Source organism: Flavobacterium sp. GP15 (assembly GCF_014281985.1).
Taxonomy (GTDB): Bacteria; Bacteroidota; Bacteroidia; order Flavobacteriales; family Flavobacteriaceae; genus Flavobacterium; species Flavobacterium pygoscelis.
Genome location: NZ_JACFTC010000004.1, coordinates 230,686 through 288,356 on the forward strand (window position 1 = coordinate 230,686; position 57,671 = coordinate 288,356).

At 31.6% G+C, this 57,671-nt stretch carries 50 protein-coding genes (2 of these 50 only partly in view); 39 read left to right on the forward strand and 11 right to left on the reverse strand.

The features are described 5' to 3' along the window. The 3 genes from mobC to H2650_RS10600 form a co-directional block, all read left to right on the forward strand. Positions 1–714, forward strand: the final stretch of a protein-coding gene (gene mobC, locus H2650_RS10590; protein WP_188050775.1) for a conjugal transfer protein MobC. Its footprint begins 1,287 nt before the window's first position; 714 of the gene's 2,001 nt are visible here — the last part of the coding sequence; its start codon lies beyond the left edge, outside the window; it ends in the stop codon at positions 712–714. Between the two features lie 652 nt (positions 715–1,366). Beyond that, entirely contained in the window at positions 1,367–4,630 is a 3,264-nt protein-coding gene (locus H2650_RS10595; protein WP_370566851.1) for a type ISP restriction/modification enzyme, read from the forward strand. A 9-nt stretch (positions 4,631–4,639) separates the two neighbouring features. After that, entirely contained in the window at positions 4,640–5,080 is a 441-nt protein-coding gene (locus H2650_RS10600; RefSeq protein WP_188050776.1) for a hypothetical protein, read from the forward strand. A 395-nt stretch (positions 5,081–5,475) separates the two neighbouring features. Here H2650_RS10600 and H2650_RS10605 read toward each other — a convergent pair whose 3' ends face one another. The 3 genes from H2650_RS10605 to H2650_RS10615 all read right to left on the reverse strand — a co-directional run bounded on the left by H2650_RS10605 (position 5,476) and on the right by H2650_RS10615 (position 9,399). Next, positions 5,476–7,557: a type IA DNA topoisomerase gene (locus H2650_RS10605; RefSeq protein ID WP_188050777.1), complete on the reverse strand. Its 2,082-nt coding sequence runs from the start codon at positions 7,555–7,557 to the stop codon at positions 5,476–5,478. Between the two features lie 21 nt (positions 7,558–7,578). Then, positions 7,579–9,006: a DUF3945 domain-containing protein gene (locus tag H2650_RS10610; RefSeq protein WP_188050778.1), complete on the reverse strand. Its 1,428-nt coding sequence runs from the start codon at positions 9,004–9,006 to the stop codon at positions 7,579–7,581. 99 nt (positions 9,007–9,105) lie between these two features. Continuing rightward, entirely contained in the window at positions 9,106–9,399 is a 294-nt protein-coding gene (locus H2650_RS10615; protein ID WP_188050779.1) for a helix-turn-helix domain-containing protein, read from the reverse strand. 1,151 nt (positions 9,400–10,550) lie between these two features. On the opposite strand from H2650_RS10615, the gene H2650_RS10620 reads away from it, so the two are divergent. The 3 genes from H2650_RS10620 (at position 10,551) to H2650_RS10630 (ending at position 13,359) form a co-directional block, all read left to right on the forward strand. Then, a complete protein-coding gene (locus tag H2650_RS10620; RefSeq protein WP_188050780.1) occupies positions 10,551–11,411 on the forward strand; it encodes a helix-turn-helix domain-containing protein in 861 nt (286 codons plus the stop codon). 98 nt (positions 11,412–11,509) lie between these two features. Beyond that, on the forward strand, positions 11,510–12,994 hold the full coding sequence (locus H2650_RS10625) for a MauE/DoxX family redox-associated membrane protein (RefSeq protein WP_188050781.1): 1,485 nt from the start codon (positions 11,510–11,512) through the stop codon (positions 12,992–12,994). A gap of 95 nt (positions 12,995–13,089) precedes the next feature. Continuing rightward, on the forward strand, positions 13,090–13,359 hold the full coding sequence (locus H2650_RS10630) for a DUF6520 family protein (RefSeq protein ID WP_188050782.1): 270 nt from the start codon (positions 13,090–13,092) through the stop codon (positions 13,357–13,359). Positions 13,360–13,402: 43 nt separating this feature from the next. On the opposite strand, the gene H2650_RS10635 is transcribed toward H2650_RS10630, so the two are convergent. The 3 genes from H2650_RS10635 to H2650_RS10645 are packed head-to-tail and all read right to left on the reverse strand — an operon-like array spanning position 13,403 to position 20,474. Next, entirely contained in the window at positions 13,403–15,991 is a 2,589-nt protein-coding gene (locus H2650_RS10635) for a prolyl oligopeptidase family serine peptidase (RefSeq protein WP_188050783.1), read from the reverse strand. A 5-nt stretch (positions 15,992–15,996) separates the two neighbouring features. After that, positions 15,997–17,403, reverse strand: a complete 1,407-nt coding sequence (locus H2650_RS10640; RefSeq protein WP_188050784.1) for a RagB/SusD family nutrient uptake outer membrane protein — start codon at positions 17,401–17,403, stop codon at positions 15,997–15,999. A 14-nt stretch (positions 17,404–17,417) separates the two neighbouring features. Next, positions 17,418–20,474, reverse strand: a complete 3,057-nt coding sequence (locus H2650_RS10645) for a SusC/RagA family TonB-linked outer membrane protein (RefSeq protein WP_188050785.1) — start codon at positions 20,472–20,474, stop codon at positions 17,418–17,420. A 573-nt stretch (positions 20,475–21,047) separates the two neighbouring features. On the opposite strand from H2650_RS10645, the gene H2650_RS10650 reads away from it, so the two are divergent. The 25 genes from H2650_RS10650 (at position 21,048) to H2650_RS10770 (ending at position 44,683) form a co-directional block, all read left to right on the forward strand. After that, positions 21,048–21,302 carry a helix-turn-helix transcriptional regulator gene (locus H2650_RS10650; RefSeq protein ID WP_188050786.1) on the forward strand — a complete coding sequence of 85 codons (255 nt, stop codon included), beginning with the start codon at positions 21,048–21,050 and terminating at the stop codon, positions 21,300–21,302. A 403-nt stretch (positions 21,303–21,705) separates the two neighbouring features. Then, on the forward strand, positions 21,706–22,725 hold the full coding sequence (locus H2650_RS10655; protein WP_188050787.1) for a hypothetical protein: 1,020 nt from the start codon (positions 21,706–21,708) through the stop codon (positions 22,723–22,725). A gap of 147 nt (positions 22,726–22,872) precedes the next feature. After that, positions 22,873–23,517: a DUF4279 domain-containing protein gene (locus H2650_RS10660; protein WP_188050788.1), complete on the forward strand. Its 645-nt coding sequence runs from the start codon at positions 22,873–22,875 to the stop codon at positions 23,515–23,517. 193 nt (positions 23,518–23,710) lie between these two features. After that, on the forward strand, positions 23,711–24,568 hold the full coding sequence (locus H2650_RS10665; protein WP_188050789.1) for a hypothetical protein: 858 nt from the start codon (positions 23,711–23,713) through the stop codon (positions 24,566–24,568). A 697-nt stretch (positions 24,569–25,265) separates the two neighbouring features. After that, a complete protein-coding gene (locus tag H2650_RS10670; protein ID WP_188050790.1) occupies positions 25,266–26,117 on the forward strand; it encodes a GNAT family N-acetyltransferase in 852 nt (283 codons plus the stop codon). Between the two features lie 735 nt (positions 26,118–26,852). Further along, positions 26,853–27,341 (forward strand): hypothetical protein, encoded by a 489-nt coding sequence (locus tag H2650_RS10675; protein WP_188050791.1) that lies wholly within the window; start codon positions 26,853–26,855, stop codon positions 27,339–27,341. 208 nt (positions 27,342–27,549) lie between these two features. Further along, entirely contained in the window at positions 27,550–27,975 is a 426-nt protein-coding gene (locus H2650_RS10680; RefSeq protein WP_188050792.1) for an IS630 transposase-related protein, read from the forward strand. Then, positions 27,945–28,793: an IS3 family transposase gene (locus tag H2650_RS10685; RefSeq protein WP_370566859.1), complete on the forward strand. Its 849-nt coding sequence runs from the start codon at positions 27,945–27,947 to the stop codon at positions 28,791–28,793. The genes H2650_RS10680 and H2650_RS10685 overlap by 31 nt, the downstream gene beginning before the upstream one ends. Before the next feature lie 934 nt (positions 28,794–29,727). Next, positions 29,728–30,396, forward strand: a complete 669-nt coding sequence (locus H2650_RS10690; RefSeq protein ID WP_188050793.1) for an ATP-binding cassette domain-containing protein — start codon at positions 29,728–29,730, stop codon at positions 30,394–30,396. Positions 30,397–30,566: 170 nt separating this feature from the next. Further along, positions 30,567–31,769 (forward strand): hypothetical protein, encoded by a 1,203-nt coding sequence (locus H2650_RS10695; protein ID WP_188050794.1) that lies wholly within the window; start codon positions 30,567–30,569, stop codon positions 31,767–31,769. A gap of 279 nt (positions 31,770–32,048) precedes the next feature. Further along, the gene (locus H2650_RS10700) at positions 32,049–32,954 is read left to right on the forward strand and encodes a hypothetical protein (protein WP_188050795.1); all 906 of its coding nucleotides are present in this window, start codon (positions 32,049–32,051) and stop codon (positions 32,952–32,954) included. Positions 32,955–33,130: 176 nt separating this feature from the next. Continuing rightward, positions 33,131–33,742, forward strand: a complete 612-nt coding sequence (locus H2650_RS10705) for a GNAT family N-acetyltransferase (RefSeq protein ID WP_188050796.1) — start codon at positions 33,131–33,133, stop codon at positions 33,740–33,742. A gap of 266 nt (positions 33,743–34,008) precedes the next feature. Continuing rightward, entirely contained in the window at positions 34,009–34,614 is a 606-nt protein-coding gene (locus H2650_RS10710; RefSeq protein ID WP_188050797.1) for an RNA polymerase sigma factor, read from the forward strand. Continuing rightward, positions 34,611–35,054 (forward strand): hypothetical protein, encoded by a 444-nt coding sequence (locus H2650_RS10715; protein WP_188050798.1) that lies wholly within the window; start codon positions 34,611–34,613, stop codon positions 35,052–35,054. Before H2650_RS10710 ends, H2650_RS10715 begins: the two co-directional genes overlap by 4 nt. Positions 35,055–35,096: 42 nt before the next feature. Further along, positions 35,097–35,528 (forward strand): hypothetical protein, encoded by a 432-nt coding sequence (locus H2650_RS10720; RefSeq protein WP_188050799.1) that lies wholly within the window; start codon positions 35,097–35,099, stop codon positions 35,526–35,528. A 219-nt stretch (positions 35,529–35,747) separates the two neighbouring features. Continuing rightward, a complete protein-coding gene (locus H2650_RS10725; protein WP_188050800.1) occupies positions 35,748–37,256 on the forward strand; it encodes a S41 family peptidase in 1,509 nt (502 codons plus the stop codon). A 324-nt stretch (positions 37,257–37,580) separates the two neighbouring features. Continuing rightward, entirely contained in the window at positions 37,581–37,727 is a 147-nt protein-coding gene (locus tag H2650_RS10730; protein ID WP_188050801.1) for a hypothetical protein, read from the forward strand. A gap of 76 nt (positions 37,728–37,803) precedes the next feature. Beyond that, positions 37,804–38,181: a nuclear transport factor 2 family protein gene (locus H2650_RS10735; RefSeq protein WP_188050802.1), complete on the forward strand. Its 378-nt coding sequence runs from the start codon at positions 37,804–37,806 to the stop codon at positions 38,179–38,181. A gap of 813 nt (positions 38,182–38,994) precedes the next feature. Further along, complete coding sequence (locus tag H2650_RS10740; protein ID WP_188050803.1) at positions 38,995–39,576, forward strand: Crp/Fnr family transcriptional regulator; 582 nt, start codon at positions 38,995–38,997, stop codon at positions 39,574–39,576. Positions 39,577–39,634: 58 nt separating this feature from the next. Beyond that, positions 39,635–40,579, forward strand: a complete 945-nt coding sequence (locus H2650_RS10745) for a ketopantoate reductase family protein (RefSeq protein WP_188050804.1) — start codon at positions 39,635–39,637, stop codon at positions 40,577–40,579. Between the two features lie 167 nt (positions 40,580–40,746). Further along, a complete protein-coding gene (locus H2650_RS10750; RefSeq protein WP_188050805.1) occupies positions 40,747–41,325 on the forward strand; it encodes a Crp/Fnr family transcriptional regulator in 579 nt (192 codons plus the stop codon). Positions 41,326–41,392: 67 nt separating this feature from the next. Beyond that, entirely contained in the window at positions 41,393–42,415 is a 1,023-nt protein-coding gene (locus H2650_RS10755; protein WP_188050806.1) for a saccharopine dehydrogenase, read from the forward strand. A gap of 2 nt (positions 42,416–42,417) precedes the next feature. After that, positions 42,418–42,996 (forward strand): NAD(P)H-dependent oxidoreductase, encoded by a 579-nt coding sequence (locus H2650_RS10760; protein WP_188050807.1) that lies wholly within the window; start codon positions 42,418–42,420, stop codon positions 42,994–42,996. Further along, positions 42,968–43,123 (forward strand): hypothetical protein, encoded by a 156-nt coding sequence (locus H2650_RS10765; protein WP_188050808.1) that lies wholly within the window; start codon positions 42,968–42,970, stop codon positions 43,121–43,123. Before H2650_RS10760 ends, H2650_RS10765 begins: the two co-directional genes overlap by 29 nt. A gap of 579 nt (positions 43,124–43,702) precedes the next feature. Beyond that, a complete protein-coding gene (locus H2650_RS10770; RefSeq protein WP_188050884.1) occupies positions 43,703–44,683 on the forward strand; it encodes a BtrH N-terminal domain-containing protein in 981 nt (326 codons plus the stop codon). Between the two features lie 155 nt (positions 44,684–44,838). On the opposite strand, the gene H2650_RS10775 is transcribed toward H2650_RS10770, so the two are convergent. Beyond that, the gene (locus H2650_RS10775) at positions 44,839–45,201 is read right to left on the reverse strand and encodes a MerR family transcriptional regulator (RefSeq protein ID WP_188050809.1); all 363 of its coding nucleotides are present in this window, start codon (positions 45,199–45,201) and stop codon (positions 44,839–44,841) included. A gap of 108 nt (positions 45,202–45,309) precedes the next feature. On the opposite strand from H2650_RS10775, the gene H2650_RS10780 reads away from it, so the two are divergent. The 5 genes from H2650_RS10780 (at position 45,310) to H2650_RS10800 (ending at position 49,640) form a co-directional block, all read left to right on the forward strand. After that, on the forward strand, positions 45,310–45,942 hold the full coding sequence (locus H2650_RS10780) for an NAD(P)-dependent oxidoreductase (RefSeq protein ID WP_188050810.1): 633 nt from the start codon (positions 45,310–45,312) through the stop codon (positions 45,940–45,942). 225 nt (positions 45,943–46,167) lie between these two features. Then, complete coding sequence (locus H2650_RS10785; RefSeq protein ID WP_188050885.1) at positions 46,168–46,749, forward strand: TetR/AcrR family transcriptional regulator; 582 nt, start codon at positions 46,168–46,170, stop codon at positions 46,747–46,749. Between the two features lie 43 nt (positions 46,750–46,792). Next, entirely contained in the window at positions 46,793–47,584 is a 792-nt protein-coding gene (locus H2650_RS10790; RefSeq protein WP_188050811.1) for an SDR family NAD(P)-dependent oxidoreductase, read from the forward strand. A gap of 195 nt (positions 47,585–47,779) precedes the next feature. After that, complete coding sequence (locus H2650_RS10795) at positions 47,780–48,403, forward strand: CatB-related O-acetyltransferase (RefSeq protein WP_188050812.1); 624 nt, start codon at positions 47,780–47,782, stop codon at positions 48,401–48,403. A gap of 391 nt (positions 48,404–48,794) precedes the next feature. Then, positions 48,795–49,640 (forward strand): RteC domain-containing protein, encoded by an 846-nt coding sequence (locus H2650_RS10800; protein ID WP_188050813.1) that lies wholly within the window; start codon positions 48,795–48,797, stop codon positions 49,638–49,640. Positions 49,641–49,717: 77 nt separating this feature from the next. Here H2650_RS10800 and H2650_RS10805 read toward each other — a convergent pair whose 3' ends face one another. After that, entirely contained in the window at positions 49,718–49,975 is a 258-nt protein-coding gene (locus H2650_RS10805) for a hypothetical protein (protein ID WP_188050814.1), read from the reverse strand. 459 nt (positions 49,976–50,434) lie between these two features. Between H2650_RS10805 and H2650_RS10810 the strand changes: the two genes are divergently transcribed. Beyond that, the gene (locus tag H2650_RS10810) at positions 50,435–52,087 is read left to right on the forward strand and encodes a helix-turn-helix domain-containing protein (RefSeq protein ID WP_188050815.1); all 1,653 of its coding nucleotides are present in this window, start codon (positions 50,435–50,437) and stop codon (positions 52,085–52,087) included. Positions 52,088–52,294: 207 nt separating this feature from the next. Then, entirely contained in the window at positions 52,295–53,035 is a 741-nt protein-coding gene (locus tag H2650_RS10815) for a DUF3891 family protein (protein ID WP_188050816.1), read from the forward strand. A 311-nt stretch (positions 53,036–53,346) separates the two neighbouring features. On the opposite strand, the gene H2650_RS10820 is transcribed toward H2650_RS10815, so the two are convergent. Together H2650_RS10820 and H2650_RS10825 are read right to left on the reverse strand one after the other, a co-directional pair. Further along, the gene (locus tag H2650_RS10820; RefSeq protein ID WP_188050817.1) at positions 53,347–53,727 is read right to left on the reverse strand and encodes a hypothetical protein; all 381 of its coding nucleotides are present in this window, start codon (positions 53,725–53,727) and stop codon (positions 53,347–53,349) included. Positions 53,728–53,753: 26 nt separating this feature from the next. Beyond that, positions 53,754–54,401 (reverse strand): SOS response-associated peptidase, encoded by a 648-nt coding sequence (locus H2650_RS10825; protein WP_188050818.1) that lies wholly within the window; start codon positions 54,399–54,401, stop codon positions 53,754–53,756. Between the two features lie 163 nt (positions 54,402–54,564). Between H2650_RS10825 and H2650_RS10830 the strand changes: the two genes are divergently transcribed. After that, on the forward strand, positions 54,565–55,110 hold the full coding sequence (locus tag H2650_RS10830) for a hypothetical protein (RefSeq protein WP_188050819.1): 546 nt from the start codon (positions 54,565–54,567) through the stop codon (positions 55,108–55,110). An 80-nt stretch (positions 55,111–55,190) separates the two neighbouring features. Here H2650_RS10830 and H2650_RS10835 read toward each other — a convergent pair whose 3' ends face one another. Then, a protein-coding gene (locus tag H2650_RS10835) for a PAS domain S-box protein (protein ID WP_188050820.1) crosses the window boundary here: on the reverse strand, positions 55,191–57,671 show its 3' portion. Its footprint extends 1,101 nt past the window's final position; the window shows 2,481 of its 3,582 coding nt (coding positions 1,102–3,582); its start codon lies off the right edge, out of view; the stop codon is at positions 55,191–55,193.

Sequence of the window (57,671 nt, forward strand, 5' to 3'; positions counted from 1 at the left end):
AGACAAAATATTTATTCAGCTGCTTTAGGTTTGTACAATTCGAGAATTATAAAACTAATCAATAAGAAAGGGAAATTAAAAAGCTCTGTTATAATCGATGAGTTGCCAACTATCTACTTTAGAGGATTAGACAACTTGATCGCAACGGCTAGAAGTAATAAAGTAGCCGTTTGTTTGGGCTTTCAAGATTATTCGCAATTGACACGAGATTATGGCGACAAGGAAAGTAAGGTGATCCAAAATACTGTAGGCAATATCTTTAGCGGTCAGGTTGTAGGAGATACTGCGAAAAGCTTATCAGAACGCTTTGGGAAAATATTGCAGAAACGTCAGAGTCTAACCATCAATCGAAACGATAAATCAACTTCCATTTCTACACAATTAGACAGCTTGATACCAGCCTCCAAAATTTCAACGCTAACACAAGGAATGTTTGTGGGAGCTGTTTCGGATAACTTTGACGAACGCATTGAACAGAAAATTTTTCATTCCGAAATTGTAGTGGATAATCAGAAAGTAGCTGCAGAAACTAAGGCATATAAGAAGATACCCGTTATCTCATCTTTCGTTGATGAAAATGGAGAAGATCAAATGAAAGCCGAAATAGAAGCTAATTATAAACAGATAAAACGGGATATTGTTTTGATTATCGAAAGCGAACTGGAACGCATTAAAAATGATCCTGATTTACAGCATTTGGTTCAGGAGAATTAATTCAAAAGAATATCGATGATCTGGCAAATCTAACTAATCCATATCAACTACTGTTAATTATTAAATTTCAAACACTGACGACCATTTTCGAAACTATTGATTTCTCTTTACCAAAGAAGGGTTGATGGTATCATATGCCTAAGAACTCAATTCATTCATAGACAAATACAGCCAAGCTATAAACATTGATCTGGATAATGATGTGTTGAATTTCGAATAAGCTAAATGTGTTGAAGAATATTTCAGATTAGATTAAACACAAATGGACTAAATAATTATTCAAACCCTAACTGCAGTACACAATTGGAAATTGATAACTAAAGAAATTTGCTTTTCTAGAGTATAACGGGAGTTGATGGATAAGGCTCTTGAAAAATAAAACATTCCGGAAATGAATATAAAATCTTTACAGAAATCTATTTTCTAGCCACAAGAAGTATTTTCTATGTGTAAAAACTTCATTCACAAGGGCTTTACACATGCTATCCTGCAAAGATAATAAGTTCCTTTTAAATTCCCTAAAGCTGTTCAAAACTCACGACAATCAACCCAATATTATTCAGAAAAAATCCCTATTTTTAAAGTCGAATAAAAGCGTTAGCCATGTCATTATTCCAGCCTTCAGTTCTCAAGAAATATTTAAGCCAGCAAAATGAAGCTGCAAATCAAAATATCTATTAGAAAGATAAAACAACCAGCCGAAAAAAGTAAAACAATGACCCTTCAACAATACATTAGCAAAATAAATACCCTATTTCAAACCGGAAACGCTCGCGAACATTCGTATCGTGGAGATTTACAAAATCTATTAATGGCGATCTTGCCTGATGTTTTAGTGACCAATGAACCCGCTCGTGTAGCCTGTGGAGCACCTGATTATGTCTTAACTCGTAAAGACATTCCGTTAGGGTATATTGAAGCCAAGGACATTGGGGTAGACTTAAAGAGCAAAACCTTAAAAGAGCAATTTGACCGATACAAGTCAGGATTATCGAACCTTATTTTTACGGATTATATGGATTTTCATTTCTATAAAGATGGACAATTCATTACCAAAATCGCAATTGCTACTATGGAAGAAGGAATCATTGTTCCCCTTCCCGAAAACTTCGAACAATTCAATAATCTTATTCAAAATTTTGCTGAAGTAGTTTCACAAAGCATAAAATCGCCAACGAAGCTGGCACAAATGATGGCAGGAAAGGCAAGATTGATGGCTGATGTTATTGAAAAATCTTTGAACAACGATGATGTAGAGAACAAACGATCGCAGTTAAAATCCCAGATGTTATCGTTTCAACAAATGTTGATTCACGATATTGACAACAAATCATTCTCAGACATCTACTCTCAAACCATTGCTTATGGAATGTTTGCAGCACGCTATCATGATCCAACCTTACCTACGTTTTCCAGAATGGAAGCTGCCGACTTAATCCCGAAATCGAACCCGTTCTTACGAAAACTATTTCAAGACATTGCGGGTTACGACTTGGATACTCGTTTAGTTTGGATTGTAGACGAATTGGTCAACATATTCTTAGCGACTGATGTAGCGCATATCATGAAAAACTTTGGTAAAAGCACCAAACAAGAAGATCCCGTCGTTCACTTTTACGAAACCTTCTTGGGCGAATACAACCCTGCTTTGCGTAAAGCACGTGGCGTTTGGTACACACCGCAACCGGTGGTGAATTTTATTGTGCGTGCGGTAGATGACATCTTAAAAACAGAGTTTAATTTACCACAAGGATTAGCAGATACCTCTAAAACTAAAATCAAAAAGAAAAGTGTTACACAAACTGGTATAGGAGCCAAATCTAAAATTGTAGAAGTAGAAACCGAAATCGAAGTACACAAAGTACAAATTCTTGATCCGGCGACAGGAACAGGGACATTTTTGGCAGAAGTAGTCAAACACATCCACCAAAAATTTAAAGGACAAGAAGGCATTTGGAGCAAATATGTAACCAATGATCTAATCCCGAGATTGAATGGTTTTGAGTTATTAATGGCGAGTTATGCGATGGCACATCTTAAGATGGACATGCTACTAACCGAAACAGGCTATAAACCCACCGATGACCAACGTTTTCGTATTTTCTTGACCAACTCACTCGAAGAAGCGCACCCAGATACCCAAACTTTATTTAGTTCTTGGCTTTCTGACGAAGCCGACCAAGCCAATGCAATCAAACGTGATGCTCCTGTAATGGTAGTGATTGGGAACCCGCCGTATAGTGTGAGTAGTAGTAATAAAAGTGAATGGATTCAAAATTTGATTAAGGATTATAAGAAAGATTTAAACGAAAGAAAAATTAATCTTGATGATGATTATATAAAATTTACCCGTTTTGGACAGCATTTTATCGATAAAAATGGAGAAGGAGTGTTGGCCTACATTTCTAACAATAGTTTTATTGATGGTATAACACATCGTCAAATGCGTAAACACCTACTAGAAAGTTTTGATAAAATCTACATTTTAGATTTACATGGTAATGCAAAGAAAAAAGAAGTGTGTCCTGATGGTTCACCAGACCAAAATGTATTTGATATTATGCAAGGGGTTTCTATTAATTTATTTATAAAAACTGGAAGAAAAGGTAAAAGTGAGTTAGGAACAGTATTTCATAATGATTTGTTTGGTAAAAGGGATTTTAAATATCAATATTTAACTCTAAAAAATATCCAAGAAATCACATGGAATAAATTAGAATGTAAGGAACCAAATTATTTTTACTTTAATAAAAATTTAAATGAAAGTGATTCTTATTCTACATTTTTAAAATTGGATAATCTGTTTTTAGAATATGTTTCAGGTATCCAATCCAAAAGAGATGCTTTATCAATAAAATTTAATGAAAACGAGTTAAAAATATCAAAGGACATTTTATTAAGTAACGAAAACATTGAAGTTATAAGAAAAAAATTAAATCTTCCTTTAGACGGAAGAGATTGGTCAATAGTTGGTGCAATAAATGATTTAAAAAACAATAATCCGAAATTACGAAAATATCAGCACAGACCTTTCGATGAGAGATACACTTATTATACAGGGAAAAGTAAAGGTTTTTTAGCCTATCCAAGGTATGGTGTTTTAAAGCATTTTGTAGAAAAAAACAATATTGGTATATTATTACCAAGGCAAGCAATAACTGAAAAATTTGGCTTTTTCTTATGTAATAAAATATGTGATATAAATTATACTAGTAATGCAGGTCAATTTGGTGCGGGATTAGTTTTTCCTCTCTATCTCTATCCAGAACCCAATTCCCAACAAAACCTATTAGAGACTCCAGAGCGAGTGCCTAATTTAAATATGGAAATGGTTGAGAAATTTGCGGATGGTTTAGGTTTGGCTTTTGTTAACGAAAAAGAACCAGAAGGCAACCTGTGTTTTGCTAACAATTCAGAGGTTCGCGATGATTTCAAAACTACTTTTGCACCTATTGATATTTTAGATTACATCTATGCCGTTTTGCATTCGCCAACCTATCGTGAAACCTACAAAGAATTCTTGAAAATAGATTTTCCTCGCGTTCCTTATCCGAACGATCTAGTCAAATTTTGGGAGTTAGTTACATTGGGTGGTCAATTGCGTCAGTTGCATTTACTAGAAAGCGAAACCGTAGAAAACTACATCACCGAATATCCCGAAGACGGCAATAATATTGTGGGGAAACCAAAGTATGTTGAAGGAAAGGTTTATATCAATGAAACACAATATTTTGATAAGGTACCCGAAGCAGCTTGGAACTTCTATATTGGCTGCTACCAACCCGCTCAAAAGTGGCTCAAAGACCGAAAGGAGCGCGAACTGTCTTTTGAGGATATTTTGCATTATCAAAAAATGATTGTAGCGTTATTCGAGACCGATAGAATTATGAAGGAGATTGATAAAATTGAGATTTAATATTTAAAAATGGAAAAAGAAAGACTTTTTGAGTTAATAAGGAAAGAAGAAATTTTGTTATTTGCAGGAGCAGGTTTTTCCATGTATGCTGGATATCCATCAGGTAAGGACTTATCTAAAACAATGCATGCTAACCTAACTCCCAGCCAACAGAATGAAATTCAGCTTACATCTGATTTACTTCAAGTAACCGAAGATATTTATAATATTAAAAACAGCAATAAAAACTACCTAATTGAGGTTTTAAAAAAAGAGTTTCAAAAAGAACCTAGTTCAATAAAAACTCACCAGCTTTTGGCTAAAATACCACAAATAAAAACTGTTATAACAAATTTTGCTGAAGCAGTAAAAAATGATTTGCCAGACAAACAAATTTTTAAAGAAATGGGAGCAGGAAATGTGAATGTAAACGAGCTATTTGAACAATTAATTAGTGCTTTTAATATCTAAAAATAAAGTTTTGCAGTTCCAGGCGGGATACCTTAATTTTTCGGTATAAATGGAAATTTATTACTATTCATCCTTGCATTCCAAAAACACAGTTCAAAAAAAAACAGCAGTCCCGCAAAAGCAGGACAGCTGTTTTTTTTATACTGAATCATTTCTCAGCTGCAAATTTGCATTCCTTGCATTCGGTCAGGTTTTAATAAACAGGATAAAGCTTCATTTCGTTATGCTCCGTTCCTACGCTCCACAGCATTCAGCCCTATCCTTTTTATATTCCTCCTCCATTTCAATGAGGATTCTCTTCTCCTCTTTCAAGTTTGTTTTCTTTCTGCATGAACTGTAACATTAAACTTTATTTACATTTTTTTTAAAAAATCAGCCTAGATAAATCAAAGGTTTTATTTCTTTTTCTTCCTATCAGGAAAAACAAAAGAGGTCTCTCCTACTTCGTTCATAACGATAAAGGCGTCAAATTTCTTTCCAGATTTACTAACCATCCCTTTTAAGAGGCTTGTTTTGCCTTTAGTAATTAATGCTTCCAGATCCACAAGGCTTAGCTTTACGCCACATATATTGCGGAACTGAACCCAATTGCAATTTTCATCCTTGCATTTTACCAACTTATCCCTAATCGCTAATTTCTGAGCTTTACATTTTGGACAAATTAGTTCTGGTTGCTTTTCGACTTCAATAGATAAAACAAGTAGTTCTTGAGTTATCGTTATTGTAAAAGCCTCAATTTTTTTTTGAAATGTTGCTATATCAGCTTCTTTGTTTTCAATTTTTTGCAGCGCTAATTCCCACTCGGAAGTCATCTTTACATTAGAAATCTTCATGTCTTTTACTAATTCGTAAACCTTTAATCCTTTGTCTGACGGTACAAGTGATTTCTTATCTCGTTTGACATACTCAAGTTTTAAAATTGTTTCAATAATAGCTGCTCTAGTGGCAGGCGTACCAATTCCTGTACCTTGCAATACTTTACGTTCTTCTTCATTGCCAATCTTATTTCCTGCATTTTCCATTGCTGAAAGTAAACTTGCTTCCGTATATGGAGCAGGTGGTTTGGTTTTATTCTCCAATATTCTGGCCGCCTTAATCTTGACTTCATCACCGATTTTTAGTTCTGGTAAGTCTTGAATAGGATCTTTTCCTTGATCAGAAAAACTGCCATTAATAGCTCTCCAACCTGCATCAATAATTTTAATTCCTTTTAGTTCAAAATCATAGTGTAGCACCTGCAAGACAAGGTTTGTTATCTCTTTTGTACAAACAGGAGAAACGGTTTCAAGTAAACGGTATGCGATCATTTCATAAATAGCTTTTTCCTTTGCAGACAAAGCTGATGGAACCTTATGTGTAATCAATAAACCATGGTGATCGGTTACCTTTAAATCGTTGACAATTCGTTTATTCAAACGTCCGATCTTCATTTTAGCAACTACTCCTTTAAATTTCTGTGTCTCTTCCAAAATCCAAATAAGTTTAGAGATTTCTCCCCACATATCTTCTGGAATATACTTGCTCCCGGTACGAGGGTAACTAATGAATTTTTTCTCGTATAGGCTTTGAGCGATATTGAGAGTTTCCTCAGCAGTTAGATTTAATTTAATGTTAGCCTCTTTCTGTAATGCTGTAAGATCGAATAGCAATGGTGGTTGCTCATTAACTGTTTTTGTTTCTATACCAATAACCAAAGCTGTTCCATGTCTCTGTAACGATTTCAAAGCATCATCAGCTTGTTTACTACCTTCCAATTTTATTGTGGAAAGACTTTTGAAATCTGTAAACTCTTTACGATGTTCCAATTCAATTTGCCAATATTGCTTGATAACATATGACTTGTTTTCTAAAAATCGTTTACAAATGAGTGCTAGCGTTGGTGTCTGAACCCTTCCCAAAGAATAAATACCACCTCCACTTGCAATTGTTAATGCTTGTGATGCATTAATTCCTACTAACCAGTCTGCACGGCTTCTACCTACTGCTGCTTGATGCAGACCATCAAAATCTTTTCCTGGATTCAAGTTATTAAACCCATTTAGAATTGCTTTTTCAGTTAGCGAACTAATCCACAAACGCTCAAAAGGCTTACTGCAGTTAAGATATTCGTAGATGTAACGAAAAATAAGCTCCCCCTCTCGTCCTGCATCAGTAGCCACAACTATGCTTTCACAATTTTTAAATAGTTGATCAATTACATTCAGTTGTTTTAATGCCCCTAGATCACGAACATAACTTTTATCTTTCTTGACCTTGCGCACTGTTAACAAAAATGGATTAGGTAATACAGGTAAAGTCTCTCTTTGAAATCCATTTACACCATAATCTTCTGGCATTGCCAAAGACACTAAATGTCCGAACGCCCAGGTTACCTGATATCCATTTCCTGTCAGGTAACCCTCTTTCTTCTCAGTAGCTCCTAACAAGATGGCTATCTCTCGAGCAACACTTGGTTTTTCTGCAATTACTACTTTCATTGATTTAACTCTTTAGAATAATTACATTTTTCGACCTTTTGATTTAACTGCTGCTTTAGGCTTCTCCTGTTGTTCTTGTTGTTTGGTACTGTCGGGATTGTTCTGTTCGCTTTTCAAAGGCTCTTTAATATTCTTAGTCGCCTCGTTGGTTTTACCTTCAGAATTAACAGCAACCTGTGTTTTACTTTCCTCTTTAAGTTGTGCTTTCTCTTGTAATTTATTAGGATTATCAAAAGAAAAACCAGTTTTGGCTGTTTCTTTATCGAATGTAATATAACCCTGGTACTCCTTACCTTTCTTGTCAAGCAAACCACTTACATAAACTGTTTGTCCGTCTTTAAGTTTTTGATGTTGTTGTTCGTCAAGTTCTTTGCCTCGAAATTCTTTTGGTACATCTTGTTGTTTACTTTGTGATTGTTTATTGGGATCTGCTCTATCAAAAAGAAATTCAACGTAACGTTTATCAGCATTAAATTGAACTGATGCATTGAAAGGCTCCCCTTTTTTGGAAATCATATCTTCGATGTACAAAGATTTTCCTTCTGTCAACGTCTGCTTTTGTTGCTCGCTTAGTTTTATTCCCTTTATTTCTTCTGGAATTTTGATATGTTCTGTGCGCAGTGCAATAACTTCTTTGGTCAAACGATCAAGGCTAATTATAGAAGGGATTGTTTCACCCGATTTGGGATTAATCAAATCAACAACTCTTCCCATGTTTCCAGTTTTGAGTAAGTTTTCCTTATCTTCTTTTGTAAATTCATGTCCAAAGAATTTGTAGTTTAACTGAGGTTCTTTTCGGATTCCATGAATGGCAAGAACCACTTGTCCGTTTTCTTTTTCTTGTAGTGATAGTCTAGCGTCCATTCGAGTGATGGACGATCCCAAATCAAGACTTACAGGAACTAGTTCATTGGTTTTATAGCCTTTTAACAGCGGTTCTAATAAGTTCATTTTTTCGAGACGTTCTTTACCTAATCCTAAATTAGACATAGCTTTCCAATCGATTTGTTCCAATTTGTAGCGATACTCGCCAACTTCGGGTGTTGATTGTTTAGTTTCCATATTATTTTTATTTTCAGGTTTATAATCTAATTTTATCTCGTGTTGTTCAAATTGCTTCCCTCCCATTTTCGTAGGTTTATCAACTTCTTTCTGCATTCTTTTCGCTATGTGTATTGCTTGGTTTTCTGGAACTCTAAAAAAGATTAAATTTGTTGGATCCTTTAACTGCCGATAAAAGTTGGAAAAAAAATTAGAAAACAAATCACCTTGTCTATCCACACGCATGAACTGGCTATCATTTTTTTTATCCGGAACTACTGACTGTAGTTCGTTATCTTTTCCAATTCCCGTAACTGCCCTTACTTCCTTTTTATTGGTATCAGATACCAACAAAACATCCGAAAATTGCTCCCCTAATTTTGGATTACTTACAGTTTCATCTTTCATGTCAGTGCTTTTTAAAATTTACTTAATCGAAAATAAATAGTTAAAACCACATTGTTCACAGACTGACTTTAGATGGTAGATTTTGGCTTTTGTTGGCTTTTAATTTTGTCCTGGAGCATTAAAACTGTCTCGAATAAACTGATGAACATCGGATAGTTTATAGTAAATTTTTCCACTTATTGTATAATACGGTAGCTTACCCGTTGAGCGATATCGCTGAAGGGAACGGTTGCTAATCTTTAACATTTGGAGGAGATCCTGATTGTCTAGTAATTCTTCACCGTCAATATTATTTCGTTTCTTTTGATTTTCATTAATATTCTCGTTCAAAATATCAAAACGATCCATGATACGTTCCATCCACGCTATAAATTCCATTCTATCTATGTTCATAGTGATATATTTTAAGAGGTTATATCCTTTAAATTTCAATATTTTTTATATTGAAATTTATATTTAAGAAATCTGGTTACTCAAACTAAGATTGCCCTTAGTCTAACAAATTAAAATTTGAGTTTTATTAAGCTGATAACGTGGAAAAGAATTATTTTTTAAGAAGAGTAAATTTTATAAAAATAAATAGAAGAATTTCACAAGTACTTCACAAGTTGTGAAAGTTTTATTTTTATAAACTTTAAAATTGAAAAAAGAACTCAAACATATTTGTTGCGAAAATTCAAGTTCAGAAAATCTACTAATACTCTTCATAAAAGTTTTAAAAAATAATCAAAATTTAGAAAGTCACTGATATACTAATACTTTAGCGGCTTAAACCTATCAAAAGTGATATAATCAGAAAACTACCCCATATTTTGAGTAATTGGAAAATTATAATTTTTTAAAACAAATTGCTGTTGATTGCGAAACTGAAAAAGAACTTACTTACCATATTGCTATACACACTTTTGCATATACGGTTACACTTAAAAATTGGGTTTCCATTTAAGTGTTGGCAAAATTCTTGGACATAAAAACTTATGAACTACTCAGCATTATTCAAAATTCGTATAAAAGAAAGTCAGTTAGGACATGATTGATTTGAAGGATAAACTTAAAGATGATTTAATGGCTAAGACGAAGAGTTATTTTTACAAAGGTCTACTTTGATACTAAATTTCGTTATAATATTACCTCATTATTCAATTCTATATTACAACATGTATTTTTTAATAAAAATGTAGCAATATGTGAACTTTCATCTCTCAAACTGACAACTCCCCTCCCGAATCATCAACAAATACATCCCAACTGAAAAGTATGTCTCTTAATAGTAACAAGATAAAATTTAGAAGTATCTTAAACTTCAATGCCTCGCATTCAAATTCAAACAATCCTAAAATTATATGCCTAAAACAAATCTAAGACTATAATCGAACTTAATTTTCCCTATTCAATTCCCGAATTACACACTACAGTTTTAGCTTCAAATAATTTATTTTGATAGGTTTGCACAGGTTTTCCCTTTTCTTCAACCGGCAAATCACTTCAAATTATACAATATGTCAGAACAATTTAATCAGGACCGGATTAAACGTATTTACCAAATGCTGTTCGAAATGGCAACTGGAAATATGACCTTCCGCATCCATGATAATAGTAATGATGAATTAAAAAATACTGCTGAAGCATTAAATAAAATTGCTGAAGAACTCCAAAAAATAAATGCGGAATCAGAATACATAACCGCTTGCTACCAATACCACAATCTAATTCAGTTAACCTTTGTATTGGATAATGATTTTGTTTTATTGAGTTTTAATAATGAAGTGCCGCTCACTCTTAAGTACAATCCGGATACAATTGTCAATACCGACTTTGGTAAATTAATCGCTCAGCAATCGAAAGATATTTGGAAGGGTATTCTTGATGAATTAAATAAAAACTCTAATTACAACACTTCTTTGCAATTAATTTTAATTACTGGTGATAATCACTTACTGCCGTCATTTTGCACAGTATCACGATTACTATACAGCGATGAAATAATTGTAAGTTCAGTATCAACCATGCTGGAAGAGATGCGTAACATTAACGAAAGTGTATCTGGTTCAAAAATTCGCAAACACACTGAAGTGACGGCGGTACAAAATTTGCATGATTATATTTTAATTCATCTGGATGAACCATTACCCACTTTACATCACCTAGCACGAATGTTTGCTATTGAAGAACACATATTAAAAAATGGTTTTAGAACCTTTTTTAAAACCAGTGTCTATAGCTTTTATCAAGAGGAACGCTTAAAAAGAGCAAATCTAATGATCCAGCAAACATCTGTTTCTTTAAAAGAAATTGCCTATCTGAATGGTTTTAAGGGCTATCTCAATTTCTATAAAGCCTTCAAAAAAAGATTTGGCTACAAACCAAGTGATCTTTCAAGACCTGAAGAAGGTCTTCAATCCTAATACATTTGCCCTGTTTTACTTTTTGAATAACGAAATGCCTGAATTGCATAACTTTACAAAATTTTATTGTAGAATTTTACGCTACTAAAAAATCTAAAATGAAATTAACTGCTACACTAAGAGAGAAATTCAAAATCACAATAAGCTATTTGTTCATATTGCTTTTTGTATATGCTGCAGTTAGCAAACTAATGGATTTTCAAAACTTTCAAGTGCAATTGGGGCAATCACCGCTATTAAGTTCATATGCTGAATATGTGTCTTATGGCGTTATAGGCAGTGAATTACTCATTTCTATTATACTAGGGATTCCACAGTACAGAACGTATGCGCTGTACTTAGCAATAGCCTTGATGAGTATGTTTACATCTTACATCATTATAATACTCAACTTTAGTGCCTATGTACCTTGCTCCTGTGGTGGAATTTTAGAGAAATTGGGTTGGACAGAGCACCTACTTTTTAATATTTTTTTTATTGTCAGCGGCTGTGTTGCAATTCTTTTAAACAATCACATAAAAAAAGCACTGCCAGCATTAATTACAACAATTTCGATTAGTTCTTTCCTAATAATAATTTTGTTTATCAATTCCGAATCTACTATTCAGAAAGAAAATCCCTTTATACGCAGATTTACACCAAATATAATCTCAAGATTACAAGCAGTAGAATTAAATAACTACGGTTTTTACTTTGCTGGTCAATCTAAAAATAAAGTATATCTCGGTAATACATTTTCACCATTAACTGTTCTGGAAATAGACTACCGCTCCAATCAAAAAAAGCTATTTACAATTACATTAGACAATGATAAATTTGAATTTCGGTCGGTAAAAATCAAAGTTTTAGATACTGTATTTTTTCTGTATGACGGATATGTTCCTATCATTTATCGTGGGGCGGTATCCAATTGGGAAGCTAAGACATGGGTCACACGCAAACCCTATTTTACTATGTTACAACCGGTAGCATATAATAAATGTATATTTATGGGTCAGCAACTACGTAACGGTGAGAGTTTCTTGGGAACAATTGAGAAAGGTAACAACTATAAAATTAACAGAGCTGAAAAAATACTGCAGAAACAAATGGATGGTAAATTTGATACCGACGGGATGATGGCCTACAGCCCTAAAAGGAATATTTTTATATATACCTATTTCTATCGTAATCAATATACTGCAACTGACAGTCATTTGAAACTCCTCTTTCGTGGTAAAACAATCGATACCACTTCACAAGCAAAACTGAAAGTAGTCAAAATTTTAAAATCTGGCGATACAAAATTAGCTGCACCACCCTATTCAGTAAATATTAAAAGTACAATGCACAACAATTTACTTTTTATTCAATCAGGATTACGTGGACGCTTTGAAAACAGTACAATATGGACTAAAGCATCCATAATAGATATATACAATTATGAAAAACAGACTTATATCGGCAGTTGTTATATTTATCACGAAAATGATGAAAAGATGACCGATTTTGTAGCCAATGATAGCGGTATTTATGCGATAATTGGCCATAAAGTGGTCCGTTACAATTTTGGAAAACCCATATTATCTATTCTGAAAAATTAATAATTTAAAAATCTAATGCGGCCGTTAGCAGGACCTAGATCGAAAACCTGTATAAAAGAGTAGATCATTTTTTACTAACAATAAATATCTTTATTATGAAAACAAATGTTGTAAAAATCATGATGTTGCCTATTGCAGCATTCATGTTAGCAAGTGCTGCTGCAGTAACTACTAATGACGTAAATGAAAGTAAAGCAGATTTTGTAACAATGACTGGTTACATTCACGCACCGTTACCTTCAAGTTGCCAAAGTGTCGAAGTAGAATGTGATGAAAATGGTAGTGTACTATGTACCATAGGTGCGTCACAAGTGTTTGATTTGGATACTGGTACAACTTGTGCAAAACCACTTTACAGAATATAAATATTTAAAAAAAGCAGTTCTTGACAGAACTGCTTTTACTTTTTTATTTAGATTGTAAATAATAATCAAACCACTCTTCAATTCGTCTAGTCAGATCTATTTGATTTTCCTTTTGAATAATAGTGTGCCCTTCATTGGGATATATTAGCATCACGTTTTTCTTTCCAGCTCGGCGCAGAGCATTAAAAAACAAGATGTTTTGATCAAAAGGAAGGTTGTTTTCTAATCTTCCTGTCCATGTCAACAAGGGAGTGGTAACTTTTTCCGCAAAAAATAAAGGAGAATTTAAAGCATAATTTTCCTTATTCTCAAAAAACGGACCACCCATACGCCATTGCTGATTTTCACTCCGCCACAGTTCAGCTATATTCCTGACAGAATTAACTGTAAATCCCCAACTAATTAAATCTGCAACCCCTGCCCCAGCCACTGCACAAGCAAAAAGCGAACTTTTTGTAACAATAAAGTTGGTTTCATAACCTCCAAAGGAATGACCCGTAAGACCAATACGTTTGGAATCTATTAAACCAGTTGCAATAACACTTTTGGTTGCAGCTTCAACACAATTGTAAGCACTGATTCCCGGGAACCCTTCATCATAAACAATGTCAGGAGCAAGTACAAAATAATCCTTTAGGACGAAATTCTTAATATTAAAACCAGTATCGTTATAATTTGAAGGCGACATATAATCATGCAAATAACGTGTCATCTCAGAATAAATAGAAACAATTAAGGGATATTTTTTAGTACTGTCATAGTTTGAAGGGTAATAAAGTAAGCCACTTAGATTTTTTCCATCTTCTGTACTGTAATTAATCTGCGTTACTTTACCCCAATTGTAAGGCGACTGATGCTTATTACTTTCGTACAAAATTTTCCTTTTTTGATTTCGAATGCAAACTAATCTTGGAGCAACCGTGTAACTTTGTTCGCTGAAAACACAGACACCACTTTCCGACATGACAAGCACATCTGCTTTTAGTTTAGGAGAAGAGAGCATGGCTAGCGATCCGTTTTTTTGTAGCAGTGAATAGAATTGAACCTTCGAATTTTGATCTTGCGATTTGAAAATAATGGGTTGTTTAATATTCACGATTACAGACTCCCAACCATTATAATTGTTATACAATCTTTTTAAAAAACAACTGGAGTCAATAGAATAAACAACATTTTTTCCCTTCCCTTTGGTTAATCTCCTCAACTGTTGTTGCTCAATATTAAATTCAAAAACATCATATTCGTCTCTTAAATACAACGACTTATGGTCAGAACTCCAACCATTAATTCCAAACACTTTAGGTCTAGAACTATATTTCATATCATTGGAAAACCATGTGGTATCAAATTTGGCTGTAATATTTTTATGTATAGCTTGTGCAATATCATACAACCACCAATTACCATCTTTAAAATAACAAATATAATTGCCATCAGGTGAAAATGAAATCAGCCCACGTTCGCTTGGTTGCTGCTGTAACAATAGCTTTCTTGTGTTATCAACAATATTATACAAGTAGTAGTCTACTTCACCTTCTCGGTTAAAAACAGGTGCGTAAGCACTAGGATTATATACTACTGCAACAGATTTACTGCCGTTTAATTGCACGTTAGAGTGCAAAACATCAGTCACCTTGATAAAGCGATTTTCAGCTGGAAACCAACAAATCAATTGTGCCTGAAATTCCAAATCATCTTTTTTGGCTTTAGGATATAAAACTGCTTGATCAGTGTCCCAAACCTCAACGGCATCTTTATTATTAAAAGTAGTGTCCTTTGATTTTTTAATTCCAAAAAACACACGTTTTCCATCTTTAGATATGCGGAATGATAAATCTCGCACAACTCCATGGAACAAGGGGAAATCAGGATAGTTTTTTGGATCAAAACGAATAGGTTCAACATTTGTATTATTAAAATACAACAAAATAGTATCCGTGAAATTCAAACCTGACTCAATAACGAAAAAACCACCTCCATACTCTGATAGTATCAAGGAACCAAGGGATTCCGTAGTTGAATATAAATTATAATTTTCTAAATTATGCAGAGTAAAATAATTTACAGTCTTTGTAAGATTCTCTTGCCGAATATAAACCAATCTATTGCTTGTCCCATCGTAAACATATTCGTTTACATTCGTGATGGTTGCTGCAACAATTCCGTTTGCTTTCCTAATCACAAGGGTTTGGTCAATTGAATGTGTAATTAAAAGCTTTCCTGCATCGCAAAAAATGAAACTTTTTACAGCTGGTAGAATAGTCTTCTTAAAGGAATCAAGCTTAAGTACAGCCAATTCATTATTGGCCTGTAATGCTGCGAAAATGGAATCACTACCGAAATTCCATTGACTTCCATTAGGAATAGAAAATTTCTGATTCGTCCTTGTACTTTGAACATGCAAAGTATCCGCGCCTTTATCATAAATAGTACTATAACAAAACCAATCCCCTTTCGAGGAAATAAGCCTGTTCTCTACACTGTTCCATTGGTCGAAGTGCTCTTTTGTTAGATGCCTATTTGAAAGTACCTGCCCGAATATCGGACAGGACACGAACAAAAAAATACAAATTTGAAAACACATAACTACTGGAAAAGTTGGATGTCCAAAATAGATTTTAAATAATTTCATAAGTTTTAGTACCCTAAATTTTGTGGTAGTAAATTGGGATTGGCATTGAGTTCATTAATGGGGATTGGCCATAATACATCAGTAGCATTCCAGCCTGGTTTGCTTACTGATAAAACGGCATTAATCGTACCACTGCGCTTCAGATCAAAAAATCGATGTCCATACTCCGTAAAAAACTCAAAGCGTCTTTGTTTAATTACTTCGTCCAGCAAAGTACTTTCTGTTACAGCTGTTGTATTGGATAAACCAGCAGTATTGCGTATTTTATTCAAATCCTCTTTTGCTCCAATCAAATCACCCTGTTTTGCACGAGCCTCCGCTCGTATTAGGTATTGTTCAGCTAGGCGGAATACAATAGAGTATTCCTGGGAGCTGGCAGTGGTGCTTCTTTGTTTATATTTAAAAGAATGATACCATGTAGAACTGCCTTTTAGTACGGCTTTCGTCCAGCTGGTTTTACGTTGATCTCCCAACTCAAAAGAAGCTATAAAATCATTGCGCAATGCTGTCGACGGAGGGGGTCCAGAAACAAAGATAAAGGTACCACCTTCATAACTGTTTCTTCCCGAACTTGGTGGCGCAAACTGCCAGATAGTTGTAGTACTGTTTTTTAGAAATATTTTATCTAAATTTGGTTCCCATACATAAAGGGAACTGTTCAAAACTGCAGATGCAGCATTGCTTGCTTCAGCATTTAATCCCATATACAAATAAGTTCTAGCAAGCAAGGCTTGAACCGTCATTTTGTTTGGTCTTACTCGCTCTGGAGTACTATAATCCTCCGCAATCAAAAAAGTAGCAGCTTCGAGATCTTGTGCGACTGCCTTATAGACTTCTTGCAAAGGTACCCTAGGCAAATGCCTGTTTATTTCATAATCAGTTTTAGTAACATACGGCACTGCTCCGTATATGTTGCCCAGATAGAAATGAACAAGCGCACGTATAAAAAGCGCCTCGCCTTTCAATTGGCTTCGGGTCGTCTCAGGAAGTGCTGTGGAATTCGTAACACCTTCAAGTATCGAATTGGCTTTGTAAATCTGGCTGTAACTGATATTCCATAATGAGGCAACAGTAGCATTATCCGCAGTCAATGCATTTTGATACGTAGGAAGCGTTAAACCTGTGGTGTAATCCTGCGTTTCATCAGCATACAAAGCTAAAGTTGATGGACTACCTGTAGAAAGTCCTGTTAATATACCAGCATCTCGAAGCTGGATATAAACTTGGGCTATTGCAGCATTTGCAGTAAGCGACGACTCAAAAACAGTAGTTCCAGTTAATTGAGAATTAGGCAAAGAAACTGTTACAAAATCATCGCAGGAGCTTCCGCTCATCAGTAGTAAAAGCAGCAATAATGTACAACAACTGCGATACAGTTGTTGTGCTAGAAAGAGTATGTTATTTGTTTTCATAGTACTTATTTTAATTAAAAAGTTAAAGTCATTCCTCCAGAAATTACACGCAGAGGCGGAAGAAATCCCGAAAATCTAAATTCAGGGTCACCACCGCGATAAGGGGTAAAAGTCAGTATGTTTTGTCCCTGAACAAAAAGTTTACAGTTCACTTCTTTCAGCATTTTTAGAGGTAGATCATAAGACAAATAAACATTCTTTAATCGAACATAGGAGCCATCAGTAACTACTGCATCACTCTCCGCATATCTGTTATAAGCTACAGTTGCCATACTATTCAAACCGGCAGTGTTTAATTGATGTAAACTTTGGTCACCCGCCTTTTGCCAAGCATCTGTTAAGTTGGTACTTTGATTATAAGGCGTTCCACCGGGAACATTCGATATGTAATCATACGCTTGCTTTTTGACAAACTGAATTAGAAAGTCAAGTTGCCAGTTTTTGTACTGAAATTGGTTCTGTAGACCGCCAAAAAACTTAGGAGACAAATCTACTAGTGTTTGCTTGTCAGCAATCGAAATAAGACCATCTCCAGTAACATCTTCAAATTCATAAACGCCGCTGTTGCTGTTTACTCCTGTAAGGTGATAAAGCTTAGCAATATCAAGTGGTTGTCCTATCACATAACGTGTAGCGGAAGTAGAACCGGCAAGACCAGGGAAAGAGAGTAATGTATTGCGAGATGCCGAATAGGTAAAATTTGTACTCCAATTAAAATTGCCTTTTGAAAAATTCACCGTGCGAAGTGTGAATTCAAAACCATTATTTTGTACCGTAGCATCTAGATTAGAAGTCAACGAACTAAACCCTGTTGTCGCGGGCATTGGTATACCTACTAGTTGATCAGAAGAACGATTACGATAGTACGAAGCGGTCAAAAATATTTGATCCTTGAAAAAGCCTGTTTCAATGGCACCCTCTAATTTTCGATTTGTTTCCCATCCAAAATCAGCATTATACAATCGTGTGGGTTGCAGTCCGGTAATGCCTTGATAATTGGCACCAGTAGCAGCATAGGTATCATAAAATTGATAATCGCCTATCTGGTCATTTCCTGTAATTCCGTAGCTCATACGAAATTTTCCATAACTTAAAAAACTATTTTCAGATACAAATGATTCTTTACTAAAAATCCAAGCGGCACCTACTGCCCCAAAAGTAGCAAACTGTCTTCCTGGTCCAAAACGGCTAGAACCATCCTTCCTACCAGTAACATTTACAATGTATTTTTCATCATAGATATAATTCAATCGTCCAAAATAAGCGTAGTAACGGTATAGAAAAGTATCGCTGTTTAATATGTTTTTCGTAGTCGCTGAAGCAAAATTAGTAATCAGGCTGTTGTTAGTAAAACCAATACCGGATTGAAATAAACGCTCAGTTGTTTGCTGTTGTTTTGTCCCTCCTATTAAAACATCTAAACTACTCTTGCCAAAATCACGTTGCCAGCGCAACTGCGGTTCAATGATCCCCGACTTTCGTTTCGTATTGTTCATATACAATACTGAATTATCACTTCCTACAGCATATGCTGGATTATATATTGTCGATGGAAGAATTCGGTTTTCTGATTGTTGTAAATCTGTAAAACCAAAATTCGTTTTTACCTCAAACCCTCCTCCTAACTGATACGATAGTTGCAAATTGGAAACAAGATCATTTGTTTTGGAACAAAAAATACCCTGTAAAGTAGCAATAGGATTGTCAAAAGTATTATTCTCCCAATTGATTCTCCCATCAGCATCATAAAGTGCAGGAGCATTAGGCGCAAGGTATTTGGCTGTTAATGTTAAATCAGTCGCTGCCTGCAAATTGTCCTGAGTGGTATAATTGGCGCCAAATTGGATCCGAAACTTAGAGTTATCTGAAACATGGTTCATAGTATAATGAACCGCTCCTTTATTATACCTAAAATCAGCAGGCAACACTGTACCTTCCGTACGGTAGTTTCCACTTAATAAATAGTTTGTGGTAGAGGAACCACCAGAGACACTCGCCTGAATATTTTGAATCAAGGCACTACCGCCCAGCAATTCCTTTTGCCAATTGGTACTTCGACTTTGATCCCATGTTCCATTTACATCATAGGCTGTGGCCCCAAATGGCACACCATCATTTGCGTACCCTTGCCTACGCATAGCGAGATACTGATCTGTATTCATTAATGCTACAAAACGCGTAGCGGTGCCCACACCTGTCGTTGCGCTAATACTAAATTTAGTTTTACCCGCTTTTCCTTTTTTTGTGCTAATCAGGACAACACCATTGGCACCACGCGAACCATAAATTGCGGTAGCATCCGCATCTTTCAAAACCTCGATACTCTCAATATCAGCTGGGTTAATACTATTTAACGGACTCATTTGACTAGCCATGGCAGTCGAAGTTCCCGGTGAACCTATCGATTCAGAAGAATAAGGAACCCCATCAATAACAAATAGAGGTTCATTTCCATCAGCACGTATACTGTTCCGACCTCTTATTTTTATTTGAAAACCACCTCCAGCAGTACCTCCATCTTGAATAATATCAACTCCAGCCATTCTACCCTGCATGGATGCGAGCACATTAGTGACGGGTTGTCTTTCTATATCTTTCGAAGTTATTCTGGCGATACTGCCAGTACGCTCACTTTCCTTCACGCTATAATAACCAGCGTTCACCTTAACTTCCTGCAGAGCTGTGGCATCTTCTTGAAGTCGCATATTAATTGTAGTGTTACCATTAACAGGCACTTCAATGGTTTTGTAACCCATAAAAGAAAAAACCAGTGTATCTGTAGAGGAAGCATCTATTACATATTTCCCATCAAAATCAGTAATTACAGTTACACTTTTTCCTTTAATAAAAACAGTTACCCCGGGCAATTGCCCTTGATTGTCAGTAACTGTTCCAGTAATTTTTTTAATCTGAACTTGATGCAGATTCTCTTTTCGCAAGCTTAAATCCGCTTTGATCTTCGCTGCAGGGATTACGCTTTTTTTTGCAAGAATAAGGTTAGTACAAAGTAATATGCAAATAAGCACAAACCACAATACCGCCTTACCCTCGATTAATGAAATATTTTTCATAATTTTGGTGTAGTTAATTAGAATTAATGTTTTTGTTAGCTTAAAGGTCCTCCCTGCAGTTGTTCAGACGGTGAGAGGGCCTTTTTTAAGATAATAATAGTAACCTGTGCTGATATACTAATTCAAAAAAAACGACAGCACAGGTATTAAATATTTTTTCATTCTTTTTTTCAATTCATAGGCATACTGATTTTAGCGTTAAAATGCTGAGTAAAGTATTGCGAGTCGATAAAAAGAAGAAGTATTGCTTAAAACCAGCTGAGGTATTGCCATAAAAAAATGGCATGGAACTCAGCTTATTGCGCCGAAGGTACTGGTATACCGTGCAACAATAAGTGAGCCCACGCCATAGGACGTGAGCATCGTACTTATTATCTCGTTGCTTAAATTACCAGTTTTTCGACGCGAGATTCAAAGCGAATGCTTCAAATATTTTCTATATGAAGAAACGCAAATTTAATAAATGATATGTATTATTTCCTAATAAATATCAAATGATAACCAAAGATATAAAATATATTTTGTAATCCAAGTGGTTGACATAATATTCTTAAATATTATCAAAATTGCAGTATGGCTGAATTGACAAAAGAAGATATTGTACTACAGAAAAAAATATCTGAAAGGATGGAGTTTTTAAGAAACAAAACTGGTTTGTCACAATCAGATTTTGCAAAAGAACACGATATAGATCGTCAGGTTATTAATAGATGGGAAAGTACCAAAAATAAAAGAGGAGTAACAATATATTCCATCAATAAATTTTGTGATATGATCAATATTACAATTAAAGATTTCTTTGACGATGATACTTTTTCAGTAAAATAGAAATATAATCCATCGCTTTTTTTTCAAGAATTAATATCATTACTTTGGTATTAATTTCGCAAATCACACGCTATAATTGGTCAAATTTATGGTAACTATAGAATGGTATTAAATAAGACAAATTTGATATCGATTTTAGGTATTTATGTGTGATGGAAATTTTATGAGAGAAATAGAGACAAGCATCTTAATGATGGTTAGAGCACTAAAAAAAATGATAAATATTCAAAGCTATATTTTTATATTTCTGAAAAAGTATATTTTTTGTAAATAATTTTTTATATTTTTGATTTGAAATAAAGTATGATTTAGTCATACCAATCTACCATAAATTGATTGTATGGGTATAATTTAGTCATACATATATACTAGTTGTACGCAATTATAAGAAAAAACACATATAATGGAAAATAGCACACCAAGTCAATCAACCAATGACGTTACAATTGTTGATGAATCGCAAATGAAACAATTCCAATCTTTATACTATTTAATAAAAGGTAAGAGAGATACCGACATTAAATTATTTACTGAATTCAAACAATTTTCTTTTCAAGATGTTTTGGAATTAAATGACAAGGTTTACAAAGTTTTAGAACTTCATAAATTAGTTACAGATATTGTAAATGTAAATGTAGGTTTAGAAAATAAAGAAATTAAAACATTTGGTAGTTGGAATGAATTTAAAAATACTGATTGGAATATATCAGCAAGGACAAAATATATAACAATAGAATGGGATTTTAATTTATTATTTCAAAATCAATTTCACAATGTTCCACAAACTCACACTATGAGAGTTAGAATTGGGAATAGTTTAAAACCAAGTGAAATGATTCAAGTTGTTTTTCAAGGAGGTGATGAATATGAACTTGAAGAAGCACAAGCACAAATGTCTTGTAAAATTGACTTTATTAATGCCCAAATTTGTAATCAATTAAAAACAATAGTTAGCGAATGGTATGAATCTTTACCAAAAAACAGTGAAGACCATAAAGTAATCAAGTTTATTTTAAAAAACGAAGTTAAAATTCAGAATTTTATAGTTTTTTCATTTTTAACTTCTGCTATTATACTCCTTAACTATCTGTTTAGTATAAGTGTTAAATATGATATTGAAATATTGCCAAAAGATGTAAATCAGAAAATGTTCTTTTTCATTACGCTTTCAATTGGAATTTTTTATATTTTTTATAAATCCGGTCAACTATTATCAAATAGAATGATGGATAAGCAAATAAACAAATTGAAAAGAAATCCAATGTTTGAATTTACAAAAGGAGATAAAAATAGATTTGCCGAAGTAAAAACAGAAAATGAAAAGCTAATAAAAGGTCTATTTTTAACAATATTAATTGGGCTATCAATTAATGGTTTGAGCGCTTTAATTGGCTTAATAATCGAACTTATCGTAAAAAAATAACTGCGTACAACAGCCGTTTGCCAAGATTGGGGGTTTAGTGGAATTAGCGTTTTTTTACTATATTTACGTTCAGCCGAAAATACTCGGTTTCAAAAGTCCCCAACCTCGCCAAGCGCCAAGACGTTAGCCGTAATATTGCCAAAAATCGTGAAAAAAGAAAAATTTATAGAAAAAGCAATTGAAGAAATTCTAAATCCTACTTTAGAAATTACCAAACAGTATCTTGAAGTTCTTGAAATTGAAATTGAAAATGGAAAGCCAAAAATTGAACGTTATGAAAATGATTTTAGCGATGATATTGTTGCAATATATTTTCAAATAAAAAACGAAAATTTTTTTCTCGAAATTCATTTAACTAAAAATATTGAAATTGATTCTGTTTGGATTCAAAATGCGCATAAAACTTATTTTTCTGCAACTTCAGAAAATCTAACTTATTCTGAATTAGAAAATCTATTGCAAAAAGAACTAACAGAAGGTTGGTCAAAAGGAGAATTAAGAAAAAACGGAAAATCAACACACACTTTTAGCAGAATAAATTATGAACCAATTAAAAGCCAATCTTATGAACTTAATAATCATTTAGAAATACTATTAACGGAATTAGAAAAGAACAGCGAAAACATAATAAAATTAACCGAAAATGCTAATGCTTATATTTCTGTTTGTAAATATCAATATATTAGTGGAAATGCAGGAATTAACTTTGACAACAAACTAATTGAAAGACTTGCCAAACTGAATTTAGGAATTGATATTGACACATATATTGTTGGGAAACCAATAAAATGAGAAAATACTACGGCTAACAGCCGTTTGTAGCAATTGGGGTTTTTGGCTTAATTTAAAGATGGTTTTGTATTTGGAAAATTTGTGTTTAATGGAAAAAACTCGCATCTTTATTCCCCAACTGCTACAAGCGCCAAGACGTTGTGCGATATATTACCGCAGAAACCGTAAAAACATAAAGAATTAAAGTAAACCTATGGAAATATTAAATCATACAGACAAAAATAAAATATTCCAAGTTTTAAAAGAAAATATAACAATTGTAGCTTTAGTAATTTATGGTGTTACTTTTCTAAATTATTATATTTATTACAATAGTTTTCAAATATCGATTTTCAATTATATTGGATTAAACGATATGATATTCTTCTTTTTAGAATACATTTTTAAAATATTAAGTTGCATAATAATAACAGAAATTCTATTATTTTCTGTTTATGTATTTCTTCATAATATATTCGCAAACATTAGATTGACTTCAACTAAAAAAAGAAGAAAATATTTTAAAAATTTAAATGAAAATAACAGAAAAAGAATATCTAATGTTATAGAAAATAGCTTTTCCGAATCTCTAATTCTATTTAAACTTACTATTATAACTTTATCAATCTTTGGACTTGCATTTTTACCCTTTAAAACGATATTAATACCCGCTTACTTTATTTATTTAATTTATCTACTTGAAAAAATTCAAAAAGAAAGAGATTATCAAATACTTACATATTTTGGTGGTGCATTGGTTTTTATATCATTGTTAATTACAACTTTTATTAATTCTTATGATAAAAGATTTGAAAAAGACGACTCAAATATTTCATTTTATGAAAACACTACATTTGTCACAACAAATAAAGATGTAAGTTGTTATAATTATCTTGGAGAAACTTCAACTCACATTTTTCTTTATGATATTGAAAAGAAAAATTCGAAAATTTATAATAAAAATAATTTAAGTGATATAACAATAAAAAATTCTAATATTATTGATTCAAGCATAACAAAAATAAGAAAAACTGAAATTTATGTTTTATTTGAAAAGATGATGAGTGAATAAATACATCGCACAACAGCCGTTTGCCAAGATTGGGGATTTAGTGGAATTAGCGTTTTTTTACTACATTTACGTTCAGCCGAAAATACTCGGCTTCGAAAGTCCCCAACCTCGGCAAGCGCCAAGACGTTACTAGCTATTTATGAGGAAGTTACAGTGAAAACAACGTCAATATTTAACTTATTTTCGTGTAATATCTAAAAGTAGAAATTTGATAATTGGAATGATAATGTGGAAGCGTGAATATTGTACGTGACAATAAGAACTTTAATCTTGGAAGTCTGAATTTAGAAACGTGAGTGTGGAAGTGTGAGTGTGGAAGCGTGATAATTGAAACTTAAATATTGGAAATTGAGTGTGGAAACTTGAGTGTTGAATTTAATAATTGAAGATTGAAATTGAAAAGGGAATATGCAAAGGTGAAATTAAAAACGTAAATTTGAAAACTGACCAAATGCACAGAAAAGCAAAAAGTAGAGAAATACAAACGTGAAATTTGGGATTTGATAGTAGAAACGTAATAAGTTTATGGCAATTAATTCTGCCCAAATAAACAGCTAGTAACAGCCGTTTGGCGAGATTGGGGTTTTAGTGGAATTAGCGTTTTTTTTCATATCTTCGTTTCGGCAGAAAATACTCTGCTTTAAAGTCCCCAACCTCGCCAAGCGCCAAGACGTTAGCGGTAATTTTAAAAGACACGATGCAAATAATTGACACACTTAATAATATATCATTTGACGAAATAGCGGAAACTTTTAATTCTGCTTTTTCTGACTACTTCTTTCCGATTACTATTACTAAAGAACAATTTGAAGATAAATTTTTGAGCGAAGGCGGAAGATTAGATTTATCTGTTGGTGCCTTTGACAATAATAAATTGACAGCATTCATTTTGCATTTTATAAATAGTTCAGATGGGAAAATAATTAATTATAATGGAGGAACCGGAGTAACTCCAAGTTTTAGAGGTAATAATCTTACCTCAAAAATGTATGAATATATATTACCTAAATTAAAAGAAAATAAAGTTGAAAAAATGATTTTGGAAGTATTGACAGAAAACACACCTGCAATTAAAACATACCAAAAACAAGGATTCAATATTATCAGAGAACTTAATTGTTTCAAAGGAAAACTGAAATTCAAAGCATTAAAAAACATTGATGAAGGTTATAAAATCATTAAATTGAAAGATTTGAATTGGAATTTACTCCAAACATTTTGGGATTATAAACCAACTTGGCAAAATTCGATTACAACGATGAATAATCTGCAAGACCAAAACATTTGTTTCGGAATAACAAAAAGCGATAAAATATTTGGCTACATCATTTTTAATCCAAAAAATAAAAGAATACATCAATTGGCGATTGATAAAAAATTTAGAAATATTGGATTAGGAAGTATGATGCTAAATTCAATTATTGAAATCGAAAAGGAAGAAATTTCTTTTATCAATATCGATTCAAGACTTGATGGATTTGCTAATTTTCTTGAAGGCAGAGGAATGAAAAATTACACAAATCAATATGAAATGGAATGTGAAATATAAAAACTACCGCTAACACACGCTAAAAAAAATTGCTGATTTTCAGTTAATTGAGACCTTTTCTTCACGAAGAATAATTATCTTGCAGAAAGTTCACAGTTCGCTTACATCAGCAACTTCTTTTAGCGCGAAACCGTTGTAATATATTTTAAACCAGAATTTTGCGGTGAAAAATTCCCTATTTCACACCTACTAAGAAAATAATCTGCAATCCAAAAAGTTGTCGTTTATCAAAGAAAATTTGAAAAGTTTTATGTGAAATAGAAACTAGCGAAATCGTTAAGCAGAAAGTAATTTGGACAAATTAAAGTGATGCAGTTTGCGTCGAAATAAATTTTGGTGAAATCGTTAAACCGAAAGTATATTGGTTAAATTAAAGTGATGCAGTTTGCGTCGAAACAAATTTTGTTGAAATCGTTACGCAGAAAGTAATTTGCTTCAATTAATGCGATGCAGTTTGCGTCGAAAAATATTGTGTAGAAATCATTAAGCCGAAAATAATTCGCATTAATGAAAATGATGCAGTTTGTGGCGAAAAATATTCTCGCGAAAAAAAGAATAACGAGAAATATTTGTGCCGATAAAAACATATTACAACACTGGTTTAGCATGATGGGGAATTTAGTTGAATTTCCGTTTTTTTTCATATATTCGTATAGCCAAAAATAATCTGCTTAAAAGTTCCCCACCAAGCTAAGCCAGGAACCGTTAGTGGCAATTCGAAAAAAAATCGCAGAAATGACAGAAATTGAAGTACTAAATATTATTAAAAAAAACGAAATTAACAAAGATGAGTTAGACAATTTTTGGGATAATATGTTCGGTTTTTTACCATTAATTATGCTTTTATTTATAGCTGAAAATAATATTGGTTTTTTGATTATTGTTTGTCTTTTGATAATCTATACTTTCTATTGCAAGTTTAATGAGAGAAAACTTTTTAGAATTAAAACTGCGAATAATAAGTTTGAAAATATTGAACTTATAAAAAACATTTCAGAAAAGCAGAATTGGAAAATGGAATCTGAAAGTTTTGGCTATTATCAATTTTATGTTCCATTTATATTTGGTCGACCTGGACATAAATTAACATTAATATTAGACAATAACGAAATATTATTAAATTTAAGAAACTTGGGAAGTTCGAAAGGAAGAATGCCATATTTATTTGGAATTGATACATTTACAGAAAAGAAAATAATTAATTTATTAAACGTTGTGGAATAACGAACTGCCACTAACAGCCGTTTGGCGAGATTGGGGTTTTAGGCTTAATTTAAAGATGGTTTTGTACTTGAAAAATTAGTGTTTAATGGAAAAATCTCGCATCTTTACTCCCCAACCTCGCCAAGCGCCAAGACGTTAGTGGCAATGTTACAGCATGTAAAATCCTGAAATAGGTTGACAAAAAATCAACAACTATTTACAGGACAACATGAAAGAAAAGAAACCAGACTGTCAAAAAAAATCCGTTGGATTTGACTTAAAACTTAAGATCATTGATAAGGTTACTAACGGACAGATTTCCGTTAACCATGCTTCGGTAAAATACCAGGTCGGACGAAGTGCAATTTATTATTGGTTACAGAAATTTGCTACCTTAGAACAAAAACAAAAAGGTATGTCAAGTAAGGATGAAATAAAAAAACTCAAGGAAAAGATTAAAGAACTCGAATTCATTAAAGACTTCCAACAGATGATAATTGCTGAAGCCGAGATTGATACCGGCAATGATTACGCAAAAAAGTCGCTGCCCGAATCATTGGCCAAAGAAGTGGAATTAAAGAAAAGAGACATTTTAAAATCAAATGGATCTGCCAATGCTTCGGGATCTCAAGACAAGCCTTCTATCAAAAAATGAACCGTTGTCAAAAACAAAAATCTGACAATCAAAAGATGATAAAAATGGTCATTGATAAAAGAGGTGAAATTAATCAAGCAATTGGAGGTCGAAAATTATATCAGCTTTTACAAGACGATATAAAACAAGAAAACATCAAAATCGGACGTGATAATTTCTTTGATTTTCTAAGAGCTCATGCCCTATTGGTACCCAAACAACGCAATTTTACACGAACTACAAACTCTAATCATCTATTTACAAAATGGAAAAATTTAGTACAAAATAAAGTGCCTAATCAACCAGAAGAACTCTGGGTAAGCGACATTACTTACTTGCGTCTTAATGGAAAAAATGCCTATTTAGCACTCGTAACAGATGCTTATTCTAAACAAATAATGGGTTTTCATGTAGCTACAAACATGAAAGCTTCTTTATCAATAGAAGCTTTAAAGATGGCTCTTAAAAATAGAAAATATCCAAATAGAAAATTAATACACCATTCCGACAGAGGATTCCATTACTGCTGGACAGAATATGTGAAAATGTTACAGGATAACGAAATTATTATAAGTATGACTGAACAATATGATCCCTATGAAAATGCGTTAGCGGAACGTTTAAACAAAACATTGAAATATGAATTTGGACTTAACCAAACTATCCCAAATAAAACAATAGCAGTAAAAATGGTAAAACGCGCTGTAAAGATTTACAATACACTTAGACCACATAACAGCTTAAACGGTAGAACTCCTGTTAGTGTTAATATAAAGGCTAACATTCCATACAAATCCTATCGTAGGAATAAAGAAATTATTTATCTAAATTTGAATTGAAAACACAGTAAAAATGTGTCAACCTATTTCAGGACTTTACAGCAACTAACTAACTAAAAGACAGAATATTACATCCAAAAAACAGAAGTTATGAAGATAAAAAAGGAACAAATAATAACAATAATAGCAGTTATAAATACTTTAATTATTGCATTTGTTTCCTGTCTAACTGTATTTATGTTCAAAAATCAAATTGGAGAAACTGAACTTATAGCAAAGATATTAATTTTGATTTGTCTTATTGGAAGTGTAATTACGAAACTTATAAGAGGTAATATATTGACGATTATCTTATCAATTTTATGTGACTTTATACTTGTACTTTTTTTATACAATTTAACAGATTATAATTCCATATATGATTTTATCAAAAGCTTACTAAATATAAAATCACACATAGTTTGTTTTTTGTATCTATATTTAATCTTTTATTATGTATATACATTGAAAAAGTATAAGAATAATTTTGTAGTGGAAAATAAACACAGCCACTAACAGCCGTTTGGCGAGATTGGGGTTTTATTGGAATTAACGTTTTTTATCATATCTTCGTTTCGGCAGAAAATACTCTGCTTTAAAGTCCCCAACCTCGCCAAGCGCCAAGACGTTAGGCGAAATACTAACAAAAACCGTATGAAATTAACTATAAAAAATGTATAATAAAGCAATATCTAAATATTTTTTGGACATTAATATGTTCAATTTACCATTCTGCTTTATTTTTGGAATGATATCCGGAATTATATGGAGTATTATTTTCTTTTCGACTTTTGGTATTTTATTTGGTTACATTGGATATCAAACTTTCAAAAAAAATCAATATTATGCATATTATAATCTTGGCTTTACAAAAATAAAACTTTTGAAAACAGTTTGGTTATTTAATACCATAATTTCCCTTTTAGTACTTTTAATATATATAAAATTTAGATAAATGAATGTATTAAATATATCAAAACTAAATAAATCTTTTGGTAAAAAAGTTATATTAAAAGACATAAACCTTGATTGTAAAGTTGGAGAAATAATTGGAATATTTGGTCGAAATGGTACGGGAAAATCAACTTTATTAAAACTAATCTTTGGAACAATTAAAGCCGATTCAATATTAATTGAAATAGACGCTGAAATTATTCCTCAAAATAAAGTAATTTCTTCTAAGAAAATTGGTTATTTACCACAAGAAACTTTTTTACCAAAAGAATGGAAAGTAAGAGAAATAATTCCGTTCTTTTTTCCAAATGGAGACGACCAAGACAAAATTTTTTATTCAAAACAGGTATCAAGTTTTGAAAAAAGAAAAGTTGGAGAATTATCTTTAGGTCAATTACGTTACCTTGAGTTATTAATTATTGGAAATTTAAAGCATAAATTTATAATGCTCGATGAACCTTTTTCAATGATTGAACCTATTTATAAAGATGTGATTAAAAATTTATTATTAGAAATTAAACAAACAAAAGGTATAATTTTAACTGACCATTATTACAATGATGTTCTTGAAATAACAAATAGAAATTTTATTATTAAAGACACAGAAAAAATTGAAATTATGGACAAAAATGATTTAATAAAATATGATTACTTGAGGTCTGATGAATAAAAGTACTTCGCCTAACAGCCGTTACAAGAGATTTGGGTATTTGGCTTAATTTAAATATGGTTTTGTATTTGTAAAATTTGTGTTTAGCCGAAATAATCCGCATATTTACTCCCAAACCTCGTGTAGCGGCAAACCGTTAGCCGATATGTTATTAAAAACACCTATAAAAATTGAAAACAAAAACTCTACTTTTATTTTTTATAATATTTAATCAGTATTCTTATTCGCAAGATATTTACACCTATTTATCTTTTCCAAACGAGAAACAAATAAGTGAAATAAAATATATTTCTGATATTGGACAGTTTTGGCAAAAAGAAAAATATTACTATACATCAGAAAATAAGATTGATAGAATTGAAAAATTAAATCCGTTCGATATTTTAATTTCAACCAAAAAATATGAATATGATAAGGAAAATCGATTAATTCAACTTAATGAACTAAATACCTTTGATTACCCGATTAAAAAAAATATCTATAAATATTTAGATGATGAATATATAGTAACATTATATGATAAATATGACATAATTCAAGGTATTAAAACATATGATTTACAGAATAGAGAAATTGAGCATTTAACTTTCAAAGGAGCCGAAAAATCATATAAATATGTTTCCAAATATATTTACCAAAATCCGGCAGATCATGATTATTACAGATATGCGCCAGATAATACTTTGGAGGAAACAAAAACATTGAGATATAACAAGATTGATGAGTCTGAAACCCAAACCTTAGATGCTGATGGAAACATCGCTATATATAGGAAATTTATATATAATGACGAGAATCTGATTGAAAGTATAACGGATTTTAGTGCTGAAAAAAAAATTGTTAGTCAAACTTTATTTAAATACAATCAAAACAAAAAATTGCTAAGCAGAATTTCTACTGGTGAAAATAACGAATATCAGGATAAAATTATTTATGAATACGATAGCAAAAATCGACTTATTAAAGTAACTAATTACGGTAGAGAAATATTAAAAGTAAAACCAAAGTTTGCAAATGGATCGGTTTATTTTTATGACGAAAATAATAAGCTTTTTGAAATTCAAGATTATAATAGTTACACAGGGGAAAAAATGTTAGGAAGCAAAGAATTCTACGATAAAGAAGTAAGGCTGAAAAAAAAACACGAATATAACCTTGGCAAAATATCTAAAGTAACGATATACGAAAATGGTTTAGAAATTTTAGAAACTCGTTATAATGATGATGGGACAATTTTTGATATTGCAAAAAACGAATATGACATTAAAGGAAATTTGTTAATAGTAACAGTTACTAATTCAGACAACTCACCAAAAGAAAAATTCGGATACAAATATGATGAAAAAGGAATGAAAACAATGGTGGAATTTTGATGAAAAACACATCGGCTAACATCGGTTTGGCAATATGGCGGGTTTGGTGCTAAATCGAAGATTTTTGCTTTCTTTGAAGTTTAGTTATAATAGAAAGTTTCGGCTTCCTTATCCGCCACATCGCCAAGCCGAAAAACGTTATGGGCAATCTAACCAAAAAAAATAAGAAAAATACTAATAATTACATTTGCAACAATATCAATATTTGCATTTAGCCAAGATTTAGACAAAACAAAAAAAACTTTAGAACCATTAGGCACAGAAAGTGCCAAAGTAGTATTGAAAGATTCAGCTACAATAGTTAAAAAAGTCAACACACCAACTAAAATTTATTTGCAATTGCCCGCAGAAAAAACCGACTATTTTAAATATATTTTTCCAATCTTAACATTACTTATCGGTATTGGTATTAATAGATTTATAGACTATAGAAATGATAACAAGAAAATAAAAAAATCAGGTAAGAGATGGCTTTCTGAATTACGAGTTTTGAAAAATCCTATAGAAAAACAAATCCAAAATATAGAAGCGTTCCTAATTGAGCATAACAATAAAGAACACTACACTTTTCCAAGACCAGAACTTGTTACAACTTTAGATTGTGAAGTGTTTAGTTCATTAGATAAAAGCGAAATTGTAGAATATCTTGAAAAATATAAGAAAAATAGCTTTCAAGAAGCTGTCGAAAACTCGAGTGAAATAAATGGATTTGTTTCAATTTTAAAAAGCACGTACGAAAATTTTAAACGCATTATTGAAGAATACAAACAAAACATATCTACTCATACGACAAGTGTCTCTAGAAATCTGCAAGAATTAATGAAAGAGTTTGGAATATATTCTGTACATCTTGAACAAGAAATAGGTAAAGATCCGATTAATGATACTAGATATAGACCAATTCTAGATTTAATGGACGTTGAAATCGCCCCTTTTCTTGAAAATAATAATTATGATATCTATAAATTAGAAAAGGATTTTTTCAAACCACTTGTCTTAATCTTGAGTCATTTAAGACAAGACCAACGAATTTATCCAATGTTAGATCACGCAAGAAATTGTATTACGGAAATTAGAGCGATTCAAATGGAAAAATATTATTTAGATATTAATTTTAGAAACTTGAAAGATTCTTACAATGAAAGTAAAAAATGGTTACCAGATGTAGTTAAAACGTTAGAATAGACTGCCCATAACAGCCGTTACAAGATATTTGGGCATTTGGCTGAATTTAAAGATGGTTTTGTACTTGGAAAATTTGTGCATAATGGAAAAAACTCGCATCTTTAATCCCAAACATCTTGTAGCGCCAAGACGTTAGTGGCAAGCAATCCAAAAAAAAACGAATAAAAAACTGACAAATGAATTTAGATTTTACAACAGATTATATTTTAGAAAATGATTATGTTTCATTAAGACCATTAAAACTTTCTGATAAAGAAAAACTAATGGAGTATTCTATTAATGAACCTGAAATTTGGAAGTTTAACATTAATGGTGGTAATGGCAAGGAAAATTTTGAAAAATATTTTGATACTGCAATTAAGAATCTTGATGAAAATAAAGAATATCCATTTATTGTTTTTGATAAAAAAAAGAATGAATATGCAGGTATGACAAGATTTTATGCTATTTCTAATGAATTTAAGCGACTTGACATTGGTTATACTTGGTATGGCAATAAATTCCAAGGAACAGGAGTAAATAAAAATTGTAAATATCTATTGCTTGAATTCGCATTTGATAAACTTCAATTTACAAGAGTTGGTTTTGGAGCAAACAGCAAAAACGAAAGAAGTATTAATGCAATGAAAAGCATTGGTTGCAAAGCAGAAGGAATTTTAAGAAATTTTAGTAAAGACGCTGACGGAAATACTATTGATGCCACAATATTTAGTATTTTAAAAAGTGAATGGAATGAAAGTGTAAAAAATGATTTGAAAATAAAGAGTGAAAATTTTGCCAGCCACTAACAGCCGTTTGGCGAGATTGGGGTTTTAGGCTTAATTTAAAGATGGTTTTGTACTTGGAAAACTTGTGCATAATGGAAAAAACTCGCATCTTTAATCCCAAACATCTTGTAGCGCCAAGACGTTGTATGCAACCGTGACTCGTCCTGAATAAAGGCAACATAATTTACGCTTTTTACGTAGTAATTTGAATTAAAAAAATTACTATACCTTAGAAATAAATAACAATTTCTGCAACATATTTCTACAAGGCTTGTCTAATTAACTATATGGATAATAAAAATGAAAATGGTTTTTCCGACAAATACCTGATTGAAAAGGTATTGACTGGGAACGCAGCTGCATTTTCTACCATTATGAAAAATACTGAAAGGTTAGTTGCGCAAATTGTTTTCAAAATGATTGCCAGTAATGAAGACAGAGAGGACCTTGCTCAAGATATTTATTTAAAAGCGTTTAAAAATCTTAAAAGTTTTAAATTTCAATCCAAACTTTCTACTTGGATTGGTCAAATAGCATATAATACCTGCTTAAATTATCTTAAAAATAAAAAATTAAAATTGCTTGAATATGATTTTGAAAATAAAACCAAAGAAGAAGCATTGGAATGTTTCAGCAATAAAATAAACTTAGATAATGACACGGAAAAACAACTTTTTCAAAAAGAGCTTTCAGAAATTTTAAGTGTTGAAATAGAAAAATTGCAACCAATCTATAAGCTTTTAATCAATCTTTATCATAACGAAGAATTGAGTTATATAGAAATAGCTCAGATAACACAACTTCCAGAAGGTACAGTGAAAAATTATTTATTTAGAGCCAGAAAAACACTTAAAGAAAATATAGAACTCACACATAAAAAAGAAGACTTATGAAAAACATACATATAAATGAAATAGAAATTCAACAATATGTATTGGGTAAAGATGATTTTGATATTAGTATAATTGAACATATAAATCACTGCCAAAAATGCAAAGCAGAAGTTGAGTTATACAAATTATTATTTGCTGAAATTAAGAAGGAGCCAAATCCAGTTTTTGAATTTGACCTTGCAAATTTGATAATGCAGCAATTACCCGAAAAGCAAAATTATGCAATTGATACATTTTTAATTGCGCTTTTGTTTGGCTTTTTAATAACCACTTTGTCAATATTAATTTATAAAACTAATCAATATTTTCCAACTCTTTTTACTGGAATTTCTACCATACAATTTTCACTAATTGTAGTAACTATTATTCTGATTTCCATTTTTTTATATGCAGATATGAATAAAAATTATAAAAATAAAATGATTTTTTTGCAACCATAATTACGGTAAACTGTCTAATGTAGTATAACTAAAATTAAAAAAATGAAAACAATTTTCTTAACAATTACTGCCATTGCATCAACATTAGTTGCCAATGCACAAAACGATAGCGTTTTAGCTTTAGACAAGGATATCCAAGTAATGACTGGGATAATAATTTTAATTGCCTTAATTTCCTTTACTATTTTAACTCTTATAAAACGTTGGATGGATTATAGGCTTAAAAACAAATCTATTGACAACGGACTTTCTGAAAATGTAATTAATTCTATTTTACAAGACAGTACTAATAGAAACAAAAATTTAAATATTAAGTGGTTCGCTATTTTAGCAGGAGTGGGAACTGCGCTTACCATTATTAATTACACGCTTCCTTTAGGCATTCATTCTTTAGCCATTATGATTTTTTGTGTATCTGCAAGTTTTCTGGGTTATTTTTTCTTTTTAAAGCATACAGATAAACAAAACGACTAAAACGGAATTTAAAAAGAGACTTATTTTAAAAAAATGAATCTCTAAAAACTACCATAATTAAAATATAGCGTCCCTTACTTTTCGAATATATCATTCATTTAATCATTTAAAATAATTAATTGCTATTAGATTGGGTTGGCTATTATATGTAGTTAAATATCGAATTGCAAGCATTTTTTGAATTAAAAAAAAACATTAATCATACCTTAAATAGAAAATATGAAAAATTTAATATCAATTTCGAAAATTATAATTAGAAACATAAAATCTAAAGATATTTTAGCATTACTATTTGTTTTTATAACTACACTTTCAACAGCACAGCAAGCCGAAAAAGAAAATAAGATTGCACCCGAAAAATTGATACAGGACTTTCAACTTTTGAGAGCCTCTCTTGAAGAAGGATATCCAGCAATGTATAGGTATAGCTCAAAAATAACTATCGATTCTTTATTTAATGCATCTGAAAAACAGCTTCAAAAACAAATGTCTGAACAGGAATTTTATGTGTTCCTAAGTAAGGTTGTTATGCAAATTCGTGATGGCCATATGGATGTTTATCCAACAGAAAATACACGCAACAAATTGGATAATTGTGAGTGTTCCGTTCCTTTCAAGGCTTATATTTCGGGACAAAAAATGTATGTTCAAAAAAATTATTCAAACCTTAGTGATGAAGTAATATTAGGCGCAGAAATAATTTCAATTAACGGTCAGCCAGTTTCCGCATTCATTTCTGATGTTTTAAAAATCACCAGTTCAGATGGTAACAATGAAACTAACAAATACAAGCGTCTTGAAAGCACAGGATTACTAACCCGCTATTTATTTTACCTACAGGGATATACTGAAAATTATAAAATAGAGTATGTACCAATGAATAATAAAGTTACAAAAACTGCCACTTTAAAAGGAATACGCTTTGAAAACCTTCTACAAATTCTTAAAAATAAATATCCAGAAGTAGCGCAATTTCCAGCAGAATTTAAACTTCTAAATGATTCTTCAGCATACCTTAAAATAAAAAGTTTTAATAGAGATGAATTTGTGAATAGTGAAATTAACTTCAACGATTTTTTGGAATCTACTTTTCAAACAATTAATAATAAAGGAGTTAAAAACCTCATTATTAATCTAAGAGGCAATTTGGGAGGAACTGATAAGTATGGCAAAATGCTATTTTCATACTTTGTAGACCACGAGTTTATGTATTATGAATCTCTAATAATCAATAAACCTAAATTTAATTTTATGAAATATACAGACGATCCTGAGTTAGAAATTCCTGAAGAGGCAATTAAAAAAAATGATGTTGGAACGTATAATGTAATAGATCATCCCAACGTTGGCATCCAAGAAAATAGTACACCTTATTATTCAGGCAAACTATATGTTCTTATAGATGGTGATTGTTTTTCAACAACTTCAGAATTTCTTTCAATGCTACATAGCTATACAGCTGCAGTTTTTATAGGTGAAGAAAGTGGCGGCGGTTATAACGGAAACTGTTCCGGCTCTGTACCTCTAGTAACGCTGCCAAATTCATTATTACAAATTGGAATTCCACTTATGAAATATTCAATGGCTGTAAAAGAATATAAATATAAAGACCGAGGTGTAATTCCAGATTACAACATATTACCAACAATAAAGGATAAAATTTTGTCTCGTGACCCAGAACTTGAATTTGCGTTGCAGCTTATTAAATGGCTAACAAGTTATAAATAAATGACACATATTATTAAAAACAATTTTATCGTGACCTTAATAAATTCTTAACAATTAAAAAAGACAATAGGGCGTAACTTGTATTTAAAAAAAAGATGACAAAATAAAAGGTATTGCATCATCATTATTATTACCTTCAAATATGATAAATACTAATAGTAATTAGAGTTTTAATGAAAGGCAGCATACAACAATGTATATAAAAAATAGGCGAAATATCAGTAAAATAAAGGCTTTTGGCTTGTATCAAACTTTGTACTCAACCGAAAGTTTCGTGCTTCGAAATTGCCTACTTTTCATATACCAAACGTTATATGCAATTTTATGGAAAGAAAAAGCCTACTAAATCAACTTGAACTCAGTTATGCGCCATTAACTGCGCATGAATTTGCAATTACTAAAAATGATATGGAGAATTCAAATCGAGAATCCACCACGGATTTTGACAATGGTAAAAAAGAAGATAAATAAGAACTAGTTAAAGTAGTAAAGACGAATTAGCAAGAAAAAGGAATTAACACTTTATATAAACAATAAATAATCACAGATGAAAGACAGAGAAGAAATTATTTTAAACTATTTACAAGGATATAACAACTTTAATGTTTCTACAATGGTGGCAAACTTTTCGGATGAAATTACTTTTGAAAACATAGACAATGGGCAAATTTCAATGACATTACACGGAATTGAAGCATTTAAATCACAAGCAGAGACGGCAAAAAACTACTTTTCTGAAAGACATCAAATAATAAAATCTTTCAAACACGAAGAAGATAAAACCGAAATTGAAATAGAATATTTCGGTGTTTTAGCGGTTGATTTTCCCAACGGAATGAAAAAAGGAAATGAACTAATTCTAAAAGGCAAATCGATATTTGTATTTAAAGATAAAAAAATAATAAAACTAACCGACATCAGTTGAAAATCGGAAAGACACAAAAACAACGAACCGCCAACATCGGTTTGGCAATATGGCGGGTTTTGTGCCAAAATCAAATTCAGTTTTTCAATTGAAGTTTAGTGCAAAATTGAAGTTTTATGCTTCGATTTCCGCCGCATCGCCTAGCCGAGAAACGTTGGTAGTAATTTAGAAAATAAACCAGTAAATTCAAAAAATTAATGCAACAATTTTAAATTTGTTGGTATAAATTTGTATTTTTTACTTATGTAAATACAATTTTAAGCAGCTTATTGCACACTGTAACTAGAGCTGCTTTTTTGTTCTTTGCTTTAGCTTCTAACTGGTCATATAATAAACCAGAATTGTGATTTGGTTTTCTAGGCAACTAGGGCAAACATACATAAAAATTCCGAAGTTATTTGTCTCTTTTTTACCTATCCTAACAAGCCCTCTTACACTACTTCCATTTAATATTGATTGGAACTTATGTAACTCCATAAAATTTAAGTTTGACATTAGATCAAATCTATATTAAATATGAATTGGTAAGAAATTATAGGGATAATTGTGATTTGGATAGTGGCACTACACTTGACAGATGAATTTTATAAGTGTATTGTAAACAAGCATTTTGATGAACGTTGGGTGGATCGGCACTTAAATAAATGTAGTGGTCCAGATTTATAATCTATCTGTTTATTATTTAAATTATACTGCCAATTGTATATGCATATTGCTTTTTGTATAACAAATCCACTATATTTACTCAAAATTAAGTTGTAGTGAGCTCTTTAGATATGCTTACGTTAGGCAAGCAATTGAAAAACCAAATTAATGGACAAATCAACACTTAACACCTATTTCCATTCCTTGTTTCCAATCCAGAAAGAAGTCGTTGAAAAAATTACGGAAACATTTTCTAATTTTGTATTAGTTAAGAATACTACGCTGTTGGATAAAGATACCATTAGTACAAAAACATATTTTTTAGAGAAAGGATACATGCGCTCCTATCTTCTTGATGAAGATAATAATGAAGTTACAACAAACATCTATTCAGGTCCTTGTTTTGTCAATGACTTTTTATCCTTCTTCAAAAAACAACCTACAAAAGAAATCTATCAAACCCTGACTGACTGTGAAATATGGGAAACTTCCTTAGAAAATGTACAAACAAATTTTCATAATATCGCCGAATTCAGGGAGTTTAGCCGTCTTTTATTTGTAATCAATTATTATAAACTTAACGACAGAGTAATTGAAATGGCAAGTCAAAAAGCAGAAACAAGGTATTTAAACCTTTTAAAACAGCAGCCATTTACTTTTCAACATGTTCCTCTTAAAATTATAGCTTCATATTTAGGAATTACAGACAGTACATTAAGTAGAATTAGAAAAGAAATCAGTAAACTATAATTTCTTGACATTTATCAAGTGCTTATGTATTCGTGAATTTTGATATTTGTGAAAAAAAATGAATAAGAAACAGATTGTTATCATAGGTCTTGGGGGTGTTGGCGGTTATTTTGGCTTTAAGATAAATCAAGCAAACGAAAAAATTAAGGAACATTCAATTTCTTTCGTAGCAAGAGGTCAGACTTACGATACTGTAAAAGCAAATGGACTAACGTTACTTTCACCTGAACATTCAATAAGTATAACAAAACCCGATGCGATGCATCAAACAGTTTTCCATATTTCTAAGCCCGATTTGGTATTTATTTGTGTTAAAGAATATGATTTAACGAATATTTGTAAGCAACTATCCGAAGTAATTACAAAAAAAACCATTCTTATACCAATGATGAATGGTGCTGATATTTATGATCGAATTCGTGAAATAATACCCTATAATACTATCCTTCCCTCTTGTCTTTATGTTGCGTCACATATAAAAGAAAAGGGCATTATTGAACATAAGGGAAAGTCAGGGAAATTAATTTTAGGCAAAGACCCAGAACATATTTCTGAAGATATAGCTTGGGTTATAAAGTTAATAGAAAGTAGTAAAATAGATTTTGAATTCAAAGACAATTCATTACTTGATATTTGGACAAAATTTATTTTTATAGCAAGTTTTGGCTTAATAACTGCAAAACACAATTCATCAATAGGAGCGGTTTGCAGTATTCAATTACAAAAAGAAGCAGCAACGAAAATAATGGATGAAATAAAATCAATTGCAGATCGGAAAGGAATTTATCTGCTAGACAACATTATTCAAAAGACATTTGAAAAAGCTGCTACGTTTCCTCCAAAAACACCTACCTCTTTACAACTTGATTTAAATTCCGGAAAAGGTAATAATGAATTAGAGTTGTTCGCTGGAACTATTATCAAATATGGAAAAGAATTGAATATGAACACGCCTTTTACTGAAAGTATCTATCAAGAAATAAAAGCCATACACGACATTTAAGACGCTATGATTTTGAAGCATGTGCCTGCCCGAAAACTAAAATTCAAGGAAACAACCAAAAGGCACAAAATGCCAAAATATCTTATATAAAGTTCTCAAACCCGACCAGCGCCATGAAGTTATCCGTCACCATAAGAAAACCGAAAAGAATAAACATAAATCTACAAATGACTCACGATAGTATTAAACTCTTTTTAGAATCATTCAAGATATTGACAGATGTTGAAATTAACAGCTTTATTCAAATGCTAACTCATAAGCTCTTCAAAAAATCGGAGTACTTTATTAAGGAAGGCGAAACTTGTAAACAAGTAGCATTTGTTTTATCGGGAAGTTTACGTAGTTATTACAATTCGGACAAAGATGAAGAAATTACTTACTGTATTACGTTTCCCAACAGCTTAGTGACTGCCTACTCATCATTCTTGACGGCACAGCCAACACAAGAAAATATACAAGCAATTGCTGAAACTGAAGTATTAATCATTCAGAAGAGTGATTTTGAGGTCTTAATTCAACAAAATCCTAATTGGGTTTATTTCTTAAAAACAATAGCTGAACAACAATACATTGAATTAGAAAAAAGAATATTTAATTTACAAAAAAGTGACGCAGTAAAACGATATGCAGACCTGATGAAAAATCAACCAGAGTACATTCAAAAAATTCCTTTACAATATTTAGCCTCTTACTTGGGAATTTCACAACGACATTTAAGCAGAATACGGAAGGAATTTTCTTTTTAGACATTTGTCCTATTAATAAAGTTTGACAGTATTTAGCTTTGCACATCTAACATTTAAAACTAAAGAGATGAGCAAAACAATTTTAATAATTGGTGGAACTGGTTTGATTGGTAAAACTATTTATGAAATGCTGTCAAGTAGAAATCCTTCTTTGAAAATTTTCATCGGAACAAGGAATAAAGATGCAAATCCAGACCATATTCACATCGATGTAAATGACAAAAGCACTTTTGCATCATTAAACATACATTCCATCAGTCTAATCATTATTTGTACAAAAGACTATCATAATAATGTTTTAGATTATGCAATAAAATGTAAAATTGATTATATCGATATTACAAAACCTACAAGCGAGCTAATTAAATCTTTAGATTTTACCCGTAAAAGATCCGTTGAAAGTAAAATTGTATTTGGTTCTGGATGGATGGGTGGCATTGCCCCATTGTTAGTAAATGCAAAAAGAGTGGTTGTTAAAGATATTACAAGTGTTGCGATATTTATTTACTACTCTACTAAAGATAAAGCCGGAAAAAGTTCTGCTGATTTTATGGCAGAGAATGTAAGTAAGACCTTCCATTTCTATCAAAATAATATAAAAATTTTTACCAAGCATTTTTTTAATTCAAAGTATCATAAATTTGATTTTGACGGCAAAAATAGAAAAGTGTATGATATTGATATTCCAGATTTATATATTTTTAACCAAATAGAAAAAATACCAACCGTAACAGCCAAACTGACTTTTGATTCTAAATTCATTACTTCGGCCCTAGGCATTATGCAAAAAATAAATTTCTTTAAAATTTTAAATTTTAAAGAAAGAAAATTAATATTTGGAGGCAGCGGAAGTGGCGATATTTCTTCTTTTGAAATATCTTTTTCTAAAAGCAACTTAAATACTGACAAAGTGACGATTAAATGCCGAGAAGGGCAAGCAGAGTTGACCGCCTTTTCTACGGTACTTCACATTGAAAAAATGCTGAAAAATGATATTAAGAGCGGCGTTTATTTTAGTCATCAACTACACGATCCTACAGAGTTTTTATCTTCATTAACTTCAAATAACGCAATTAATATAAATATTTAATTATGAAAAAAATAGTTATCATAAATGGTCATCCTAATAAAGAAAGTCTGAATTCGGCATTCGCAATATCATATAAGAAAGGTGCTGAAAAGGCTGGTGCAGAAGTAAAAGAAATTGTTATTGCTAGTCTAAATTTTAACCCCAATTTACAATTTGGTTACCAAAAAAGAACTGAATTAGAACCCGATTTGATTGATGCTTGGGATAAAATAAAATGGGCAGACCATTTGGTTTGGATTCACCCGGTTTGGTGGGGCGGACTTCCTGCTATTATGAAAGGATTTATTGACAGAGTTTTTTTGCCAGGCTTTGCATTTCAGTACAGAGAAAACTCGATGCTATGGGACAAATTATTAAAAGGTAAAACGGCTCACATTATTACAACACTTGACCAACCTAGTTGGTATTATTGGTTAGCCTATGGCAGACCAAGTGTCAACCAATTAAAAAAATCTACATTAGAATTTTGTGGAATTAAACCCGTAAAAGTTTCGTACAATGGTATCGTTAAAAACTCAACAGACGCAAAAAGATTAAAATGGGTTTTAGAAGTTGAAAAAATGGGCAGACAGCAAAAATAAAGTAGAATACTTAAAAGCGGTAGGTCAAAAGTTATGGTTTGTTATTCCGCATACACATTGGGGTAAATCATTATTTGTAGTAAAAATCCATATCTTCGTCAAACAAGACATGCAGCAGTGGGCATAACAGTTGGAAATAAGAGGATCATAGAAGGTAATAGGACTGACTTTTATAGGAGGTTATTAAGATGAGTCCAAAGTCTATGATGATGTGTATTTAATACATTAGGAAAGAAAAAAGATTCAATTAATAAAAATGACTAAAGAAGAAATAAGGATAATTTAATAATAATTCTGTTAACATCGATGTGGTAATATGGTGAGCTTATTTCTAAATCCAAGTTAAGTACTTTGATTGCATTGTAACCCGATATAAAATATTGTGGTATTTTCCAATTAAACTTACACGACGGAATCAAATTAGCTAATGTACTAGATCTAAAAGACAATCATTATTTGTGTTTAAAGATAAAAATAACAGAACTAATGGACATTAGTCAACAATTAAAGTTAGCTGACAAAAACCAAATGCTGGAATGAGTTTGGCAGTATGAAAAGTTTAGTAAAAAAATCTGAACTTGGTTCTTTTAACATAATTTAATGTTTGTTAAGCATTTTAACTGCTTAATTGGAAATAAAGCTAGTATAAAAACATTTCTTGACAATCCAAAACAAAATTGTAGAACTCAATAATCTATCGCAACACATGAAAATAGATAATTTAAAACCATTTGACGGACAACATTGTGAAACCACAACAACCGGAACATTGTTATTACAGCTTCATATTGAACTTTCTGAACCAATGCTTTTTGGACTTGGAGAAGGTCTAGGATACATATTTTGGAACATGAAATCTATGGATTACCCTTTTATTGGTGGACGAGTAAAACCTGACGTACTAACCGAAAATATAGCAAGAAACCTAAACCTTGAATTGACTGTAAATGAGACCTCATCGGTGCAAAAAGCTTGGGACAATGTAAAATCACTTATCGACAACGGACAAGCTGTAGGATTAAAGTTAGACTGCTTTCATCTTGAATATTTTTCAAGACCATTTCATTTTGCAGGACATTATACTGCTCTTTATGGCTATGACAGCGAAAACGCATTTTTAGTAGACACAAATCAACAAGGCGGACTAGTAAAAACTACTTTGAAAAGTTTGGAGCTAGCAAGAGCGGAAAAAGGACCTATGTCATCAAAAAATTTGTACTATACTTTGCACAAAACTGACAATGATTTTGACTTACGAACGGCAATTTTAAAAGCAATTATAAATAATGCAGCTGAACATATAAATCCGCCAATCACAAACATTGGCTATAAAGGAATTTTGAAAACAAGTTCAGAAATTATCAAATGGTTCAAATTAAGCAAAGACATTGAAAATGATTTTAAAATGACTGCTATGTTGATGGAAAAAGCAGGAACGGGCGGGGCTTTATTTAGAAATTTATATCGTGATTTTTTGAAGGAAAGTTACGAACTGCTTAAACTAGACAAATTGAAACAAGGTCATATAGAATTTGTAGAAATAGCAAAACTATGGAAAAATGTTTCAGACCTTTTCATAAAAGTTAGTGAAACACGAGACATTAAATATATAGAAGAAGCATCGGAAATTTTAAAAATATTATCCATAAAAGAAAAAAATACAATGGAATTATTGGCCACAATATAGCCGTATTACAAATATCATTCTGGCGAAATTGCAGATTTATTTTAATAACGGTTTTCAGCATATCGTCGTGCCGTCAAAATACAGTATGCAATATAATAACCAACTTTTCAAATTATCAAAATCTTGTAGCTGGATTGTGCAATCTAATAGGCAAATTAACAGTTACCTTTTTCAACATCTTTCATTGCCTCTAGTAAAATTTTTTTTACTTGTCTTAATTCTCTAATTTTATTGTCAATCTCATCAATTTTTTTTTGCGCAATTTCAATTATTTTACTGATAGACAATCGATTGTTAAACCAGTCTTCCATTGATTTTTTTATTTCAGACAGAGTAAAACCTGCTTTCTTTGATGCAATAATCCAAAACACTTTTTCAATGACAGTATTATCATACTGTTTATAATTATTAGACGTAACAGTTTCATCTGTTTTACCCATAATTAAACCGTAATTTTCATAGTATCGTAAGGTGTGTATTGACACTCCTGTCCGCTTTGACAACTCGTTAATTAACATGGCGTTATTTTCATTATTAAAATTATTTATACTATAGACTATACTCTATACTTGCTAGTTGCGAAATTACGTTGTAATTTTGCAACTAGCAAGTATATAAAGATAAAAATGATGCAAATAGCAATAATTGGAGCAACAGGCTCAACAGGAAAAGAATTAGTTCGTTTAGCACTTGAAGCAAATTACAATGTAACAATTGTTGTCAGAAATCCTGAACGCATATTATTTGATGAAAATGTAAACGTTTTAAAAGGAAACGTGAAAGATTTAGAAAGCCTTCAATTAGCTTTTAAGAACATAGATTTTGTAATAAGCTGTTTTGGTCCTAAAAATAATAGACAGGTTAATAATTTGTTGTCTATTGGAGCAAGTAACATTGTGAAAGCCTGTGAAAGTAATGCAGTAAAACGATTTGTTTTCATGAGTGGTTTTGTCCAAGCAGATTATGGTGAATTATCATTTACGACAAAATTACTTATGCCTTTCTTCCGACTCATATACAAGGATTCATACAACGATAAGGTAAAAGCAGAAGAAGCAATTCAAAAAAGCAACCTAAATTGGGTAATAGTTAGAGCTTCCGGTTTAAAAAAAGCCCCACCAGAACGAAAATATGTGGCAGGAGTTAAAACCAAAATTCATTTTGTAATGCTGCCTTACGCGGACTGTGCAAAATGTCTACTTGACGCAATAGTAGAAAAAAAATGGACAAGGCAAATTATTAATGTCGGTAAAATTTAAAAAAAACAAATAGATATTCCAAAGAACTGCTTAGAACAAGCATTTGCCTGGATTGATGCCTAATTTGAGTTATTTATATATATAATGTTTAGGTTTCCGCAATAAATGCTCGTGGTAAGATTCTCGAGTATAATGACTCGAAAATGCATTAGTGACTAATAAAAAACTAAAATTATGTCTTTTAGTTTTTTATTTACTATTTTTGTAGTAACCATTACAAAACTAATGAAAGGAAGACCGAACATATTTAGAGACCAGGAAATTATTCTTAAAGCCCAAGATATATTTTGGAAAAAAGGATACAACGCTACAACTTTATCTGATATTAGTAAAGCCACAGGTGCGGGCGCTGGTACCCTCTACCACACATTTAAAGGCGGAAAAAAAGAACTTTTTAAGAGGTCGCTTTTACAACGAAAAGCAGATTTAAATAATTTTAAAACTGCAATTGAGAATAGTGAAGATCCCATTGAATTGATTAAAGAATTTTTTATTAACGTAGCAACAGAATCAAAAGATGATCATTTCAGAGGCTGTATTGTCGCTAACACCATAGTTGAAATGACTTTTGTAGATGAAGAATTAGAAAACGAAGCTATCGATATATTAAAAGAAACGGAAAGACTATACACTAATACTATTCTTGAAGAACAAAAGAAAGGTACTCTAAAATCTGAAATAGAGGCTAGTGTTTTGGGGAGATATTTAATTACTGTTTGGTGCGGAATCAATTCACTAAGGAGAGTTTATCCAAATAAAGAAATATTAAGAATACAAATAGAGCTTCAATTAAAGTTAATCAATTGATTATGTACGAATATCTATTTATTAAACGCTACAAAAAGTAAACATGGATTTGAAATTAAAAGGTAAAAAAGCATTTATTAGTGGTTCAACGCAGGGAATTGGATTCGCAATTGCTCAGCAATTATTAGTAGAAGGAGCCGCCGTTATAATAAATGGAAGAGAAAAGTTAAAGACAGAACTAGCAAAGGACAAATTACAAAATCAATTTCCAAACGCTGATATTTCAGCTATAGCGGCTGATTTCACAAAGAAAGATGAAATTGAAAAATTGCTTCAAAAATTAACAGAAATAGATATTTTGATAAACAACGTAGGCATTTTTGAAATTGAAGAGTTTCAGAATATAACCGACAAGCATTGGTACAAATATTTTGAGATAAATGTAATGAGTTCTGTTAGACTGTCTCGACAACTTTTGCCAAAAATGCAAAATAAAAATTGGGGACGTATTATTTTTATTAGTAGTGAATCTGGAGTAAATGTACCTGATAATATGATTCATTATGGAATGACAAAAGCAGCTATATCTGCAATTGCAAATGGACTTTCAAAATTGACAAAAGGCACTGAAATTACAGTCAATACAATTGTGGCAGGACCAACATATTCCGATGGTGTTTCACAAGTAGTTGAAGAAATTGCAGGAGCCCAAAATATTGAAATTGAAACGATGAAAAATGCGATTATTCAACGTTCTAATCCTCATATTTTATTAGAAAGATTTATAAATCCGCATGAAATTGCAAATTTAGTAACCTATTTATCAAGTCCTGTATCTATTGCAACAAACGGAGCTTCATTAAGAGCGGATTCTGGGGTTTTAAAAATAATTTAATTACATGCGCTTTAAACAATTTCTTTAGTTACGAAATAAAGAAATTTTAACAGCATTGTTTTTTTACCAAAATAAAGTACTTTGTTATATCTTAGTTCTTATAAAAAATAGAGGAGTCCAAACTCTTTATGAAAATGATCTATTGTAACTTTTCAGTTATTTTAGATGAAGTGACTAATACAAATTGCTATACATATGAAAATACCTAACAAGAACATTAAATTTCCACTAGCTAATTATGGAAAACTATGTTTTCTTAAAAATATAATAACAAATCCTAACATTGATGTTGGAGATTTTACATACTATGATGACTTTGAAAATGTAGGTAATTTTGAGAAAAATGTGAAATATCACTTTGATTTTATAGGAGATAAATTAATAATTGGAAAATTTTGTATGATTGCTTCTGACGTCAAATTTATTATGAATGGAGCCAATCATTTGACAAAATCAATTAGTTCTTTCCCTTTTGCCATATTTGGTGATGATTGGAAAGATGCGATGATTGGAAAAGAATATCCAAATAAAGGAAATACTGAAATTGGAAACGATGTGTGGATAGGATTTAATGCTACAATAATGCCAGGGATAAAAATAGGTGATGGTGCTATAATTGCAAGTAACTCTGTTGTAAGTAATAATGTTGAACCATATTCAATTGTTGGTGGTAATCCTGCAAAAGAGATAAAAAAAAGATTTACAAATGAACAAATTGAAAAACTTTTGAAAATTAGTTGGTGGAACTGGCCAATTGAAAAAATTACCAGAAACATACAGAATTTGACAAATGATAATATTGATGTTTTAAAGATGTAGTAAATCTAATATTAGGTGGTCATTAATGCGCGAGAGAAATTTAATTTTTAATAAATTAGTAATTTTGGCCCTAATCTGATTTTTTTGGAAATTAGTTTATAATATAGTTCCAGCTAGAAAAAATAGAAAAAGAGATTAAAATTATGACCTAAATGCTCATGTTGTAGTGAAAGATTACTACAGCTAATATTATTATAAGTAGAAATTTGCAGTTGTTAATACTTTGAATTTTAAGCTAATTAATGGTTTATACACTAACTTATTAGCTATGCAATTCGGGAATTTCAATATTCAATTCGGGAATCAAACACTAGATAATTTGCACCGAATACAATCAGCGTATAGATTTGTTTTTGATTTAATCAAGAATACTAAATCTAAATAACCTACAATGAAATTATTTTCTGAGTCCCTGCAGTCGGAATTAGACCGAAAACTAGAACTGATACCTTTAGAAGGAGCTTATACAGTTCGTTATTATGAAGAGGCTATCAAAATCCTGATTATGGGTTTAGAAAAACTAAAAACCTACTTAATAAAATACAAATTCAAAGATAAAAATGAAGAGATTGAATTTTTTCGGTATGTCAAACCTATGTTTGCGGGAAAGCTCATTTATTATACCGAAATATATAATATTGAAACGAATAAACCCTACGGTCCCAAAAAAACACTTCGTAAATATTATAATTCTGAGTTGCTAAAACTAAAAACATTTTTCGACGAAAATCAGGAATTTTACCGCTATTACCGCACAAATAATCGATACCTTGACAAAATGTACTTTGTAAGAGGCAAATGTGATATTAAATTAACACTAGATAATTTTTACTTTCAGGCTGACCAGCGTTTTTCTACTTCTCATGATCATAAATTAGCAAAAATTCTGGCCAATGATTTGATTAAATGTTATATAGAATCAGAAATCACAAAGATAGAGCATAACCACGACCAGCAGAGGCTAAGAAATTTACCTTCTAGAAACCTGAAATGGACAAGCTCAAAAGTGGAACTTATAGAACTAATTTATTCGCTTCATACAGAAGGTGTTTTCAATAATGGAGCAGCAGGACTCAGTGAAATAATCAGCTTCTTCGAATCAGTTTTCGATATTAATTTAGGTCAATTCCACCGCGTTTTTCTCGAAATTCGAAACAGAAAAACTGAAAGAACTAAATTCCTAAATATCCTAAAAGACAAACTTATCAAACGTATGGACGAAGCAGATGAAAATTAAAAAAGGCTACTCAAAAATGAGTAACCTAGTTAGAACACATTATTTAAACCGCATACAATTTAACTTAAATCTAGTTCTTAATCATTACCAACACGCGTGATAAGTTTTTTCCAGTCCGGATTAATAATGTTATCTGTTACGGGGCTCGAATAACTCGAAATACTATCCTGTATATGATAAGCTTCAGATAGCGTACTGGGCATATGCATTCCTGGTACATACTTGACAGTACTTTGAGCCGACACCACTTCCACTTTTTTGGGTGCATGATAAGAATTTTCATTTTTCCCATTTACCTCCTCTAAAGTATCATCTGATACAAAAACCGAATCCATAGTACAGCAATTAAGTGTAAATAAAAAGGAAACGCATAGTGAAGTGCTTAAACATGGATTGAATTTTTTCATTTTAGATATTTTTTTTAAATGTTACTGATTACTATTTTCATCAGTTCATTTCTCCCGGGGTAATTTGAACAATGTTGGTGTTGGTTTTACTCATAAAAAACCATTTGAATTCAAGACAAAACTAATGGCTCTTTTCTCTCCCCGCAAGTCTACAACTGTCCAATTCGGGAATCTATCATATGTAATTCACGAATTGAACACATAACATTTCCTGATAAATAACAACTATACAGTGAGTTATATTCTAGAAGATAAAAAAACCCTTTATTAACGTAATTCTTTTATCAATTAATTTATTTTAATTACTTTAGTATGCAGGAACAGAATAAAGTGGTAAATAAGTCCTGCATTTTCTAATCGGTAAGCCCCCAATCTTATAGATATATGATGAAAAAATACTTAATAATACTATGGGTATGCCTGTTTCATAATGCCTATGCGCAACAAAATAATTTGTTAATCTCAGACAGCCTTTCCGGTAAAACCTATGAATTTTTTAGCAACAACATACGATATGAGGAAAAAGATAGCATTAATGAGAGGTTATATGCACAATCGTGGTTAGCTAAAGGAAAACGGGAGAAAAACTTCGGTCAAATGACGCAGTCTTATAAAGCTTTAATTTATTTAAGCGATAATAAGCTACAACTAAAATATGCAGATAGTATGCTGACTGCAGCGAGAAGTACAGCTGACATCGAATTAATCGGATCAGCATATATGACAAAAGGGATAATACAGTACGATCATAAAGAGCACAGAAAAGCTCTAGATAACTATCTGATAGCTGATGAATATATTTCAAAGACAGACAACCACTATCTAATATACAAAGTAAAATATGTAATTGCTCAGGTCAAGTATCACCTTGGATTTTACGATGAGGCAACAGCATTATTTCAAGAATGTGTGAAATATTTCAAGAAAAAAAATGAACGTGCCTATTTAAATTCATTGCATTCGTTAGGACTTTGTTATAACCGAATAGGTAAATATCAGCTGTGCAGCCAGATCAATCGAACGGGAATAAGCGAGGGCTTGCGCTTTAAAAATTTAGAAATGCAGCCATACTTTATCCATTCAGAGGGCGTAAATCAATATTTTCAATACAATTATACAGATGCAATAAAAAAATTGACAAAGATATTACCTATTGTGATTGATAATAAAGACTTTATAAACGAAACAACCGCCTATTTTTATATCGGAAAAAGCTATTGGGATCAAAAATTACATATAAAGGCATTACCCTATTTATTAAAAATAGATGAAGCTTTCCAAAAACAAAAGTACATACGTCCTCATTTACGGGAAGCCTATGAATTCTTAATAGATTATTATCAGCAACAAAACGACAAAACTTTAGAGTTATATTATGTCAAAACACTTTTAGAAGTTGATAAGTTACTACTCCAGGATTACAAATACCTTACAGGGAAAATACACAAAGAATACGACACAAAAAAATTACTCCAAAGGCAAAGAAACATTGAACAGTACTGGACAGTTATAATCTGCCTTGTGATGACAGTTATGACAGTGCTTATAGCGATACTGGTGTACAGGCACTATAAAAATAAAAGATTATTCAAAGAACTAATGAACAGGAAGCCAGAAACATCTAAATTATGTGTAGGATCAGCAAGTAAGGAACTAGATATAAATCCTGATGTAGTTGCTACAATTCTAAAAAAATTAGAAAAATTCGAGCACAGTAAAAAGTATCTCGAAAAAGAGATAAATTTATTGAAATTGGCTTCTTTATTGAATACTAATACTAAATATGCTTACAAAATAATTGCAAAATATCGTAACAAAGGAATTATTGAATATATCACTGATCTTAAAATTGATCATATCATAGAATTGCTTAAAAGTGAAAATAAATACCGTATTTACAAAAACAAATCATTAGCAGACGAGGCTGGCTTTGGCTCTACGCAAAACTTTACAAGAGCATTTAAAACCCGTACAGGGATATCCCCAAGCTATTTTTGTACGGAATTAAACAAATCTTTAACAGCAGATATTTTAAAATAATTGTAAGGAGAATTTAAATAATTCTATTGCCTCATCAGTAAGGACCGTAGTTTCTGCTTTTCGAATTAAATTGAGGCTCTGCTTAATTTTTAAATTTTTATATTGCTGATTCGTTTTTGCGGAAATAATTATTAAATTGGCTAATTTGAATAAATCTCCTTTAATTACTAAATTTTTTTTTAATGTAAACTTTAATTATATGCAATTATGATTGTAGCATCACACAATAAAGGTTGGAAAATTATTACTCAGCGCTCTCATGGCCTTCTAGCTGCTATGATTGCTTATCAATATGACATTAAATTACCCAATGAGATTATTGTTCCAACACTTATCGCAATAGCGGAACACGATGATGGTGTTGCAGAAACTTTAGAAAATAAAAATCTAACCGATGCTGGAGCACCTAGAAATTTTTTAGTAAGCGATAATTCAAGTAAGACTGACCTAAAGCAATATTTAAACGTTATGGAACTGGCTACTTCTAAATGCCAGTTAAACGCTCTATTAACCTCTATGCATTTAAATTTTATCTTTGGTGGTATTAATGAGGAAAATGATTCGAAGCTAAATTTATTTCTGAAGGAACAAGAAACTAATCGTAAACAAATACTGAAGCACCTTAATATTGATAAAAAATATTCGGAACGTTTATATAGATTAGTTGAATGGTGCGATGCATTTTCTTTGCTAATTTGTTTGGATAAAATTCAACCTGAAGGTAGAAAAATGGAAGTATCTGAAAGTCCCGACGGTGATTTAAATGAGGTTTATTATAAAGATGAAAATACAATATCTTTAAAACCTTGGGTATTTAAAGAAAATTCCTTTAAAGTTTTTTATGAATATAAAATTGTAGAACAACTAAAATTCGATTCGTTGGAAGAATTTGATGAAATTTTCAGCAAATCTCCAACAATAAGGAAAGAATTTATTTTTTCAAAATAATGTTTGCTTTAAATTCCTTTTAATTTTTTTGTAAACCAACACAAATTTATAGATTAACTCTAATAGTACGCTTAATTTTTAAAAAACTTAAAAAAATTACCATCATGTTCTTAAAAGAACCCAAATGAGAAGATTTGATATTGTAATTAAAAATAAATCCTTATTTACACAATATGCCGGGAAAAGGAAATATAATTAAAGTTACCTATATAATGTAAAATAATTTATACTGAGCTTTGAAAAATGATTCTTAATAAGTTTCTTATACGATATATGGCGGTAATTAGCACCAAAAATAATTTAGTAAAATTTTAATCTGCCGACCCTTTTTTTTGAAGTAGTTCATTGCAAAATTTTAAAGAAATATCAATGATAATTTCAATATCCTTATCATCTGCTTTTATCTCTTTTTCTTCATCATAACGTAAAACATCAGTTATAAAATTCAATACAGCTTCATCCGAATAACTACCATAATCAATTTTATCACATTCAAAATGAATAGTAATAAACGAAGTAGTATTGATTTTTAATTTCATCTGCTCATCAAGATAATCTGCTGGATTATCGATTTCAATTCCAAAATAATCGATTTCCATCTCATTTTCATCTATCAATGAAATTACTAGTGGTATAAAATCCGAAGCAGGAATATTAATTCTTTTGGTGCTTAAAATCAGTACGTGTTGCATATTTTAAATTTTAATTACTACGAATATTAAAACAAAGATAGATGTTGTGGATTATTGGAAATTTGCTTAGCCACTAAATCCGTCTTGTAAGGATATGCGAAATCTTCGACTGGCGTTAAATTAAGCCACTTACTTTCATCTTCTGGATGTAAAACTATCGGCATTCTCTTTTTAATATTGTGAATTTTGGCCATTAATGGACTTGCATGAGTTGTCAACATTGTATATGTATTAATTACCTGGCCTGATTTGGTGTCATTCCATCGAGAATATAGTCCTGCAAAGGCAAATAGCTCTTCGTTCCCAATTCCTATTTGATATTTAATTTTGTTTTTTCCTTTAGAATCTAACCACTGCCATTCATAAAATCCATTTGCTATTATTAAACACCTTTGATTGACAACATCTTTAAATGATGGCTTTTCTTTAATAGTCTCAATCTTTGCATTTAGAGTCATAACCTTAATATCATCGTTTTTTGACCAAGCAGGGATTAAGCCCCAATTAAAGTTCTCTATAATAGTAACATCCTCATTTGTAATTATTGGAGTTTTAGGAAATGTAAATCCATTTACGTGATCATCAGGTGCAAAGGAACTCTTGTCCTTAATTTTTGCATTAAAGCGCTTTTCAATTTGTAAAGCCAATTTAGTTTGTATGGTGTGGTAGCACATGTACTTAGGTTTTTAAATAAGCAAAAATAATGATTTTTACAACACTCACAATCAGTACTTTAAATTACATAAAAATTCTATAAAATAGTGTAAGACTTTTTATTTGTGCATTTGCCAACTTTGTAAAAGGAGAAACGTAATTCACCAATTAAACAAACATATTATGGAAAATAATCACAACAACCACAACAATGACAGAGGTCAAATGCTAACAGGAATGTTCTCTGACCGTGAAAGTACAGAAAGTGCATATAATGCATTACATGAACGCGGATATGCAAAAGAGGACATTAATCTAGTGATGTCAGATGAGACACGAAAAAAATACTATTCTGAAGAGAATGATAAATCTGAATTAGGAACTAAAGCGGCTGAAACTGCAGGTACTGGTTCTGCCATTGGTGGAACAGTAGGAGCTATTGTTGGAGTAATTGCAGCTATAGGTACAAGTTTAGTAATTCCAGGTTTAGGACTAATAGTTGCTGGACCATTAGCAGCTGGATTAGCTGGAGCAGGTGCAGGTGGAATTGCAGGTGGAATTATTGGCGCATTAGTTGGTTCAGGAATACCTGAAGATCGTGCAAAATTGTATGAGTCCGGTATTAACAACGGTCATGTTGTAATGGGAGTTCATCCAAGAAATGACGAAGATGCTGACTACTTAGAGCAAAATTGGAAAACAAATAGAGGTCAAGATATTTATAGATAATCTTATCTATTTTAAAAAAAATACTCGGCATATTTATGTCGAGTATTTTTTTTGATTATAAAGTAAAATTCTTAAAAATTTTAATGGGAAGTAGGGATAAAGATTTTGAAAGTTGCGCCTTCATTTAAAATTCCATGTGCAGTTATTATTCCACGATGATTTTCAACTATCCTTTTCACAATCGCTAAACCAATACCGGTCCCCTGAAACTTTTCCTTTCCATGCAAGCGCTGAAATACTTGAAATATTTTCTCACTGTATTCCTCTTCAAATCCAATTCCATTATCGCTAAATTTTATATAATAGTACTCTACATCTTGCTTCAGTTTTAAATTATTTAACTCTGATCCAAAAGCTATTAAGCTGTCAATAGTAATTTTTGCATCGCAATCAGGTTTACTGAACTTCAATGAATTAGTAATTAAATTAAATACTACTTGTCTAAATTGAACTGGAATAACATCAATTTTGCAGTCATTTATAATGTTGATAGTAGTGCTTCTTCCTTCAAAATCGTACTCTAAATCTTCTTTTACCTCTTTAACTATAGTGGAAATATTTGCCTTCTCATATACACGTTCTTGAATGCTCGTTCTAGAATAAGCAAGTAAATCTTGAATAAGTGTTTGCATGCGATCAGCAGCACTTTGCATTCTTATAAACTTATCTTTACCTCCCTCAGATATATTGTCATACTCTCTTTCTCTAAGTTGAGTCGCGAATGTTTGAATTTTTCGTAAAGGCTCTTGTAAATCATGACTAGATATATAAGCAAAGGACTGTAATTCCTTATTCATCTTTTCTAAATCATCATTCTTCTGAAAAAGCTCCTTTGTGCGTTCTAAAACCTCTCGTTCTAGCTCAGTCGTAAATATTTTTTGATCTTGAATGTCTGTACTAGTACCTACCCACATTTTTATTTTTCCTTCTTTATCGCGTTGCGGGATAGCTCTAGTTAATTGCCAACGATATGTTCCATCACTTTTTCGAAAGCGATGCTCAATTATAAAATCTTTCTCGGTTGCTATTGCGTCCATCCATCTTTCAGTGTTGTCTTCTTTTTCATCGTCATGAACAATTGAGAGCCAACCTTTTTCAATAATTTCTTCCTTATTATAACCTGAGAAATCAAACACAGCTTGATTAAAATAGCTAAATTTTCCTCTTTCATCAGCAGTCCACACAAAGTGAGGCATTGAGTCGGCTAAAAGTCTGAATTTTTGCTCATTTTCTTCTAACAGTTTCTTTGCTGTAACATTCGCCGTTACATCTGTGGCAACGACCATAACTCCTGTTACGGTATTGAAATCTAATAAAGGATGATATACAAAGTTAAAATAGCAGTTTTCCTTTTTACCAAATCGTGTTAAAGTCACTGGGAATTCATAACCATGAAAGGCTTCTCCCGTTCTATAAATTTCTTTAAAAATAGGACTTATAGTTTCTTCTGCATCAGGTAAAACTTCGAATATAGGTCTTGATAGTAAATCATTTGTGGTTTTGTCTACTAACTCTAAATAGGGAGCATTAACCATGTTGACGATATTTTCTGGACCTCGCACAATTATCATAGCAACTGGAGCTTGATGCACCGCATTACGAAAGCGCTTTTCACTTTCTTCAATTTTTTCTTTAACTTCATTCAATTCAGTGACTTCAGCAGCTGTGTTCATCACGCCATAAATTGCACCACTTGAATCTTTTAGTGGAGTAAAACTATAATTAAAATAATGAACCTTTAAAAATCCATCTTTTAAAAGAGCTACGGGCTGATTTTTAGCATTAAATGCTATTCCACTTTTATAAACCGTTTCTATCTGCTCATAAATATTTTGCTTTTCTAATTCCGGTAATAGATTTCTATATAATTTCCCAATAACATCACTTCCCTTTCCCCATGCATCAATCATGGATTGATTTGCAAGGGTAATACGCATCTCAATCCCAGTATAAACCGCGATGGGAAATGGTGCACTTTCCACCAAACTACGAATGCTTTGCTCACTTTTTTCAATTTCTTTTCGAGCAATCACTTGGGTAGTTACATCATATCCAAGAACCATAATTTTATTACTGTTGCTTTGATCATCGTAAATAGGCTCATAGGAGAAGTTCATATAAACAGTTGCTAAGGTACCAGATCGCATAATTTTTAATGGTAGCTCTGTGGTAGATAAATGTTTTCCTGATGCTCTTACATTATTTAAAATTTCTTTAACTCCTTGTAAAGATAATTCTGGTATGGACTCAAAAACAGATATGTTATCAACTTCCTGTGCGGTTTTACCCCATAAGTCTAAAGCACTTTCATTTGCTATTTCAACAATATACTCTGGGCCACGCAAAATTGCAATAGCCATAGGCGCTTGTAATATGATTGATTTTAAGTTATTCTCACTTTGCTCTAGTTGTTTACGAGCAGTATTTTGCGCCGTAATATCCTCTACTGTTCCATTAAATCGGAATGGCTTTTTATTTTCATCAAATAACACCTTACCTTTTGCATGCAATGTAATTTCATTTTTAGAAATAGGATTTACGATATTATATGCGATATCATA

Coding starts and splice junctions, on each gene's coding strand:
- H2650_RS10595 (WP_370566851.1), top strand. CDS start 1,367: ATGAAGCTGCAAATCAAAATATCTATTAGAAAGATAAAACAACCAGCC.
- H2650_RS10805 (WP_188050814.1), bottom strand. CDS start 49,975: ATGGATTCGGTTTTTGTATCAGATGATACTTTAGAGGAGGTAAATGGG.
- H2650_RS10800 (WP_188050813.1), top strand. CDS start 48,795: ATGAAATTATTTTCTGAGTCCCTGCAGTCGGAATTAGACCGAAAACTA.
- H2650_RS10680 (WP_188050792.1), top strand. CDS start 27,550: ATGAAAGAAAAGAAACCAGACTGTCAAAAAAAATCCGTTGGATTTGAC.
- H2650_RS10730 (WP_188050801.1), top strand. CDS start 37,581: ATGGAAAGAAAAAGCCTACTAAATCAACTTGAACTCAGTTATGCGCCA.
- H2650_RS10825 (WP_188050818.1), bottom strand. CDS start 54,401: ATGTGCTACCACACCATACAAACTAAATTGGCTTTACAAATTGAAAAG.
- H2650_RS10705 (WP_188050796.1), top strand. CDS start 33,131: ATGAATTTAGATTTTACAACAGATTATATTTTAGAAAATGATTATGTT.
- H2650_RS10670 (WP_188050790.1), top strand. CDS start 25,266: ATGCAAATAATTGACACACTTAATAATATATCATTTGACGAAATAGCG.
- H2650_RS10625 (WP_188050781.1), top strand. CDS start 11,510: ATGAAATTAACTGCTACACTAAGAGAGAAATTCAAAATCACAATAAGC.
- H2650_RS10665 (WP_188050789.1), top strand. CDS start 23,711: ATGGAAATATTAAATCATACAGACAAAAATAAAATATTCCAAGTTTTA.
- H2650_RS10635 (WP_188050783.1), bottom strand. CDS start 15,991: ATGAAATTATTTAAAATCTATTTTGGACATCCAACTTTTCCAGTAGTT.
- H2650_RS10655 (WP_188050787.1), top strand. CDS start 21,706: ATGGAAAATAGCACACCAAGTCAATCAACCAATGACGTTACAATTGTT.
- H2650_RS10795 (WP_188050812.1), top strand. CDS start 47,780: ATGAAAATACCTAACAAGAACATTAAATTTCCACTAGCTAATTATGGA.
- H2650_RS10720 (WP_188050799.1), top strand. CDS start 35,097: ATGAAAACAATTTTCTTAACAATTACTGCCATTGCATCAACATTAGTT.
- H2650_RS10640 (WP_188050784.1), bottom strand. CDS start 17,403: ATGAAAACAAATAACATACTCTTTCTAGCACAACAACTGTATCGCAGT.
- H2650_RS10620 (WP_188050780.1), top strand. CDS start 10,551: ATGCTGTTCGAAATGGCAACTGGAAATATGACCTTCCGCATCCATGAT.
- H2650_RS10745 (WP_188050804.1), top strand. CDS start 39,635: ATGAATAAGAAACAGATTGTTATCATAGGTCTTGGGGGTGTTGGCGGT.
- H2650_RS10785 (WP_188050885.1), top strand. CDS start 46,168: ATGAAAGGAAGACCGAACATATTTAGAGACCAGGAAATTATTCTTAAA.
- H2650_RS10750 (WP_188050805.1), top strand. CDS start 40,747: ATGACTCACGATAGTATTAAACTCTTTTTAGAATCATTCAAGATATTG.
- H2650_RS10820 (WP_188050817.1), bottom strand. CDS start 53,727: ATGCAACACGTACTGATTTTAAGCACCAAAAGAATTAATATTCCTGCT.
- H2650_RS10735 (WP_188050802.1), top strand. CDS start 37,804: ATGAAAGACAGAGAAGAAATTATTTTAAACTATTTACAAGGATATAAC.
- H2650_RS10740 (WP_188050803.1), top strand. CDS start 38,995: ATGGACAAATCAACACTTAACACCTATTTCCATTCCTTGTTTCCAATC.
- H2650_RS10630 (WP_188050782.1), top strand. CDS start 13,090: ATGAAAACAAATGTTGTAAAAATCATGATGTTGCCTATTGCAGCATTC.
- H2650_RS10760 (WP_188050807.1), top strand. CDS start 42,418: ATGAAAAAAATAGTTATCATAAATGGTCATCCTAATAAAGAAAGTCTG.
- H2650_RS10610 (WP_188050778.1), bottom strand. CDS start 9,006: ATGAAAGATGAAACTGTAAGTAATCCAAAATTAGGGGAGCAATTTTCG.
- H2650_RS10710 (WP_188050797.1), top strand. CDS start 34,009: ATGGATAATAAAAATGAAAATGGTTTTTCCGACAAATACCTGATTGAA.
- H2650_RS10775 (WP_188050809.1), bottom strand. CDS start 45,201: ATGTTAATTAACGAGTTGTCAAAGCGGACAGGAGTGTCAATACACACC.
- H2650_RS10650 (WP_188050786.1), top strand. CDS start 21,048: ATGGCTGAATTGACAAAAGAAGATATTGTACTACAGAAAAAAATATCT.
- H2650_RS10830 (WP_188050819.1), top strand. CDS start 54,565: ATGGAAAATAATCACAACAACCACAACAATGACAGAGGTCAAATGCTA.
- H2650_RS10605 (WP_188050777.1), bottom strand. CDS start 7,557: ATGAAAGTAGTAATTGCAGAAAAACCAAGTGTTGCTCGAGAGATAGCC.
- H2650_RS10755 (WP_188050806.1), top strand. CDS start 41,393: ATGAGCAAAACAATTTTAATAATTGGTGGAACTGGTTTGATTGGTAAA.
- H2650_RS10645 (WP_188050785.1), bottom strand. CDS start 20,474: ATGAAAAATATTTCATTAATCGAGGGTAAGGCGGTATTGTGGTTTGTG.
- H2650_RS10770 (WP_188050884.1), top strand. CDS start 43,703: ATGAAAATAGATAATTTAAAACCATTTGACGGACAACATTGTGAAACC.
- H2650_RS10600 (WP_188050776.1), top strand. CDS start 4,640: ATGGAAAAAGAAAGACTTTTTGAGTTAATAAGGAAAGAAGAAATTTTG.
- H2650_RS10810 (WP_188050815.1), top strand. CDS start 50,435: ATGAAAAAATACTTAATAATACTATGGGTATGCCTGTTTCATAATGCC.
- H2650_RS10690 (WP_188050793.1), top strand. CDS start 29,728: ATGAATGTATTAAATATATCAAAACTAAATAAATCTTTTGGTAAAAAA.
- H2650_RS10790 (WP_188050811.1), top strand. CDS start 46,793: ATGGATTTGAAATTAAAAGGTAAAAAAGCATTTATTAGTGGTTCAACG.
- H2650_RS10715 (WP_188050798.1), top strand. CDS start 34,611: ATGAAAAACATACATATAAATGAAATAGAAATTCAACAATATGTATTG.
- H2650_RS10675 (WP_188050791.1), top strand. CDS start 26,853: ATGACAGAAATTGAAGTACTAAATATTATTAAAAAAAACGAAATTAAC.
- H2650_RS10815 (WP_188050816.1), top strand. CDS start 52,295: ATGATTGTAGCATCACACAATAAAGGTTGGAAAATTATTACTCAGCGC.
- H2650_RS10725 (WP_188050800.1), top strand. CDS start 35,748: ATGAAAAATTTAATATCAATTTCGAAAATTATAATTAGAAACATAAAA.
- H2650_RS10615 (WP_188050779.1), bottom strand. CDS start 9,399: ATGAACATAGATAGAATGGAATTTATAGCGTGGATGGAACGTATCATG.
- H2650_RS10780 (WP_188050810.1), top strand. CDS start 45,310: ATGATGCAAATAGCAATAATTGGAGCAACAGGCTCAACAGGAAAAGAA.